54 protein-coding genes and 3 tRNA genes are annotated in these 56,352 nt (G+C 68.6%); 31 read left to right on the forward strand and 26 right to left on the reverse strand.

Annotated elements, in window-relative coordinates; genetic code table 11:
- The first annotated feature begins 198 nt into the window (after window positions 1–198).
- Window positions 199–270 (forward strand) — tRNA-Thr (locus CXQ96_RS14615).
- 55 nt (window positions 271–325) lie between these two features.
- A tRNA-Met gene (locus CXQ96_RS14620) sits at window positions 326–399 on the forward strand.
- A 76-nt stretch (window positions 400–475) separates the two neighbouring features.
- Here the strand turns inward: CXQ96_RS14620 and CXQ96_RS14625 are convergent.
- The 3 genes from CXQ96_RS14625 to CXQ96_RS14635 all read right to left on the reverse strand — a co-directional run bounded on the left by CXQ96_RS14625 (window position 476) and on the right by CXQ96_RS14635 (window position 3,446).
- Complete coding sequence (locus tag CXQ96_RS14625; protein WP_104118757.1) at window positions 476–1,645, reverse strand: RtcB family protein; 1,170 nt, start codon at window positions 1,643–1,645, stop codon at window positions 476–478.
- Window positions 1,646–1,717: 72 nt separating this feature from the next.
- A complete protein-coding gene (locus tag CXQ96_RS14630; protein ID WP_104118758.1) occupies window positions 1,718–2,347 on the reverse strand; it encodes a bifunctional 2-polyprenyl-6-hydroxyphenol methylase/3-demethylubiquinol 3-O-methyltransferase UbiG in 630 nt (209 codons plus the stop codon).
- Window positions 2,337–3,446: an NAD(P)/FAD-dependent oxidoreductase gene (locus CXQ96_RS14635; protein WP_104118759.1), complete on the reverse strand. Its 1,110-nt coding sequence runs from the start codon at window positions 3,444–3,446 to the stop codon at window positions 2,337–2,339. Before CXQ96_RS14635 ends, CXQ96_RS14630 begins: the two co-directional genes overlap by 11 nt.
- Window positions 3,447–3,537: 91 nt before the next feature.
- On the opposite strand from CXQ96_RS14635, the gene CXQ96_RS14640 reads away from it, so the two are divergent.
- The 8 genes from CXQ96_RS14640 to CXQ96_RS14675 all read left to right on the forward strand — a co-directional run bounded on the left by CXQ96_RS14640 (window position 3,538) and on the right by CXQ96_RS14675 (window position 10,142).
- Window positions 3,538–4,122: a helix-turn-helix domain-containing protein gene (locus CXQ96_RS14640; RefSeq protein ID WP_104118760.1), complete on the forward strand. Its 585-nt coding sequence runs from the start codon at window positions 3,538–3,540 to the stop codon at window positions 4,120–4,122.
- A gap of 113 nt (window positions 4,123–4,235) precedes the next feature.
- Window positions 4,236–5,708, forward strand: coding sequence for an ATPase (locus CXQ96_RS18495; protein ID WP_181036487.1), 1,473 nt, complete (start codon window positions 4,236–4,238; stop codon window positions 5,706–5,708).
- Between the two features lie 40 nt (window positions 5,709–5,748).
- A complete protein-coding gene (locus CXQ96_RS14650) occupies window positions 5,749–6,798 on the forward strand; it encodes an ATP-dependent DNA ligase (RefSeq protein ID WP_104118761.1) in 1,050 nt (349 codons plus the stop codon).
- On the forward strand, window positions 6,795–7,781 hold the full coding sequence (locus CXQ96_RS14655; RefSeq protein ID WP_258059140.1) for a DUF2797 domain-containing protein: 987 nt from the start codon (window positions 6,795–6,797) through the stop codon (window positions 7,779–7,781). Before CXQ96_RS14650 ends, CXQ96_RS14655 begins: the two co-directional genes overlap by 4 nt.
- 34 nt (window positions 7,782–7,815) lie before the next feature.
- The gene (locus tag CXQ96_RS14660; RefSeq protein WP_104118763.1) at window positions 7,816–8,046 is read left to right on the forward strand and encodes a hypothetical protein; all 231 of its coding nucleotides are present in this window, start codon (window positions 7,816–7,818) and stop codon (window positions 8,044–8,046) included.
- Between the two features lie 115 nt (window positions 8,047–8,161).
- The gene (locus tag CXQ96_RS14665; protein ID WP_104118764.1) at window positions 8,162–8,611 is read left to right on the forward strand and encodes a MaoC family dehydratase N-terminal domain-containing protein; all 450 of its coding nucleotides are present in this window, start codon (window positions 8,162–8,164) and stop codon (window positions 8,609–8,611) included.
- A gap of 2 nt (window positions 8,612–8,613) precedes the next feature.
- On the forward strand, window positions 8,614–9,054 hold the full coding sequence (locus CXQ96_RS14670) for a MaoC family dehydratase (protein ID WP_104118765.1): 441 nt from the start codon (window positions 8,614–8,616) through the stop codon (window positions 9,052–9,054).
- Window positions 9,051–10,142, forward strand: coding sequence for a UDP-N-acetylmuramate dehydrogenase (locus CXQ96_RS14675; protein ID WP_258059141.1), 1,092 nt, complete (start codon window positions 9,051–9,053; stop codon window positions 10,140–10,142). The genes CXQ96_RS14670 and CXQ96_RS14675 overlap by 4 nt, the downstream gene beginning before the upstream one ends.
- 13 nt (window positions 10,143–10,155) lie before the next feature.
- Here the strand turns inward: CXQ96_RS14675 and CXQ96_RS14680 are convergent, their stop codons facing one another.
- Window positions 10,156–11,706, reverse strand: a complete 1,551-nt coding sequence (locus CXQ96_RS14680) for an LTA synthase family protein (protein ID WP_104118766.1) — start codon at window positions 11,704–11,706, stop codon at window positions 10,156–10,158.
- A gap of 205 nt (window positions 11,707–11,911) precedes the next feature.
- Complete coding sequence (locus tag CXQ96_RS14685; RefSeq protein WP_146070905.1) at window positions 11,912–12,340, reverse strand: hypothetical protein; 429 nt, start codon at window positions 12,338–12,340, stop codon at window positions 11,912–11,914.
- Between the two features lie 154 nt (window positions 12,341–12,494).
- Here CXQ96_RS14685 and CXQ96_RS14690 point away from each other — a divergent pair, with 154 nt between their 5' ends.
- Window positions 12,495–13,289, forward strand: a complete 795-nt coding sequence (locus CXQ96_RS14690) for an ANTAR domain-containing protein (RefSeq protein WP_181036488.1) — start codon at window positions 12,495–12,497, stop codon at window positions 13,287–13,289.
- Here the strand turns inward: CXQ96_RS14690 and asd are convergent.
- The 3 genes from asd to CXQ96_RS14705 all read right to left on the reverse strand — a co-directional run bounded on the left by asd (window position 13,286) and on the right by CXQ96_RS14705 (window position 15,966).
- Entirely contained in the window at window positions 13,286–14,425 is a 1,140-nt protein-coding gene (gene asd / locus CXQ96_RS14695) for an aspartate-semialdehyde dehydrogenase (RefSeq protein ID WP_104118769.1), read from the reverse strand. The genes CXQ96_RS14690 and asd overlap by 4 nt on opposite strands.
- 198 nt (window positions 14,426–14,623) lie before the next feature.
- Window positions 14,624–15,190: a dihydrofolate reductase gene (locus CXQ96_RS14700; RefSeq protein ID WP_104118770.1), complete on the reverse strand. Its 567-nt coding sequence runs from the start codon at window positions 15,188–15,190 to the stop codon at window positions 14,624–14,626.
- Window positions 15,187–15,966, reverse strand: coding sequence for a thymidylate synthase (locus CXQ96_RS14705; RefSeq protein ID WP_104118771.1), 780 nt, complete (start codon window positions 15,964–15,966; stop codon window positions 15,187–15,189). Before CXQ96_RS14705 ends, CXQ96_RS14700 begins: the two co-directional genes overlap by 4 nt.
- A gap of 174 nt (window positions 15,967–16,140) precedes the next feature.
- On the opposite strand from CXQ96_RS14705, the gene CXQ96_RS14710 reads away from it, so the two are divergent.
- Complete coding sequence (locus tag CXQ96_RS14710) at window positions 16,141–20,046, forward strand: Pls/PosA family non-ribosomal peptide synthetase (protein ID WP_258059146.1); 3,906 nt, start codon at window positions 16,141–16,143, stop codon at window positions 20,044–20,046.
- On the forward strand, window positions 20,043–21,410 hold the full coding sequence (locus CXQ96_RS14715; RefSeq protein WP_104118772.1) for a M1 family metallopeptidase: 1,368 nt from the start codon (window positions 20,043–20,045) through the stop codon (window positions 21,408–21,410). Before CXQ96_RS14710 ends, CXQ96_RS14715 begins: the two co-directional genes overlap by 4 nt.
- Window positions 21,411–21,413: 3 nt before the next feature.
- Here CXQ96_RS14715 and CXQ96_RS14720 read toward each other — a convergent pair whose 3' ends face one another.
- The 6 genes from CXQ96_RS14720 to CXQ96_RS14745 form a co-directional block, all read right to left on the reverse strand.
- Window positions 21,414–22,151 carry a 4'-phosphopantetheinyl transferase superfamily protein gene (locus tag CXQ96_RS14720; RefSeq protein ID WP_219816152.1) on the reverse strand — a complete coding sequence of 246 codons (738 nt, stop codon included), beginning with the start codon at window positions 22,149–22,151 and terminating at the stop codon, window positions 21,414–21,416.
- A 122-nt stretch (window positions 22,152–22,273) separates the two neighbouring features.
- A complete protein-coding gene (locus CXQ96_RS14725) occupies window positions 22,274–22,513 on the reverse strand; it encodes a hypothetical protein (RefSeq protein ID WP_104118773.1) in 240 nt (79 codons plus the stop codon).
- A 158-nt stretch (window positions 22,514–22,671) separates the two neighbouring features.
- Window positions 22,672–23,640: an NUDIX hydrolase gene (locus CXQ96_RS14730; RefSeq protein ID WP_104118774.1), complete on the reverse strand. Its 969-nt coding sequence runs from the start codon at window positions 23,638–23,640 to the stop codon at window positions 22,672–22,674.
- Complete coding sequence (locus CXQ96_RS14735) at window positions 23,640–25,862, reverse strand: RNA degradosome polyphosphate kinase (RefSeq protein WP_181036489.1); 2,223 nt, start codon at window positions 25,860–25,862, stop codon at window positions 23,640–23,642. The genes CXQ96_RS14730 and CXQ96_RS14735 overlap by 1 nt, the downstream gene beginning before the upstream one ends.
- Before the next feature lie 89 nt (window positions 25,863–25,951).
- A complete protein-coding gene (gene mshD / locus CXQ96_RS14740; RefSeq protein ID WP_258059147.1) occupies window positions 25,952–26,878 on the reverse strand; it encodes a mycothiol synthase in 927 nt (308 codons plus the stop codon).
- Window positions 26,879–27,145: 267 nt separating this feature from the next.
- Window positions 27,146–27,853 (reverse strand): response regulator transcription factor, encoded by a 708-nt coding sequence (locus CXQ96_RS14745; protein WP_104118777.1) that lies wholly within the window; start codon window positions 27,851–27,853, stop codon window positions 27,146–27,148.
- Between the two features lie 183 nt (window positions 27,854–28,036).
- Between CXQ96_RS14745 and CXQ96_RS14750 the strand changes: the two genes are divergently transcribed.
- From CXQ96_RS14750 to CXQ96_RS14765, 4 genes are all read left to right on the forward strand, one after another.
- A complete protein-coding gene (locus tag CXQ96_RS14750; RefSeq protein ID WP_258059142.1) occupies window positions 28,037–28,789 on the forward strand; it encodes a hypothetical protein in 753 nt (250 codons plus the stop codon).
- Between the two features lie 221 nt (window positions 28,790–29,010).
- Complete coding sequence (locus tag CXQ96_RS14755; RefSeq protein WP_104118778.1) at window positions 29,011–29,610, forward strand: FABP family protein; 600 nt, start codon at window positions 29,011–29,013, stop codon at window positions 29,608–29,610.
- Between the two features lie 88 nt (window positions 29,611–29,698).
- Window positions 29,699–30,790, forward strand: a complete 1,092-nt coding sequence (locus CXQ96_RS14760; protein ID WP_104118779.1) for a folate-binding protein YgfZ — start codon at window positions 29,699–29,701, stop codon at window positions 30,788–30,790.
- Window positions 30,787–31,218 carry an ankyrin repeat domain-containing protein gene (locus CXQ96_RS14765; protein ID WP_104118780.1) on the forward strand — a complete coding sequence of 144 codons (432 nt, stop codon included), beginning with the start codon at window positions 30,787–30,789 and terminating at the stop codon, window positions 31,216–31,218. The genes CXQ96_RS14760 and CXQ96_RS14765 overlap by 4 nt, the downstream gene beginning before the upstream one ends.
- 35 nt (window positions 31,219–31,253) lie before the next feature.
- Here CXQ96_RS14765 and CXQ96_RS14770 read toward each other — a convergent pair whose 3' ends face one another.
- The 5 genes from CXQ96_RS14770 to CXQ96_RS14790 all read right to left on the reverse strand — a co-directional run bounded on the left by CXQ96_RS14770 (window position 31,254) and on the right by CXQ96_RS14790 (window position 36,703).
- Window positions 31,254–33,305 (reverse strand): acyltransferase family protein, encoded by a 2,052-nt coding sequence (locus CXQ96_RS14770; protein WP_104118829.1) that lies wholly within the window; start codon window positions 33,303–33,305, stop codon window positions 31,254–31,256.
- A gap of 79 nt (window positions 33,306–33,384) precedes the next feature.
- Window positions 33,385–33,732 carry an AI-2E family transporter gene (locus tag CXQ96_RS14775; RefSeq protein WP_104118781.1) on the reverse strand — a complete coding sequence of 116 codons (348 nt, stop codon included), beginning with the start codon at window positions 33,730–33,732 and terminating at the stop codon, window positions 33,385–33,387.
- Window positions 33,733–33,823: 91 nt separating this feature from the next.
- The gene (locus CXQ96_RS14780; RefSeq protein ID WP_181036490.1) at window positions 33,824–34,777 is read right to left on the reverse strand and encodes a DUF368 domain-containing protein; all 954 of its coding nucleotides are present in this window, start codon (window positions 34,775–34,777) and stop codon (window positions 33,824–33,826) included.
- A 173-nt stretch (window positions 34,778–34,950) separates the two neighbouring features.
- Window positions 34,951–35,673, reverse strand: a complete 723-nt coding sequence (locus tag CXQ96_RS14785; protein ID WP_104118783.1) for a GNAT family N-acetyltransferase — start codon at window positions 35,671–35,673, stop codon at window positions 34,951–34,953.
- Between the two features lie 4 nt (window positions 35,674–35,677).
- Window positions 35,678–36,703 (reverse strand): 6-phosphofructokinase, encoded by a 1,026-nt coding sequence (locus tag CXQ96_RS14790; RefSeq protein ID WP_104118784.1) that lies wholly within the window; start codon window positions 36,701–36,703, stop codon window positions 35,678–35,680.
- A 243-nt stretch (window positions 36,704–36,946) separates the two neighbouring features.
- Between CXQ96_RS14790 and CXQ96_RS14795 the strand changes: the two genes are divergently transcribed.
- Together CXQ96_RS14795 and CXQ96_RS14800 are read left to right on the forward strand one after the other, a co-directional pair.
- Complete coding sequence (locus CXQ96_RS14795; RefSeq protein ID WP_258059143.1) at window positions 36,947–37,813, forward strand: UbiA family prenyltransferase; 867 nt, start codon at window positions 36,947–36,949, stop codon at window positions 37,811–37,813.
- Entirely contained in the window at window positions 37,810–39,237 is a 1,428-nt protein-coding gene (locus CXQ96_RS14800; protein WP_104118785.1) for an NAD(P)/FAD-dependent oxidoreductase, read from the forward strand. Before CXQ96_RS14795 ends, CXQ96_RS14800 begins: the two co-directional genes overlap by 4 nt.
- Before the next feature lie 62 nt (window positions 39,238–39,299).
- On the opposite strand, the gene CXQ96_RS14805 is transcribed toward CXQ96_RS14800, so the two are convergent.
- From CXQ96_RS14805 to CXQ96_RS14820, 4 genes are all read right to left on the reverse strand, one after another.
- A complete protein-coding gene (locus CXQ96_RS14805) occupies window positions 39,300–40,106 on the reverse strand; it encodes a carotenoid biosynthesis protein (RefSeq protein WP_181036491.1) in 807 nt (268 codons plus the stop codon).
- 82 nt (window positions 40,107–40,188) lie between these two features.
- Window positions 40,189–40,434, reverse strand: coding sequence for a PspC domain-containing protein (locus tag CXQ96_RS14810; protein ID WP_104118787.1), 246 nt, complete (start codon window positions 40,432–40,434; stop codon window positions 40,189–40,191).
- A gap of 39 nt (window positions 40,435–40,473) precedes the next feature.
- Complete coding sequence (locus CXQ96_RS14815; RefSeq protein WP_104118788.1) at window positions 40,474–40,785, reverse strand: hypothetical protein; 312 nt, start codon at window positions 40,783–40,785, stop codon at window positions 40,474–40,476.
- Window positions 40,782–42,428 (reverse strand): PspC domain-containing protein, encoded by a 1,647-nt coding sequence (locus tag CXQ96_RS14820; protein WP_104118789.1) that lies wholly within the window; start codon window positions 42,426–42,428, stop codon window positions 40,782–40,784. The genes CXQ96_RS14815 and CXQ96_RS14820 overlap by 4 nt, the downstream gene beginning before the upstream one ends.
- Before the next feature lie 124 nt (window positions 42,429–42,552).
- On the opposite strand from CXQ96_RS14820, the gene CXQ96_RS14825 reads away from it, so the two are divergent.
- On the forward strand, window positions 42,553–43,881 hold the full coding sequence (locus CXQ96_RS14825) for an ATP-binding protein (protein ID WP_104118790.1): 1,329 nt from the start codon (window positions 42,553–42,555) through the stop codon (window positions 43,879–43,881).
- 87 nt (window positions 43,882–43,968) lie between these two features.
- Window positions 43,969–44,649: a response regulator transcription factor gene (locus CXQ96_RS14830; RefSeq protein ID WP_308662964.1), complete on the forward strand. Its 681-nt coding sequence runs from the start codon at window positions 43,969–43,971 to the stop codon at window positions 44,647–44,649.
- A gap of 58 nt (window positions 44,650–44,707) precedes the next feature.
- Here the strand turns inward: CXQ96_RS14830 and CXQ96_RS14835 are convergent, their stop codons facing one another.
- A complete protein-coding gene (locus tag CXQ96_RS14835; RefSeq protein ID WP_104118791.1) occupies window positions 44,708–45,943 on the reverse strand; it encodes a pyridoxal phosphate-dependent aminotransferase in 1,236 nt (411 codons plus the stop codon).
- Between the two features lie 358 nt (window positions 45,944–46,301).
- On the opposite strand from CXQ96_RS14835, the gene CXQ96_RS14840 reads away from it, so the two are divergent.
- The 7 genes from CXQ96_RS14840 (at window position 46,302) to rplL (ending at window position 50,604) form a co-directional block, all read left to right on the forward strand.
- A tRNA-Trp gene (locus CXQ96_RS14840) sits at window positions 46,302–46,374 on the forward strand.
- 153 nt (window positions 46,375–46,527) lie between these two features.
- Window positions 46,528–46,785, forward strand: a complete 258-nt coding sequence (gene secE, locus CXQ96_RS14845) for a preprotein translocase subunit SecE (protein ID WP_181036492.1) — start codon at window positions 46,528–46,530, stop codon at window positions 46,783–46,785.
- 202 nt (window positions 46,786–46,987) lie between these two features.
- Window positions 46,988–47,794, forward strand: a complete 807-nt coding sequence (gene nusG, locus CXQ96_RS14850; RefSeq protein ID WP_308662980.1) for a transcription termination/antitermination protein NusG — start codon at window positions 46,988–46,990, stop codon at window positions 47,792–47,794.
- Window positions 47,795–47,916: 122 nt separating this feature from the next.
- Window positions 47,917–48,348 (forward strand): 50S ribosomal protein L11, encoded by a 432-nt coding sequence (gene rplK, locus CXQ96_RS14855; RefSeq protein ID WP_104118794.1) that lies wholly within the window; start codon window positions 47,917–47,919, stop codon window positions 48,346–48,348.
- A gap of 149 nt (window positions 48,349–48,497) precedes the next feature.
- On the forward strand, window positions 48,498–49,202 hold the full coding sequence (gene rplA / locus CXQ96_RS14860) for a 50S ribosomal protein L1 (protein WP_104118795.1): 705 nt from the start codon (window positions 48,498–48,500) through the stop codon (window positions 49,200–49,202).
- A 364-nt stretch (window positions 49,203–49,566) separates the two neighbouring features.
- Window positions 49,567–50,166, forward strand: coding sequence for a 50S ribosomal protein L10 (gene rplJ / locus CXQ96_RS14865; protein WP_104118796.1), 600 nt, complete (start codon window positions 49,567–49,569; stop codon window positions 50,164–50,166).
- 57 nt (window positions 50,167–50,223) lie between these two features.
- The gene (gene rplL, locus CXQ96_RS14870; protein WP_104118797.1) at window positions 50,224–50,604 is read left to right on the forward strand and encodes a 50S ribosomal protein L7/L12; all 381 of its coding nucleotides are present in this window, start codon (window positions 50,224–50,226) and stop codon (window positions 50,602–50,604) included.
- A gap of 115 nt (window positions 50,605–50,719) precedes the next feature.
- On the opposite strand, the gene CXQ96_RS14875 is transcribed toward rplL, so the two are convergent.
- Window positions 50,720–51,937 (reverse strand): acetyl-CoA C-acetyltransferase, encoded by a 1,218-nt coding sequence (locus tag CXQ96_RS14875; RefSeq protein WP_258059144.1) that lies wholly within the window; start codon window positions 51,935–51,937, stop codon window positions 50,720–50,722.
- Between the two features lie 68 nt (window positions 51,938–52,005).
- Window positions 52,006–52,593: an isopentenyl-diphosphate Delta-isomerase gene (gene idi, locus CXQ96_RS14880; RefSeq protein WP_104118832.1), complete on the reverse strand. Its 588-nt coding sequence runs from the start codon at window positions 52,591–52,593 to the stop codon at window positions 52,006–52,008.
- 165 nt (window positions 52,594–52,758) lie between these two features.
- Here idi and CXQ96_RS14885 point away from each other — a divergent pair, with 165 nt between their 5' ends.
- The 3 genes from CXQ96_RS14885 to crtI are packed head-to-tail and all read left to right on the forward strand — an operon-like array spanning window position 52,759 to window position 56,345.
- Window positions 52,759–53,826 (forward strand): polyprenyl synthetase family protein, encoded by a 1,068-nt coding sequence (locus CXQ96_RS14885; protein ID WP_104118799.1) that lies wholly within the window; start codon window positions 52,759–52,761, stop codon window positions 53,824–53,826.
- On the forward strand, window positions 53,827–54,726 hold the full coding sequence (locus CXQ96_RS14890; RefSeq protein ID WP_258059145.1) for a squalene/phytoene synthase family protein: 900 nt from the start codon (window positions 53,827–53,829) through the stop codon (window positions 54,724–54,726). It abuts the gene before it with no gap.
- Window positions 54,723–56,345: a phytoene desaturase family protein gene (gene crtI / locus CXQ96_RS14895; protein ID WP_104118800.1), complete on the forward strand. Its 1,623-nt coding sequence runs from the start codon at window positions 54,723–54,725 to the stop codon at window positions 56,343–56,345. Before CXQ96_RS14890 ends, crtI begins: the two co-directional genes overlap by 4 nt.
- The last annotated feature ends 7 nt before the right edge of the window (window positions 56,346–56,352 follow it).

Genomic DNA, 56,352 nt, shown 5'->3' on the forward strand with positions numbered 1-56,352 from the left:
ACACTGGACGACGCCACTCAGCCCTCGGAGGCAACCCCCCGATCAGCCGACTGCAACCAACGTCCTGACCCCGTACAACTAGTCGGTCCCATCGGACCCGTGCTGAGCGCGGGTCCGATGGGGAAACCGGGAACCGCCGATCAGGGCGGCTGCCGATTTCGCTCCAGCGGCCGGGAACTGGTAAAGTTTCTTGCTGTTGCCCCCCTAGCTCAGTGGTAGAGCGCGTTCTTGGTAAGAACGAGGTCACCGGATCGATTCCGGTGGGGGGCTCGTAAATGAGGGGGCCCGTGACGATCATCCGATCGGTGCGGGCAGCCTCATTTAGGGCGGTGTAGCTCAGCTGGTTAGAGCGCACGACTCATAATCGTGAGGTCCCGGGATCGAGTCCCGGCACCGCTACAGGAAAGGCCCCGGAGCTTCGGCTCCGGGGCCTTCTGTGTACCCGGCTCCCTGCGGTCGGCCACTCGGCCGTCCGTCAGTCGCCCTTCACGTTGATGATCTGCCGAAGCGTGTGGCGGATCTCCACCAGGTCCCGGGCATCCTCCATCACGGCGTCGATATCCTTGTAGGCCGCCGGGATCTCGTCCAGGAACGCCGGGGTGTCCCGGAATTCGATGCCCCGCATGGCGGCCCGGAGCTGTTCCTGCGTGAAGGTCCTCCGGGCCGCGTTGCGGGAGTACTCACGCCCTGCCCCGTGCGGTGCCGAGTCCAGTGCTTCCCTGTTTCCCCTGCCCGTCACCACGTACGAGCCGGTGCCCATCGAGCCGGGGATGAGCCCGGGGCGCCCGGGATCCGCGGCGATGGCACCCTTGCGCGAGAGCCAGACGTCCTTGCCGTAGTGCTTCTCCCGCTGCGTGTAGTTGTGGTGGCAGTTGATGCGCTCGCGTTCCTCCACCGGCTTCCCGACCCAGTCGCTGAACTGCCGCACCACGCGATCCATCATCTCCTCGCGGTTGAGCAGAGCGAACCTCTGGGCCCACATCAGTTCGGCGATGTAGCGGTCGAACTCCGGCGTGCCCTCCTCGAGGTAGGCGAGGTCCTGATGGGGAAGGGTGACCGATCTCTGCGCGCAGTAGTCCTGGGCCGCGCGGATGTGCCGCTGGGCGATGCGGTTGCCGATACCCCTGGAGCCCGAGTGGAGGAAGAGCCAGACGTCGTGCTGCTCGTCGAGCGATACCTCGATGAAGTGGTTCCCCGAGCCGAGCGTGCCGAGTTGCAGGCGCCAGTCCCTGACGTAGCTCGCCGGATCGAAGCCGGCCGAGTGCGCGTCCTGCTCGAGCGACTCGATGCGGGGTCTGGCGGACGCGCTCAGCCGCTTGTTGTTGTTGCCCGCGGACAGGGGGACGGACCGCTCGATGGCCACCCACAGCGCGCGGCGCTCGAGGCGGGCGACGTCGTCAGCCGTGTAGTCGGTGCGGACAGCCACCATGCCGCAGCCAATGTCCACGCCGACTGCTGCGGGGATGATCGCGCCGAGGGTCGGCAGGACAGAGCCGACGGCGCACCCCAGGCCGAGGTGGGCGTCGGGCATCGAGGCGAAGTGGGGATACACGAACGGCATCGAGCTCGTCATGCGGTTCTGTGCCAGCGTCGCGTCGTCGATGATGCTGGCGAAGTTGACGTACTTCTCGGTGATCCACTGCATCCGTCGAGGCTACCGACGGGGCAGGTCGGGAAGCACGCGGTGCACCATCCCGCCCTGCCCCTTGCGGACGCGTCAGCGGATCCGTACTGCCTGGAGCACCGCGTCGCTGATGGTCACATCCCGGCCGTCCCCGGTGCGCTCCGTCCTCGGACGCGACTCGCACACCCGAATGTCCCATGCGTCGTCGAGCAGTTCGGCTATCTGCTGCGGCGTGTAGAAGAGCTCGGGCTGCGGCGGCCTGCCGATCCCCGAATGGAGGTCCGAGGGATCGTGCGCGACGATCAGGAGGGTTCCGCCTACTCCGACCAGGGCCGCAAGGGAGCGGAAGATGCGCGACCGATCAGGATCGGGAAGATGCATGAACTGGATGGAGACGAGGTCCAGGCCGTCCGGAAGATCCGGTGCGGACAGCAAATCCACCTGGCGCCATTCGAGGCGGTCCCGGACCGGAGGATCGAGCTCCTCCGCATGGGCCCGGGCGCGTGCGAGCGCCACATCGGAGACATCGATGCCGAGGACGTTCCAGCCGTGGGAAGCGAGCCAGGCAGCATCCGCTCCCTCCCCGCACCCGACGTCGAGGGCCCTGCCGGGAAGCAGATCCGCCACGCCGGCGACGAGCTGTCTGTTCGGCTTGCCGCTCCAGATCCTCGGCCGTTGCCGGTAGCGCTCGTCCCAGAACTCCTGCGTGTACTCAACCTGCACGGCGTGCTCCTTCCCCCGCTGCTTCGTCGACCGCTGCTCGTGCGGCCGTTGAGACGCCGGCGAGCCCGTCCTCCAGCCCGTGCCGCCGGAGCCCGAGCACCCGGGCCGAGACGTCCGCCTCGGACGCCGCGGAGAAGGGACCGCGATGGGCCTCGACGGCCCACGCCGTCTCCTCCTCCACGAGGTTGGCGTTGATCGCCGCGCCCGCCATGGTGCCCTCGGCCGCGGCCACGATCACCTGTGCAGAGAGATTCGAGACGTTGCCCGCAACATACACCCCCGGTACCGCCGTCGCCCCCATGGGGCCAGGCTCGATGAAGTGACCCATCCCCGACGGATGCTGCTGCGTCGTGAGACCGAGCGATCCGGGCAGGTCGTTCCGGGACTCCATCCGCGTCCCGACGGCGAGCGCCTGCAGGTCGAAGGTGTGTCCACTCGCCACCGTCACCCCGGTCAGGATTCCTCCTGTGCTGTCGACGGATGTCACCACGCCCTGCACCACGCGAACGGCGCGGGCGGCGAGCCGGTCCCACTCCTCATCGGTGGGAGTGAGGGAGTCGTTGAGGAACAGCGTGATGTCCTCCGACCACTGCCGGAACAGGAGGGCCTGGTGGACGGACAGGGCACCCGTGCCGAGGACCCCGATGCGCTGCCCGCGAATCTCGTAGCCATGGCAGTAGGGGCAGTGCACGACGCCCGCCCCCCACTGTTCACGGAGGCCCGGGATCTCGGGCAGCCCGTCCGAGAGGCCGGTGGCGAACAGGATGCGTCGTCCGGTGACACTGCGCCCGTCCGTCAGCACGACGTCGAACCCTTCCGAGGTCCGCAGCACGGCTTCGGCTTCGGCGCGCACGATCGTAGCGCCGTAGGACTCCGCCTCCGTCCTGCCGGCGTCGAGCAGTGCGAGCGGATTCATGCCCTCCCGGGTGAGGAAACCGTGGACGCCCCGGGCAGCTGCGTTGCGCGGTTGTCCGGCGTCGATCACGAGGACGGATCGCAGGGCGCGGCTCAGGGTGACGGCGGCGCTGAGGCCTGCCGCACCACCCCCGACGACGACGGCGTCATACCGATCCTGGAGGGGTTGGCTGGTGGTTGACATGCTGGGTCTCCTTCCGTGGTGCTTGTCCTTCAAGCATCCGCACGGCATGTAGAAGTGACAAATATCCTTGCTGATGTGGCAAAATCGGACCATGCCTCCAGACCTCGACTCCGTGCTCGACGCCGTTGGTCCACGTCTTCGTGCGCTCCGCGTTCAGCGCAACCTGACGCTCGGAGAGGTGTCTGCTGCCTCCGGTGTATCGGTGAGCACACTGTCCCGGCTAGAATCCGGCCGGCGCCGGCCGAACCTGGAACTGCTGCTGCCGATCGCGCAGCTCTACGGGGTGCCGCTCGACGACCTCGTCGGTGCTCCGCCCACCGGAGACCCGCGCATCCACCTCCGGCCCATCGAGCACCATGGCATGACGGCGATCCCCCTCACCAGGCGCCCCGGGGGCGTCCAGGCCTTCAAGATGGTGATCGCCGGGGACGCACGCGGTTCGGAACCGGAGTTGCAGGTCCACGAGGGCTACGAATGGATGTACATCCTGAACGGTTCCCTGCGGCTGGTGCTCGCGGAGAACGACTTCGTGCTCGGGCCGGGCGAGGCAGCAGAGTTCGACACACGAACGCCGCACTGGTTCGCCAGTGCGGACGGGAAGCCCGTCGAGATGATCAGCCTCTTCGGGCAGCAGGGCGAGCGGATGCACGTCCGCGCACGGCCGAAGCGATCGTGAGGCAGTCGGGCCGCCCGAAACGGCGACAGACGGCACGCGACGGCCTTATAGGATGAACTGAGCCGAGCGATCAGAGAGCGGCCCGACCGCGGGCCGACGGGGACGGAACGACGATGACGAACGAGCAGCCGGGGTTCACCCCCGACAACCCCTCCGGTGACTTCCCCACCCGGGCGAGCCGCCGCCGCGCCGCAGCGTCGCCGGACCAGCCGCGCTTCGCCGACCGGTTCGCGCCGGATCCCGCGATGAACCCGGTCGCGCCGGAGAAGGGTGTTCCGGGCGAGCCGGGCCACCCCGACGACGCTGACGTCACCGTACGCCGCACTCCCACCGACGCCCCCGGTGGACGGGCGACGGGGCAGGCACACGACGCGTCGGACGCACCTGCCGTACCGGGGACATCAGGCCTGCCGGTGTTCCAGCCGGCGATCCCGGCTGCCCCCTCCGCAGCCCCGGAAGCGCACGGTACCCCGACCGGCGTCGGACCCGGGCCGGACGCCGCCGCAGCGCGGACTGAGCCCTCACCGATCGTCCGGCGTCGCCCGTCGCCTGCCGAGCAGGAGGCAGCGGCACCGTCCGTTGCCCCGGATCTCGCGGTACCGGCCGTGCCGGTGCCCCTTCGCCGCGTGCCGGCTCCCGACCACGCGCCGACGGGGTTGCGCCCGCGCGAGGGACGGGCGTCGTTCCTCGCACCCGATACCGCCGTCGTCCCCGCCGAGAGCGGATGGCGTGGCGTCCTCGCACGGCTGGGGCTGAGCATCCCGCCGTCACGCCGGGAACTCGCTATCAGGGCGGATGTCACCGCGGTCAGCCGGCACTGGCCCGGCCCCCGGACCGTCGCCGTCGTCAATGGCAAGGGCGGAGCGAACAAGACGCCCACCTCGGTCATGCTCGCGGCCGTCTTCGCGCGCAATGGTGGCGGGCCCGTTCTCGCGTGGGACAACAATGACGCCCGCGGCACGCTCGGCTGGCGGACCGAGCAGGGCCCGCACGAGGCCACCGTCCTGGATCTCCTTCCGCAGGCGGACGCGCTCCTGGCGCCGTCCGCGCAGTCGGCCCTGCTGGCGCGGTACGTCCACCACCAGACCGAGGACAAGTTCGACGTCCTGCGCTCCAAGCCGGACGTCCTCGCCTCCCAGCAGAAGGTGACGGCGGACGACTTCGACGCGCTCCACGAAGTCGCGTCCAAGTATTTCCGTCTCACCGTGGTCGACTCGGGGAACGACGAGACCGCCGAGCGCTGGCTGCGGATGATCCACCATACGGACCAGCTCGTGATCGCCACGACGACGCTCGAGGAGCACGCCGAAGCCGGGGCGCTCCTGCTGGAGGCTCTGCGCGCGCGTGGTGGTCGCTACTCCGATCTCGCGCGCAGCGCAGTGGTCATCGTGAGCCAGTCGGACAAGAACGGGACCCAGGCACAGAGCCAGTCGATCGCGGACGGGTTCGGGGAGCTCGCCCGCCGCGCGGTCACCATTCCCTTCGATGCGGCTCTGATTAAGGGTCGGATCCGTTACGGCGCCCTGCGTCCGGCCACGCAGCGAGCATGGCTGTCCGCGGCGGCTGCGGTGGCGGAGGGGCTCTAGACCGCTTGCCGTGCTTCCCGACCTTCAGACAGGATCAGGCATGACCGAGCTGCCGTTTCCCATCCAGCCCATGCTCGCGAAGGCCGTGGACTCCGTGCCCGGTCCCGACACCGTTCCCGGCGGAATGCTCTACGAGCCGAAGTGGGACGGCTTCAGGGCGGTCGTGCGCATCGAGAACGGTACCTGCGAGATCGGCAGCCGGGGTTCGAAGATGCTCACCCGGTACTTCCCGGAACTCGTCGACGCGCTGCTGGAGAACCTGCCCGAGCGCTGCGTCGTCGACGGGGAGATCGTGGTGCGCCGGGGGGAGCCCGGTGCAGAGAGGCTCGACTGGGAGGCCCTGTCCCAGCGCATCCATCCCGCCGACAGCAGGGTTCGCCTGCTCGCCGTTCAGACGCCGTCGTCGTTCGTGGCCTTCGACCTCCTCGCGATCGACGACAATGACCTGACGCGCATACCGTTCGCCGAACGCAGGAAGGCGCTCGAGGGCATCGGCGAGTCCTTCTCCGCTCCCGTTCACCTGTCGCAGGTCACCCGCGACGTCGAGCTCGCACAGCGCTGGCTCGTCGAGTTCGAGGGCGCGGGACTCGACGGCATCGTCGCGAAACCCCTGACCGCGCAGTACGAGCCGAACAAGAGGCTCATGCTCAAGGTCAAGCACCGCCGCACTGCCGACGTCGTGCTGCTCGGTTACCGGGTGCACAAGTCCGGGCAGGGGGTCGGCTCGCTGCTGCTGGGCCTGTACGACGACGACGGCGGGCTGCGCAATGTGGGAGGCATCTCGGCGTTCTCCGACAAGCGGCGGCTCGAACTCGTCGAGGAGCTCGCGCCGGACGTCATGCGGGATGACGCCGGGGAGATCGAACGGGGCGCCACCGACCGCAGCCGCTTCGCGTACTCGAAGGACGTGTCCTTCATCCGATTGGAGCCGCGGCGCGTGGTGGAGGTGCGGTACGACCAGATGGAGGGTGACCGGTTCCGCCACACCGTCCAGTTCGAGCGATGGCGGCCGGACCGGGAGCCGCGATCGTGCACGTTCGGGCAGCTCGACATCCCTGCCGCCTACGATCTCAGCAGGGTGCTGGCGTGACGTCCGCACAGGCCGGACGGAGGAGCCCCCTCTACCTGTGCAGCGGCGTGGGCTGGCACGCAGGGGGACCGGTGCTGTCACTGCACGCAGTGCCGAGCGAGGGCGCTCCCGGACGGCCTGGAACTGCCGCCGCGGCCACCGATGACGACCGCCCGCTCGATCTCGCGCTCCGGCCCGGGACGAGGGTGGCCTACGAGATCGCCGCCGACGGGAGGTTCTGCCTCGGGTACCACCGGGTGCACGGCCGGGACGACCGGACGTGGGTGCAGTGCGCCGACCAGGCGCCCGCCGAGCGGGGCTACCAGTGCGCCCGGTGCTTCGCACAGGACGACGTCCGGTTCATGCACGACATCCACCGGTCCGGCATAGCACCGGCCGGGCTCAAGCGCTACCTCGACCAGCCCCACTGGCTGTACGTCGCGACGTTCGCCGACGGCTCGAGCAAGGTCGGAACGGCCTCGCACCCGAGGAAGCGTGCCCGCCTCGTGGAGCAGGGTGCGGTGGTGGCCCAGTACGTGGCGCATGCCGACGACGGCCGGGTGGTCAGGGTCCTGGAGGACGAGGTCACCCGTTCGGTCGGCCTCCAGCAGGCTGTGAGATCGAGCACGAAGGCATCCTCCCTCTGCTCGCCGCTACCGACCGTACGGCTCGAACGCGTCAACGACGGTTTCGCCCTGGCAGCCAGGGGTCTGCTCGAAAGTGGCCTCGGGGTCGACGGCTTCGAGGTGGTGCACGAGGAGTTCGAACCGCCGTCGTCGTGGTCCGCCGTCCTCGGCCACCAAGGGCTGCAGCCCTATGCCGAGCCGCTCGGGAGCGGGCAGCACGGCTTCACCATCCTCGAGGTGCTCGGTCCGTCGGCCCTCGTCGCCATCGACGGCGCGGACCTGGTGTTGGTCGCCGATCTGTCCGGACTCAAGGGCAGGCGCCTGCGGTTCGGCGACTTCAGTACGCCGGTGCCGGCCGTCCAGGAGGCGCTGTTCTGAGTGGCAGCAGCGGAACCCGCAGTAGAATCGGATCATGCTGAATACGCCTTGGGAGACCGGCTCGGACCTGTACCGCAGGCTGGTGGTGTCCGCTCTGGTGACCACGGCGATCGGCATCCTGATCGCGGTGGCCGGCGCGACGTCGGACCAGCGCGCGGTCGTGCTCGCGGGCATCACGGTCATCGTGGCCGGGATGGTGTGCCATCTCGCCGGCATGGTGGTGCGCTCGCGCGACGTCCGGCGGCGTCTGAAGGACATGTCCTGACCCTCCCTCGCTCCGCCGGCGCCGGCACCCCGTCCCGCACGGCAACCCGTGCCGGCACGCGCACATCCCCAGCTTCTCCGCATCCATGCCCGACGACGCTTCCACCGGAGGTTTCATGACCATCGACCCAGACCTGCAGGGGCGCAGCTACCCCGCCGGAGAGACCTACTCGGTGGGCCGTGAGGCCATCCGGGACTTCGCCAGGGCCATCAAGGCGACACACCCGGCGCACTACGACGTGGCCGCCGCGGCGGCCCTCGGGCATGCCGATCTCGTGGCGCCCCCCACGTTCGCCATCATCGTGGCCCAGCGGGCCGATGCGCAGCTCATCAGCGATCCGAGCGCGGGCATCGACTTCACCCGCGTGGTCCACGCGGACCAGCGGTTCGTCCACCATCGGCCCATCCTCGCGGGGGACCAGCTCGTCGCCGAGCTGCACGTCGACCAGGTGCGGGCCATGGGCGGGGGAGCGATGATCACCACGCGTGCGGAGATCTCGACCGTCGACGGAGAAGCGACGACCACGACGACATCGTCCATCCTCGTCCGAGGGGAGGACCAGTAGCCATGACCGTCTCCCTTGCCTCGCTCGAGGTGGGCCAGCACATCGGCTCCGCCACCGTCGATATCACCCGGACCGACCTCGTGCGGTACGCAGGCGCCTCCGGCGACCTCAACCCGATCCACTGGAACCAGGCCTTCGCCGAGGGGGTCGGCCTGCCCGGCGTGATCGCCCACGGCATGTTCACCATGGGCGCTGCCGTCCAGCTCGTGACCGACTGGATCGGCGACCCGGCCGCCGTCGTCGACTACCAGACGCGGTTTACCAAGCCCGTGGTCGTCACGGATACGACGGCGCAGCCCGGCCAGCCGGGCGCGGTCGTCGAGGTCACCGGCGTCGTCGGCCAGATCGACACCGAACGCTCGACGGCGCGCATCGACCTCACGGTGACCTCCGCCGGGCAGAAGGTCCTCGTCAAGGCCCAGGCCGTGGTGAGGCTGGCGTGAGCGCGCCCGCCACGCAGGTGAATCTCGCCGACCTCACGACCACCCGCGTCGGGGGACCCGCGCGCTCGCTCGTTGAAGCCGCGACGGAACAGGAGATCGTCGAGGCCGTCCGCGCTGCCGATGCTGCGGGTGACCCGCTGCTCATCGTCAGCGGGGGCTCGAACCTGCTCGTCGGGGACGAGGGCTTCGACGGGACGGTCGTCCACATCGTGTCCAAGGGGTTCACGGTCGACGACGACGACGCCACGTGCGGCGGCGTCATGGTCAAGGTGCAGGCCGGCCAGGACTGGGACGAGCTGGTGCGGTACACCGTGCTGCACGCGTTCTCCGGTCTGGAGGCCCTCTCGGGTATCCCCGGTTCCACAGGAGCCACGCCCGTGCAGAACGTCGGGGCCTACGGTTCGGACGTGTCGCAGACCATCGCGACGGTCCGCACGTACGACCGCGAGACCGACAGCATCAAGAGCTTCACCAACTTCGAGCTGAAATTCGGCTACCGGGATTCGCTGCTCAAGCGCAGCACGGTCAACGGCTCGCCCCGCTACGTGGTGCTGAGCGTCGAGTTCCAGCTCGGGCTGGGGCGCATGAGCAAGCCGGTCAAGTATGCCGAACTGGCACGCGCGCTCGGCATCGAGGTGGGTGCCCGCGCCTACGCGAATGACGTGCGGCGGGAAGTGTTGAAGCTACGCGCGGGGAAGGGCATGGTGCTCGACGCGCCTGACCCGGACACCTGGAGCACGGGGTCCTTCTTCACCAACCCGATCGTGCCCCAGGAGGTGGCCGACCGGCTCCCGGAGGACGCTCCGCGGTATGCGACGGGAGCGGCCGGAGACGTGAAGCTCAGCGCCGCCTGGCTGATCGAGCACGCAGGGTTCTCGAAGGGGTTCGGGCTCGGCGACGACGAAGGCCATGCTGTGGCGGAAGGGCGCGCGTCCCTCTCGACGAAGCACACGCTTGCCCTCACCAACAGGGGAGGCGCCTCGGCGTCGGACCTCCTGGCGGTTGCCCGGCTCGTGCGGGACGGCGTCGAACAATCCTTCGGGATCCGGCTCGAACCGGAACCGCTGCTGGTCAACTGCTCGCTCTGACGCGGCGGCAGCGTTACTGGGGGGCGTCCTGGCCTGCCCAGGCTATCGCGTAGAACTGCTCCGAACGCGAGTTGAGCAACTCGGCGTAGAGGTCCGGCATCATCGCCTGCGCTGAATTACTGGAGACACTAGGAGCGAAGGCAGATACGCCAAGCCCAGCCTCACTGTCCTGCAGGGTCAGGCCGGCGGCCTCCAGAATGGTGGGGTACAGGTTCATCTGGTCCACGTTGGGGCGCAGCGTGCTTCCCGGGTTCTCGCCCGGGATCCAGATCCGATTGAAGATGCTTCGGTTGTCGCTGGCGGAGAGCTGCTCGTGGAATGCGCTCCCGGCGCTCATCTGCTTGAGGTGGTCGCCCATGATGACCACGGCAGTGTCGTCGAGGTAACCCTTTTCCTCCATGTAGCTCACGAATCCGGCCACCTGGGCCATCGAGCAGGAAAATACCGAGGTGGCCGCGTCCTTCGTATCTACAGGGCAGTAGTCGAAGACGTGTACCGGCTCATGGGTGTCCAGCGTCAGCACAGAGAGATTGAACGGCTGACCGGTTCTCGCGGCCTCGGCATGCAGCTCGTCGATCTCGTCCTTGGCATGGGCCATGAGGCGTTCGTCGCTCAGGCCCCAGTCGCGGATGCTCTCCTCCGGTTCACCGGCGGCACGCCAGACATTGAGGTCCTTCACGTCGGAGTAGCCGTGGCTCCTCAGGAAGGTGTCCTTAGCAGCGAAGGAGGCGTCGGCGCCGCCCAGGAAGACGTTGGTATAGCCGTGCTCGTCCAGGACGTCACCCAGGCACATGGCCCCTCCGAGGTACGAGTCGATCACACCGCCGAGCTCGTTGAGGGCCGCGTTACCCGAGACGGTGCCCATTCCCTTCAGCGGAACACCGCATTGGGTGGCAGTGATACCGGCCATCGTCCAGCCTCCACCCTCATACTCCTGGAGACCCTCCATGCTCTGCCAGCCGTCCGACGACGTCGTAACCTCCTTCAACGGAGCGAACGCGTCCTTCTCGAAGAGCTGGCCGTCGGCGAGGGTGGCCTCGCCGGACTCGAGATAGATCAGCACCAGATTGCGCTTGTGCTCGTCATTGGTGACGGTCGGCTTTACGTAGTAGTCGCCGAGATCGAGGTCGGAGTTCGCCGCTTTGATGTAGTCAATTACTCCCACCGCACTGGCGAAGGCCGAGCTGCCGGCAACGACGACCGCGGCCACCGCGACACTGCAGACGATGCGCATCGCCCGTGCAGAACGACGCGTACGCATGCGGCGACCGAGGCGGCGCTTCCGGCGCCGCAAGTACTGCACCAAGGCGATCCCGCCGGTGACGAGCAGGGGGACGACACCGATCGCCACAACGCCGATCCAGACAATTGCTCCGCCCCCACCGTCGACTTGCACGGAGATCAGATTCAGGAGCAGCTGGTTCACTGAGATCTTGCCCCAGTAGAAATGGATGCCGAGGGCCGCGATGAGCAGCACGAGCCCCGCCCAGATCAGGACGTAGACGAGGGTGCTGCCCACAACGAAGCCAACCCGTCGGGTCAGCGCACGGATCCGGTCAGACATGGCAACACCTCGCGTTCTCAGGTACCCGTCGGCCGGGCGCCCTTGACATACGGCCCTTCCGGGCCCATAGAAGACTAGCCCCGCTATGCTACCTGTTCAACCTTGGTTCACCTTCAAGCAATCTGTTGTACACCGGGTAGGGGTGGGCAAGGCACCCCCGGTGGGTGCAGCCCGCACTGCTCGGATTCGACTTCCGGTGCGCCGGCTACAGGACGGCGGACCGGCGCGCCTGCTCGGCTGCGGCGCGCGTGAGCACGACGTCGTCCCAGCTGTCCTCCCGTTGGACGAGGCGGCGGGAGCAGAGCCATTGGGCCAGCCGGGACGCGACGCTGATCTGTGCGAGCCGGTCGTGGAAGTCGGGCAGAAGCTGGGGTGCAGCAAGGAAGCCGGGAAGTGCATGCAGCATTTCGCGGGCGCCCATGATGCGTGCGTACGGAGCATCTGTACCGAATTGCCGCTCCAGGCCGATCAGCTGCCGGTCGTCCGCGTCCAGGAGCGCGGCTCCGCCGTCTTCGAGGTAGGCCCGGAGGTGCATCTGCACCCGCTCGTACCGCAGGAGGCTCTCCGGGTGCCGCGTGTGCCCGCTCGCCGCGAAGAAGCGATCGAGGATGGTGTCTGCGTTGAGGTGGTCCATGCGCACATCCTGCCGTCGGCCACCGACTTTTTCCCGGCGCGCGGAAGGGGAGCCGGGCAGACGGATGACGGCAGGAATGACTAGCATCGATGCTGTACGACTGCACGCGCTGGCCCGGCTCCGTGCGGGATCGTCTCGGGCAGGGAGAACGCGCATGGCCGAACAACATCCAGCTCAGCGTCGATCGGCCGGTGCGGCTGTTTCCCTCAGGTCCCTGGCCTTCGACGTCGCGACGTCCGGCTACTCGCTGATGGACCTGGATTTCGTCATCCTCGATGTCAACAGGGCGTTCGCCGAGTCGACGGGCATGGATCGCGAGATGCTGGTCGGACGTCAGGCATTCGAGGTGTTCCACGAGAACCCGCTGCAGTCCGACCACGCTCCTGCACGAACGATGCGCCAAAGCCTCGACCGCGTCATGGCGACCGGACAACCCGACGTCATGCACATCCAGCGCTTCGACATCCCTGATCCGTCCGAGCCGGGCGCATTCCACGAGCGTTACTGGAGCCCGGTGAACCTTCCCGTGATGAACGACGACGGCGACCTGGTCGCTCTCCTCCAGCAGGTGGAGGACGTCACCGATTACCGCGACGACCTGGTCAAGGTGCTCGGCTACCTGCAGGAGGTTCCGGCGGGCACCTCCGCGGAGACCTCCCGGCGCTTCGCCGAATACGCGGCCACCGCCATGGCGCACTCGAGCCTCTACCACTCCGCGCAGCGGGAGGTGGAGCAGTTGCAGGAAGCACTCACGTCCCGCGCCGTCATCGACCAGGCGAAGGGCATCCTGATGGGCCGGCACCGGTGTGGCAGCGATGAGGCCTTCGTACTGCTGCGGAAGATGTCGAACGAAGCGAACGTCAGGCTGCGGGACGTCGCAGCTGCGCTGGTCTACCAGACCGCAGTCCCTCCGCGAGCAGGGACGACGACCCGGGAGGACGCAGTCTAGAGGTTGCCGGTCGCGATCATCAGCATGCGGCGGAGGGGCTCGGCCGCACCCCACAGGAGCTGGTCGCCCACCGTGAAGGCGCTGATGAAGTCCGGCCCCATCTCGAGTTTACGGACGCGCCCGACGGGGATGTCGAGCGACCCCGTGGCCGCGACCGGGGTGAGCCCCGCCAGCGTGTCCGTCTTCGTGTTCGGGATGACACGCACCCATTCGTTGTCCGCGGCGATGATCGCCTCGATCTCGCTGACCGGCAGGTCCTGCGTCAGCTTGAGGGTCAGCGCCTGGGAATGCGACCGCATTGCTCCCACGCGGACGCACAGGCCGTCGAAGGGGATGCGCGTGTCGGTCCCGAGGATCTTGTTGGTCTCCGCACCGGCCTTCCATTCCTCCTTCGACTGGCCGTTGCCCAGGTCGCTGTCGATCCAGGGGATGACCGATCCGGCCAGAGGCACCCCGAACTGCGTTGCTTCCAGGCTCGGATGCCTCTGCTTCGCGAGGATGGCCCGGTCGATGTCCAAGATCGCCGATGCGGGGTCGTCCAGGTTCATCGCGACCGTGCCGTGCAGCGCGCCGAACTGGTTGAGCAGTTCGCGCATGTGGCGGGCACCGCCGCCCGAGGCCGCCTGGTAGGTCATCGAGGTGCCCCATTCGACGAGGCCGTTGCGGAAGAGCCCGCCGAGGCCCATCAGCATGCAGGACACCGTGCAGTTTCCACCGATGAAGTCGCGGACGCCCCTTGCCAGACCCTCGTCGATGGCACCCCGGTTGACGGGATCCAGCACGATGATGCTGTCCTGTTCCATGCGCAGCGTGGAGGCCGCGTCGAGCCAGAGGCCGGACCAGCCGGCGTCGCGCAGTTTCGGATAGACCTCGGCGGTGTAGTCGCCACCCTGTGCCGTCACGATGATCGGCAGCTTCGCGAGGGTCTCGACGTCGTACGCGTCCTGCAACGTACCGGCGCCGTCAGCGAACGACGGCGCGGAACCCCCTGCGGCCGAGGTCGAGAAGAACACGGGGTTGATGCGGGCGAAGTCGCCCTCGTCCTGGAGCCGCTGCATGAGGACAGAGCCGACCATGCCGCGCCAGCCCACGAATCCGACGGACGGCAGGGCTGAGCTTTCGGGTGCTGAAGTCATGCTGTCCAGTTTAGGCGCGCAGCCTCCGTGGTCGCGCTTTGTGACCGAGGTCCGTCGCTCGACCCCGGCAGCTGGTGCGGAGGTCGGAAGGACTGCTGGGAGGGCGTCGGCAGCCCGCGCTCCCTCCGTATCCGGTCCGCCCGCACCTCGATCACCATGTAGCGCGCGAAGAGGGGAAGCTGCCCATCGCCGGTCGTCCTAGTCCTGCCTGATCCAGAGGCTGATGCGGTACCGCGTGCCGCCCGACGACTCCAGCCACCCGGATTCGGGGGTCAGCGCGGCAAGCGTCCAGTCGGGCCCGAGGGCGGGCGCGACGGTGTCCCCCTCCACCGTCGACTCGACGACGGTGACGAGCGCGGCATTGGCGCGGGACATGGCGTCTGCATAGACGCGGCCACCACCGATGACCCAGATCTCCTCGGCGCCGGGGCTGCCCTGCGCGGCCTCGAGGGCCGAGTCGAGCGAGTCCACGAGGACCGCGCCCGGGAGGTCCACCGAGGTGGAACCCGAGATCACGATGTTCGTGCGATCAGGCAGGGGGCGGAACCTCTCCGGGAAGGACTCCCACGTCCGACGGCCCATGATGACGGGATGTCCCGTCGTCGTGGCCCTGAAGTGTGCCATGTCCTCAGGGACGTGCCAGGGGATACCGCCGTCCCTGCCGATCACGCCGTCCTCCGTCTGGGCCCAGATCATGCCGATGACAGGAGCGGATCCGACGGCATCGGAGACGCTGAGGGTGCCGGCCGAGGGCGCTTCGCTCATACCGCCACCGGCGCCTTGATGGTCGGGTGGTGCTGGTAGTCGACCACGTCGAAGTCCTCCAGGGTGTAGTCGAAGATACTCTCGGGCTTCCGTTTCAGTTCGACGCGGGGATAGGGGTACGGCGCACGCGACAATTGCTCCGTGACCTGCTCCACGTGGTTGTCGTACACGTGGACGTCGCCGCCGGTCCAGATGAACTCGCCGGGCTCGAGACCGGTCTGCTGGGCCACCATCAGGGTCAGCAGGGCGTAGGACGCGATGTTGAACGGTACCCCCAGGAACGTGTCGGCTGAACGCTGGTACAGCTGGCAGGACAAGGTGCCGGGGCTCCCGTCGACCCCCGGGCTCACGTAGAACTGGAAGAACACATGGCACGGGGGGAGCGCCATATTGGAGATCTCCGACACGTTCCAGGCCGACACGAGGTGCCGGCGCGAGTCGGGATTGGTCTTCAGGGCTTCGACCACCTGCGCGATCTGGTCGATGTGCCCGCCGTCAGGTGTCGGCCACGAACGCCACTGCACGCCGTACACCGGGCCGAGCTCGCCGTCGTCGTCGGCCCACTCGTTCCAGATCGACACGCCCCGCTCCTGGAGCCAGCGGACGTTCGAGTCGCCGCGGAGGAACCAGAGCAGTTCGAGTGCGACGGACTTGAAGTGCACGCGCTTGGTGGTGATGAGCGGGAAGGACTCGCGGAGATCGAAACGCAACTGCCGGCCGAAGACGCTTCGCGTTCCGGTGCCCGTCCTGTCACTCTTCGCCGCGCCGTTCGCCATCACATCGCGCAGCAGATCCTCATAGGGGGTGGGAATGGGGGTGCTCACCCAGCCAGTCTAGGACGATCTCGCCGCGGGTTGCAGCGCCGGCCCGGTAGACTGCGCCGAGGCCGGGTGGACGGCGACGCCGGTCACCTGCCGTTCACTTTCCACCGGAAGACTCCAGCCGTGACCATTCCCTCGCCCGAGACCACCGCCGCGCCCTACCCCGCACAGTTCGTGGCATCCGGGCTCGCACCGGACCCCCGTACGCTCCTCGACATCCTGCGAGCGACCGCCGCGGCCCACCCCGACGCGTCGGCGCTCGACGACGGAACGGCCGCGCTCAGCTACGCGGAACTCGTCGCCGCGGCCGAAGAGTTCGCGGAGGCGCTGCGCGGCGCCGGCGTAGGCCGCGGTGATGCGGTGGGAGTCCGCATCCCGTCGGGAACCAACGAGCTCTACATCGCGATCCTCGGCGTATTGTCGGCCGGTGCCGCCTACGTCCCGGTGGACGCGGACGACCCCGACGAGCGGGCCCGGGTCGTGTTCGCGGAGTCCCGCGTGGTCGCGGTCGTAGGACAGGGCCTCTCGGTGGCCGCGGGAGCAGGCCGGAGCAGTGGGGCCACCGGCCATCCTACGCCCGACGACGACGCCTGGATCATCTTCACCTCCGGTTCCACGGGCACGCCGAAGGGAGTGGCCGTGACACACCGATCGGCAGCGGCTTTCGTCGACGCCGAGGCCCGGCTCTTCCTCCAGCGTGAGCCCATCGGGCCGGCCGATCGTGTCCTCGCCGGTCTGTCCGTCGCGTTCGACGCCTCCTGCGAGGAGATGTGGTTGGCGTGGCGGAACGGGGCCTGCCTCGTGCCGGCCCCCCGTGCGCTCGTGCGTACCGGCATGGACCTGGGGCCGTGGCTGATAGCACGGGGGATCACCGTCGTTTCCACGGTGCCTACCCTGGCAGCGCTGTGGCCTTCGGATTCCCTCGAGAACGTGAGGTTGCTGATCTTCGGCGGTGAGGCCTGCCCTCCCGAACTCGCGCAGCGCCTCGCGGTCCATGACCGCGAGGTCTGGAACACGTACGGGCCCACCGAGGCCACCGTCGTCGCGTGCGCCGCGCGCCTCGGCGGTCCGGGGCCGGTCCGGATCGGCTTGCCACTGGACGGCTGGGACCTCGCGGTCGTCGACGAGGCCGGCATCCCGGTGGAGGAGGGCGCCACGGGAGAGCTGATCATCGGGGGAGTGGGCCTGGCCCGCTACCTCGACCCGGCCAAGGACGCCGAGAAGTACGCCCCGATGCCCACCCTCGGCTGGGACCGTGCCTACCGCTCCGGGGACCTCGTGCAGCTCGAGTCCGCCGGACTGGTCTTCGCAGGCCGGGCGGACGACCAGGTGAAGCTGGGCGGTCGCCGCATCGAACTCGGCGAGGTGGACGCCGCCCTCCAGTCGTTGCCGGGCATCGCCGGTGCTGCCTCGGCAGTGCAGACGACGCCCTCCGGCAATCAACTGCTCGTGGGCTACCTCGTCCCCGCCAGCGGTGAGCCCGACCTCGCTGAGCTCCGGGACCTCCTCGCGGACCGCCTTCCCGCAGCGCTCGTGCCGCTGCTGACCGTCACCGCGTCGCTTCCCACGAAGACCAGCGGCAAGGTGGACCGCAACGCCCTGCCCTGGCCACTCGCCGACGTCGGCGGACCGGGCGACCCGCAGGACCTCGACCCGCGCGTGCAGTGGATCGCGGACCAGTGGGCTGCCGTCCTGGGCGCCGTCGCGACCGACGAGGACGCCGATTTCTTCCTGCACGGCGGAGGTTCCCTCGCCGCTGCCCGGCTCGTCTCGCTGATTCGGGTGCGCTACCCGGTGATCACCGTCGCGGACATCTACGCGCACCCCCGGCTCGGGGCACTCGCAGCGTTCGCCGCGAGCACGGGCGACGGCGGCGAGCAACCGGCAGCGCCCGTCAGGACGGTCCGGGGCACCGCCCGCAGGTCGCAGGTCTTCCAGACCATCATGGGCATCCCGCTGCAGTTCCTCGCCGGCATGCGCTGGCTGACCTACGCGATGATCGCGAGCAACGTGCTCGCCGGCGTCGGCATCCTCACTGCCGCGCCCACACTGTCCTGGTGGTGGGTCGCGCTGTCCTGGGTCGTCTTCGTCAGCCCGTTCGGCCGCATGGCACTGTCCGTCCTCGCAGCACGCATGCTCCTCGGCCGGGTGGAGCCGGGCGTCTACCCGCGTTCCGGCAAGGTGCACCTGCGTCTCTGGCTGGCCGAGCAGATCTCGGACAGCGTCGGGGCCGTCAGCCTGGCGAGCGCTCCCTGGGTGCCCGTCTACGCGAGGGCGCTCGGCGCGAGGATCGGGCCCGACGTCGCACTCCACTCCGTGCCGCCCGTGACAGGGCTCCTCACCCTCGGTGCCGGCGCATCGGTGGAACCTGAAGTGGACCTGTCCGGGTGGTGGATCGACGGGGACCGTGTCCATATCGGCGCCGTGACGATCGGGGCGGGAGCAGTCGTCGGTGCCCGGAGCACGCTGATGCCCGGGACGCGGATCGGAGCCGGTGCGGAAGTCGCCCCGGGGTCCGCGGTCCAGGGCGTCGTCAAGCCGGGTCATCTCGTCTCCGGATCACCTGCGACACGAGCCGGCAAGGCGAAGCGGGACTGGCCGGAAGCCCCACCCGCGCAGTCCCGGCTACGTGCCCGCCTGGCGTTCGTGGCGTTCGCTGCTGCGTCCGGCGCCCTGTCACTCATCCCGTACGTTGCCGCCGTCGTCGCGTCCCTGCCGGTCCTGGCCGCGCTCCGGGGCGCGCCCTCCCTGTCGGCCGCCGGGCCGTCGCTGCTGGGAGTGGTCGTTCTTGCGGCCGTCCTCTGGCTCGTCACGAACGCGCTCCTCGTACTCGTCACGGTTCGCCTGCTCGGCCTCGGGCTGCGGGAGGGACACTACGCGGCACGCAGCCGGATCGGCTGGCAGATCTGGGCGACCGAACGCGTCCTCGACCTCGCGCGCGACATCCTCTTCCCCCTGTATGCGAGCCTCTTCACGCCCGTCTGGCTGCGACTGCTCGGCGCCCGCGTGGGCAGGAACGTGGAGGCCTCCACCGTCCTGCTGATACCGAAGATGACCACGATCAGCGAGGGTGCCTTCCTCGCGGACGACACCATGGTGGCTTCCTACGAACTCGGCGGCGGGTACCTCCGCATCGCTCCCGCGAAGATCGGCCGGCGCGCGTTCCTCGGCAACTCGGGCATGACGTCGGCGGGACGACGCGTCCCGAAGAACTCGCTCGTCGCGGTTCTCTCCGCGACGCCGGCCAAGGCGAAGGCCGGCAGCTCGTGGCTGGGGAGTCCGCCGTCGCGGTTGCGCCGTCTCGCCGTCACGGGGGACCAGAGCCGTACCTTCCAGCCGCCCCGCCGGCTCAAGGCCGCCCGGGCCTTCTGGGAGCTCTGCCGCGTGGTGCCGATCATCCTGACCGTGATGATCGCTGCGACGTCGCTCGTGGTCTTCGATGCCCTGGCCCTCCGGGGCGGGTACGCGCTGGCCGCAGTACTGAGCGGCATCGTCTTCATGGTGCTCGGCGCCATTGCTGCCGGGAGCGCTGTCGTGGCGAAGTGGCTCCTCGTGGGACGGATCGCTGCGGGGGAACACCCGCTGTGGAGTTCCTTCATCTGGCGCAACGAGGTCGTGGACACCTTCATCGAGAGCGTCAGCGCGCCCTGGTTCGCCCGGGCCGCCAGCGGAACCCCGGCGCTGGTCTGGTGGCTCCGCGCGCTGGGCTCCCGGATCGGGTCAGGAGTCTGGTGCGAGAGTTACTGGCTGCCCGAGGCAGACCTCGTGACGCTCGGCAGCGGTTCGACGGTCAACCGCGGGTGCGTGGTGCAGACCCATCTCTTCCATGACAGGATCATGAGCATGGACACCGTGGAGCTCGCCGCAGGAGCAACCCTGGGCCCGCACAGCGTGATCCTTCCGGCTGCTGACATCGCCACGGGCGCCACCGTGGGACCGGCGTCGCTCGTGATGCGCGGCGAGACCGTCCCCGCTGGAAGCTACTGGATGGGGAATCCCGTCAGTTCCTGGTCCGGTCCGGGGGACGGTGCGTGAGCAGTAGTCCCGAGAGCGCTGCGCCGGACGCGTACACGCCGGACAACGGCAGCACCTCCTATCGCGTAGGGCACTACGACCTCACCCTCGACTACAAGCTGGCCAGCAACCGGCTGTCCGGGCGCGCTGTCCTCACGATGACGGCGCAGCGGGAGCTGCAGGGGCTGGAACTCGACCTGGGCGGCCTCCGCACCACCAAGGTCACGTCCGATACCGTTCGCATCCGGTCCTTCAAGGACCGGGCGGGAAAGCTCGTGGTCGCCTTCCGGGACGCGGTGCCCGACGACGCGGAGTTCCGGCTCGAGATCCGGTACGAGGGAAATCCGGCACCGACCTCCGGCACCTGGGGCGACGTCGGGTGGGAGGAACTGACCGACGGCGTCCTCGTCGCCGGTCAGCCCACCGGAGCGCCGTCCTGGTTCCCGTGCAACGACCACCCGTCGAACAAGGCCTCCTACCGGTTCACGGTGACGACCGATGCCGGTTACCGTGCGATCTGCAACGGGGTCCTCGTCTCCCGCATCGCCAAGTCCAGCCGGACCACCTGGGTGTACGAGCAGGCGGAGCCGATGGCGACCTACCTCGCGACCGTCCAGATCGGCCGGTACGAGCTCGTCGCCCTGAACGATCCCGCCCAGCCCGCCGTGGCCCTCCCCGGCCACGCCGCACAGCGGGACCCGGGGGCCCCCGTTCCGCAGTACGCCGCCGTGCCGCCGTCGCTCGTGCCGGCCGCGAAGACGTCGCTCGCGAGGAACCACGAGATGATGTCGACGTTCGAGGATCGCTTCGGGCCGTACCCCTTCCCCCAGTACGTCGTGGTGGTCGCCGACGATGAACTGGAGATCCCGCTCGAGGCCCAGACGCTCTCCATCATCGGCCGGAACCACCTCCGCCAGGACTGGGACGCACAGCGGTTGATCGCCCACGAACTCGCGCACCAGTGGTTCGGCAACGCGGTCACGGCAGCGCGCTGGCAGGACATCTGGCTCCACGAGGGGTTCGCCTGCTACGCCGAGTGGATCTGGTCCGAGGCCAGCGGATCGACGACGGCGGATGCGCGGGCACGCTCGACCCACGAGCGGCTCAGCGCCGAGCGCCAGGACCTCGCCGTCGGTGATCCGGGCGCTCCTGAGATGTTCGACGACCGTGTCTACAAGCGGGGTGCCCTCGCTCTGCACGTGCTGCGGACCGCGGCGGGCGACGACGCCTTCTTCATGCTGCTGCGTTCCTGGACGGAGGCGCACCGGTTCGCCTCCGTCACCACGCCGGACTTCATCGCGCTCGCGGCCCGATCGCTGGCCGGGGTCGACGTCGAGGTACTGCTGACACGCTGGCTGTTCACGGAGGAGCTGCCGGCCCTGTGAGCATCACCCCCTGCGCTCCGTTCTGAGCGGGGTGACGGCGAGGGCAGCCACGAGGCCTTCCGGCTCGAGGGCGATGCCGTCCACGCCCTGCAGGTCCTGGATCCGTCCGTCCCGCAGGACATCCACCTGACTGGGGTCCCTGTCGGCGAAGCCTGTCCCGAGGGCCTTGAGCAGCGCTTCCTTCCGTGTCCACAAGCGGGTACGCGCGGCGGCTCGCTGCACCTCGGGAAGCCGGCCGACGTCATCCCGCTCCGCCCGAGTGAGCGCTACGTCGTCGAAGCCGTCGAAAGCCGTGCCGGGCACCGACTCGAGATCCACGCCGACACCGACACCGCAGGCACCGGGCACCGGATCGGCACCACGCGTGTCGAGGGCTGCGAGCAGGACGAATCCGGCGGCCCGCGAGAGGCTGAGGGCCAGCGGGACGGGTTCGCCGTTCAGGGAGTAGCCGGGGCGGCCATGGTCCGGCAGCCCCTGCTCCGACCCGCAGGAGAGGCACGTGAAGCACGAGGCGAGGTCGGACACCCGGACGTCCAGCAGATCGGCCGCCAGCAGGCGCTGCGCGTACCGGCCGGCGACGAAGGAGGAACGTGTACCGGTGTCCTGCATCCGCGCTGCCCGGGCGCGCTCCGCCCCGTCGAGGACCGACAGCATCTCAGCGACCGGCGGCAGGGCGGTGCCTTCCGCAGTACGGAGCAGGCGAAGGGCCACACTGTTCGTGGGGATCTGCGGCCGGTTCACCTGATGCCTCGACCGACGTCTGCTGGGGAGGTCATCTCACTATCCTGCCGCGGAAGCGCGGTGCTCGGGTGAGGTCACCCGTTGTGCAGCACGGCCACGTCGCGTGAGCCCTGCGTCAGGGCCTAGTGGCGGACGCCGAACAGCTCGGCGCACACATCCTCGCGCAGCACGAAGGGGCGGGGGCGGTCGCGGTCGGCGGGAGTCCCGTAGACGTAGTAGCCACGGCCCTCGCCGGGGCCGCCGGCCGCGCGGTCGATCGCGTGCAGGAGCTTGGGCGTGAGTGGCCCGGCAGGGCCGATGCTGTGGATCTCCTCGATCTCGTGCGGCGCCAGGCCCCGCACGAGGCTCTTCACATCGGCCATTGCTGCATTCCCGTCGTCGGTACTGGTCCCTGCATGAGGAACCGACGTTAGGTCCACCGCGTGAACGCCCGATGAACGGAGTCAACACCGGCGATGAAGCTACGTGGGCTGATCATCTCCGTACGACGAGTGGATGCACGCGCGCTGAAGCCGCCGGATCAGTCGTCGTATGCGCGGAACTGCTCCACCGAGACGATGCGCCCCTGGTTCGTGCTGCTGACCTGGCAGATGACTGCCTCGCCGGGCGCCAGATAGGGGTCCTCCACCGGGAGGAGCGCCCGCAGCGCGCTCGTCATGTGCTCACCGAGCACCGAGAACACGAGCGGGAGCACGGGGCGATGCGTGCAGATCGCCACGGGACGGCGTTTGTCGATGACGCGCTCGACGGCGCTCCTCGCGCGCGCCGGCTTGCGCGAGGCGTCGTGCTCGGTGAGCGCGTCCACGAGTTTGAGTTTCGCGCTGCGCTGGTTCACATAGGGCGAGATCGTCTGGACGCACCGCACCCAGGGGCTGCTCACCACGCGCTCCGGGTTCCAGGCCTGAAGCAGGCGGCTCACCGCGATGGCCTGCCTCCGGCCGGTGGCCGCGAGGGGCCGCTCGCCCTCAGCCCTGCTCCACGAGGACCGCGGTTTCGCCTTCGCGTGCCGCACCACGATCAGCGGCCACGTCTGCAGGTCCTTCGCGCGGTGTGCCTCGAGCAGGGCGTCGAGCGGTTCGACGTCGGACGGATTGCTCAACATGTCGCGCGCGCTCTCGGGCGACACCCACAGCACCCGGTCGACCTCCTTGCCGTCCGGGGCCGGTCGGAGCCGCTCTGTCTTCGCGGCCCAGTAGTGCACCACCTTGTCGCCGGATGCGACGGGATAGGTGATCGTGGCAAGCGGGATCCCCAGCTTGACGCTCAGTCCCACCTCCTCGAACGTCTCGCGGACCGCGCACTCGGGTGTCGTCTCACCCGGATCGAGCTTGCCCTTCGGCCAGGACCAGTCCTTGTAGCGGGGGCGATGGATGATCAGGACCTCGAGCCGGCCCTTCTCGATGCGCCAGCACAACGTCCCGGCAGCAGCAACGGTGACGCCCGTACCCTGGGTGGTGCCGGCGGGCGCGTCCTTCGTCGTCGGGACCATCAGCGGCGGGCCACCGCCCGCTGGCGGGCCCTGGAGGCCAGCAGCCAGGACTGGATGTCCTCGAGGGGCACGCCGTCGTCATCCTTGTGGTGGCGTGTCCACTCACCACTCGCGTCGAGGTGCCAGCTGGAGACAGCGGGGTTCATGTAACGGTCCATGAGGTTCATCAGGTAGGAGATGTCCTCGGGCTCGCTGAGCTGCACGAGGGCCTCCACGCGGCGATCGAGGTTGCGGTGCATCATGTCCGCCGACCCGATGAACACGGCAGGCTCGCCCCCGTTCGCGAAGGCGAACACACGCGAGTGCTCCAGGAATCGTCCGAGGACCGATCGGACGGTCACGTTCTCGCTGAGCCCGGGAACCCCCGGTCGCACCGAGCAGATACCGCGGACGATCACGTCCACCTTCACGCCCGCCTGCGACGCACGGTACAGCGAATCGATGATCGCCTCGTCCACCATGGAGTTCACCTTGATGACCACGCGGGCCGCGAGGCCCGCCTGCTTGTTCGCGATCTCCCGTTCGATGCGGTCGATGAGGCCCGAGCGCACGGACCGCGGCGCCACGAGGAGTCGCTTGAACGTCGACTTCGGCGCGTAGCCGGAGAGCTGGTTGAAGAGGCGCGACAGGTCCTGGCCCACCTGCTCGTTGGCCGTGAGCAACCCGAGGTCCTCGTAGTAGCGCGCGGTGCGTGGGTGGTAGTTGCCCGTGCCGATGTGGCAGTAGCGGCGCAGGCCGTCGATCTCCTGCCGCACCACGAGCGACAGCTTGCAGTGGGTCTTGAGGCCCACGATGCCGTACACCACGTGCACGCCTGCCTGCTCGAGCTTGCGCGCCCAGGAGATGTTCGCCTGCTCGTCGAAGCGGGCCTTGATCTCCACCAGCGCCAGGACCTGCTTGCCCGCCTCCGCGGCGTCGATCAGGGCGTCCACGATGGGGGAGTCGCCCGAGGTGCGGTAGAGGGTCTGCTTGATGGCCTGCACCTTGGGATCCGCGGCAGCCTGCTCCAGGAACGCCTGTACCGACGTCGAGAAGGAGTCGTACGGGTGGTGCAGCAGGATGTCCCGCCGGCGCATCGCGGCGAAGACGTTCGCGGCCTTGGAGGTCTCGCTCTCGTTCAGGTAGCGGCTCGTGTGCGGTACGTGCTTCGGGTAGTGCAGGTCGCCCCGGTCGATCCCGGCGATCACGCTGAGGCCGCGCAGGTCCAGCGGGGCAGGCAGGTTGTAGACCTCGTCCGCCTCGACTCCGAGTTCCCGGGACAGGAGCGCACGGATGCTCGGGTTGATATCCGTCGTCACCTCCAGGCGCACGGGCGGGCCGAAGCGGCGGCGCAGCAGTTCCTTCTCGAGCGCCTGCAGGAGGTTCTCGGCGTCGTCCTCCTCGACCTCGAGGTCCTCGTTGCGCGTGACGCGGAACAGGTGGTGCTCGAGCACCTCCATGCCCGGGAAGAGCTGATCCAGGTGGACGGCGATGACCTCCTCGAGCGGGATGAAGCGCGCGATGCGTCCCGCGACGTTGCCCGCCCGGGGCCCGTCGACCGACATGAGGCGCGGCAGCTGGTCGGGCACCTTGACGCGGGCGAAGAGTTCCTTCTCGCTGATCGGGTTGCGGACCACGACGGCGAGGTTCAGGGACAACCCGGAGATGTACGGGAAAGGGTGCGCGGGATCCACGGCGAGCGGCGTGAGGATCGGGAAGACCTTCTCGGCGAAGACCTTGCGGAGCTCCGCCCGCGCGGCGTCGTCGAGTTCCTCCCACGTGGTCAGGTAGATCTGCTCCTGCGCGAGCGCGGGGCGGATCTGCTCCGCGAACACAGCGGCGTGCCGCTGCTGCAGCTGGTAGCCGTCCTGCATGATCTTCTCGAGCTGCTCGATCGGGCTGAGGCCCGCGGCCGACGGAACGGCCAGGCCCGTGGCGATCCGACGCTTGAGCCCGGCGACGCGCACCATGAAGAACTCGTCGAGGTTGGACGCGAAGATGGACAGGAAGTTCACGCGCTCGAGGAGGAAGAGCTCCGGATCCTCGGCCAGTTCCAGCACGCGCGCGTTGAAGTCGAGCCAGCTGATCTCGCGGTCGAGGAAGCGGTCCGGCCGGATGTCGCCGGAGGGCAGGAGGCTGGGAGCGAAGTCGGGGATGTCGATGCGGTCCTGGGTCGCCCGGGCCGGAGCCGTCTCGGACGATCCGTACAGTGACGCACCACGGCGTTTGGTCTCTGAATCCATTGCGTCTCCTGCAGCGTGGGCGGGCATGGTGTGGCGAGTACCGCGGCCGACCGGCCGGGCACGCCTCGAAACAAACCTTACAAGGTGCTTTACGCCGTCGTGCCCGCGTACATGACGTCGACGTCCCAGCGGGTGAAACCGAGCTTCCGGTAGAGCGCCACGGCCGCGGCATTGTCCGCGTCGACGTACAGCATGATGGCCTGCAGCCCCTTGCGGTGGAGGTATTCGATGCCGGCGATGGTGAGGGCCTTCCCGAGGCCCATGCCCTGGGCGTCAGGCGTCACCCCTACCACGTACACCTCGCCCATCCGCGGGTGCGCACCGACCCCCGGGTGGATCTTGGTCCAGTGGAAACCGAGCAGCGCACCGTCCCCCTCGCGCACGGCGAGCAGGAAGCCGTCCGCGTCGAACCAGTCCTCGTCCATGCGGGCTTCGAGGTCCGCCCGTGTGGTGGAGCCCTGCTCGGGGTGGTCGGCGAAAGCCGCTGCATTGGCAGCGAGCCACGCGTCCTCGTCCTCGCCGCGGACGAACGGGCGCAGGACGATGCCCTCGGGAAGGATCAGCGCCGGGACGGCCTGCTCAACGGCGGCACGCGTCAGCCGCATGCGCCAGAGTTCCCGCACGGGCCGGAAACCGAAGCGGGCGGCAAGGTCTGCGGCGGCGGAGTGGTTGCCGTGGGACCAGCCACGGAGTCCGGTGATGTTCTCCGCCAGGACCGCCTCGATGAGGGCCGTCCCCGCGCCTTCACCACGGCAGTCCGGTGCGACGACGAGTTCGAGGACGGCGCCTTCCCCGGTGTCGCCCGTGACACCACCGGTGACGACGGCCACGCCCGCGAGCTCGCTGTCCTGCTGCCCAGCGGTGCGCACGGTGAACACGAGCAACCGGTCACCGGCGTCCTGCGCCCGCAGCGTCACGAGCGTCTGTTCCGACAGCGGGGGATTCCCGTCCGCCTCGGTCGCCGCGGCCGTGAGCCGGCGCACCTCCGTGGAGAGGGGAGCGGGCGGGGCGCCCATGATCCTGTCGACGGACCAGGTGGGAACGTGCTGCGCAGCGGTCATGCGTTCAGCCTAGTCCCGTTGCCGACCATCGTTTTGGTGCCCGCTCCGTTGTGCGGTAGTGTCGTGAACTGCTCGAGGGGGATGCACCAGTGGGGTGCCCGCGATACGTTCGACCCGTATGTCCTCCACCACGGTCCGGTCCATCACGGCCGGCATATGAAAAGCCCCTCCACCCACGGGTGGAGGGGCTTTTTCGTGTCGTCGTCGCGGACGAAGCCGGGCTCAGGCGTCCTGGTTGACGGAGCTGCGGTCTTCAGGGAGGCGGGTCAGCGTGAACCGGTAGCCCACGTTGCGCACGGTTCCGATCAGCTGCTCGTGGTCCGCCCCGAGCTTCGCGCGCAGTCGCCGCACATGGACGTCGACCGTCCGCGTGCCTCCGTAGTAGTCGTAGCCCCACACTTCGTGCAGGAGCTGGTCGCGGGTGAAGACACGCCCCGGATGCTGCGCGAGGTACTTGAGCAGCTCGAACTCCTTGTAGGTCAGGTTCAGGGGCTCACCGCCGACCCTCGCTGTGTAGCTCGCCTCGTCGATGACGACGCCCGACGCATGGATCTCGGTACTCGTCTCCTCGCTGGCCGCCGTCGACCGCGCGATGACGAGGCGGAGCCGCGCCTCCACCTCGGCCGGCCCGGCGGTGTCCAGCACGACGTCGTCCGCCAGCCAGTTCGCGGCGACCGCCGCCATGCCACCCTCGGTGAGGACGAGGACGAGGGGGGCGCTGAGGCCGGTGGCTTTCAGGAGCTGGGTCAGGGAGCGGGCCCCCACGAGGTCCTTGCGGGCATCCACCAGGACCACGTCGCAGGGCTCGGTCTCCAGCAGCGCCGTCGGTTCCGCCGCGAGGATGTGCACCTTGTGGTTGAGCAGTTCGAGGGCCGGCAGGATGTCGACGGACGAGCCGGTGGTGTTCGTGAGCATCAGGATGTGCGGCATGTGTCCTCCACGGGTCGGGAATGCGCATCATCGGGCAGCGGTGCCGTCGTTCCCGAAGGGGAGGCGAAGGCGGTAGAGATTTTGACAAGTATAGCCGCAGGGCTGTGATGCGGCGCACGTGCCCCACTGGTCCGCAGTCCCCGGTTTTCCCAGCGCACGTGGGGGTAGGGCAGTATTGCTGGGGTGAAGAGGACGAGCGTGGCCGCTGCGGCCGGAGCAGCAGCAGTGGCGACAGGGGCGATTGTCGCGTCCTCCTACATCTCGCTGACGGCGGTGGCACTGATCGTCGGCGCCGCCGTCGTCCTGGCTGCCGTCGGATGGCCCTACGTTCTCGGTGTGCCCGCGAGGAAGAGCCAGTCCGCCGCCATCGGGCTGAGCGCCCTGCTCGCCGTCGTGCTGACCGCCACCACACCGGGTCCGTCATTCCTCGCCTGGTTCCCGGCGTCCGTCGCGCTGGGTGTCGGCGCCGTCTTCATGATCCAGCTCATCCGCGGGACCGGTCAGAGCCACCGGCTGGAGTCGACCCTCGGAGCGAGTTCGGGCGTCGTCGCCGTCGCCATGGGGGCGGGGTGGGTCGCCGCCGAGAGGCTGGCTGTCAACGCCACGGATTCCGGCGTGATGCTGGTCACCGGAATCAGCATCCTGGTGGCCATCGCAGGGTGCCTCCTGCCATTCCCCGACCGTCTGGTCGCACCGGCCGTCGTCGTCCTCGCGGCGCTCGCCGGTCCTCTCGGCGCGTTGCTGTTCACCGACGTGCCGGCCCTGTCCGCCGCGGTCGTAGGGCTCGCGTGCGGCACGGTGATCGCAGGGACGCGCCGGCTGCTGGTCGCCCGTGAGGCATCCCTGCCGACCATTGCCGCCTTGGCCTCGGGAGTGACGCCCGTGCTCGCGATCGGCGCCGTCGTCTACTTCCTCGACAAGCTCTTCCTCTCCTGACGCGATTTCCCGACCACGGCGCAGGGAGCCCGCCCGAGCGGTCCCGCCGTGTCCGGGCTGCGCGTTACGATGGAAGCATGTCCATTCTTGCTCTTGAAATCTTCTTCATCTCGCTGCTGGTCGTCGCCGGTCTCGGCATGGCAGGTTTCGCAGCCCTCGTCATCACGCGCCTGTACAAGGGCCAGAAGTAGTCCCAGCAAGCCCCTTGACCCGGAGCGCCCATGTCGATTGAACTGCCCACCGACCTGACACCCGAGCTCGTCCCACTGTCGTGGCTCCTCGGAACCTGGGAGGGGACAGGGATGCTCGGTGAAGGAACGGCCGAGTCGGAGCGCTTCTCGCAGCGCGTCGTGTTCTCGCAGAACGGCCTGCCCTACCTGCAGTACAGCGCCGAGTCCTGGCTCATCGACGAGCAGGGCTCGCAGTTGCGGCCGCTGTCCGTCGAGACGGGCTTCTGGGCGCTCGACCGGAAGCTGAACGACGCCGACGTCGGTCCGGGGCTGAGCCCCGCGGACATCGTTCCGGCGCTGAAGACGGCCGACGAGGTCGAGCAGTTCCGCAACGCGGCCGGTGGCTTCGACATCACCGCTACGATCGTGCACCCGGGCGGAATCGCCGAGCTCTACTACGGGAGCATCAAGGGCCCGCAGATCCAGTTGAGCACGGACCTCGTCATGCGCGGACAGCACTCCAAGGAGTACTCCGCCGCCACCCGCCTGTTCGGACTGGTCGAAGGCAACCTCTACTGGCGCTGGGACGTGGCAGCGGACGGCAATTCCCTCGAGGCGCATGCGTCGGCCATTCTCAAGAAAGCCCCCTGACAGCGCGGACAACCGGATCCGCGGTCGCACCGTGCACCCACGGCGCCGACCAGCAGGAATAGCCCCGCCCGAGAGGCGTTATACCGTCATGATCCCATCAAGCCCTTTCCTGAGCCGACCCGGTGCCGTCGAGGGCGGCGGAGCGGACGCCGGGGTTGCCTCCCACTACGGCGATCCGTTCCGTGAGCAGCGCCTGCTGGCGGACGGGCAGGCCGTCGTCGACCTCTCCCACCGCGGAGTGGTCACGGTGTCCGGCCCCGACCGCCTCAGCTGGCTCAACAGCCTGTCATCCCAGCTGCTGCTCGGCCTCCGGCCCGGGCAGAGCACCGAGACGTTGCTCCTGACGGTTCAGGGGCGGATCGAGTACTCGGCGCACGTCGTGGACGACGGCGCGACCACCTGGCTCGTCACCGAGGGTGGCGAGGCGGCCCCGCTGGCAGCCTGGCTCCAGCGCATGAAGTTCATGCTGCGCGTCGAGGTGGAGGACGTCACGCATGCCTGGGCCGTGGTCGGAGCGACGAGGGCCCTGCCGGAGGTGGCCGACGCCGTCGTCACCTGGGAGGATCCCTGGCCATCGATCGGGGCGGGCGGCTACGCCTACTCCACTATCGACGACGGCGAGCACCCCGGCCGGGAGCGGCCCTGGTTCGAATACCTCGTGCCACGTGAGCGCCGGAAGGAGGTCGTCGCGGCGACGGGTCTCGCCCTCGCCGGGTCACTCGCCGCCGAAGCCCTCCGCGTGGCCGCCTGGCGCCCGCGGCCCGGCTTCGAGACCGATGAAAAGACGATTCCCCACGAGCTCGACCTCATGCGCACGGCCGTCCACCTGGCCAAGGGGTGCTACAAGGGCCAGGAGACGGTTGCGCGCGTGCACAACCTCGGGCATCCGCCGCGCAGGCTCACCTTCCTCCATCTCGACGGCAGCCAGCACACCCTTCCCGCCCCCGGCAGTGCCGTCATCAGTGAGGGCCGCACGGTGGGCCGGGTGACATCCGTGGCGCACCACTACGAGATGGGCCCGATCGCGCTTGCGGTCCTCAAGCGGTCCGCTGATGCGTCAGCGGACCTCATCGTGCAGGACGGCGAGGAGATCTATGCGGCCGGCCAGGAGGTCATCGTGGCGCCGGACGCCGGTCAGGTCGTCGGTCGCGCCACCGGGTTCCTGAGGTCGCCGCGATGAGCGCGGGTGGAGGCGACGAGGCCGGCGGCACCGCCGCGGCGGGCACGGACGACGGCGCTGCCGCAGCGATCGCCCTGGCCCATGCGCTCTTCGATGCCGCGCGGCAGGGTGACGCCACCACGCTGGTGCGGTACCTGGACGCCGGGGTGCCCTTCGCTCTGACGAACACCGCGGGAGACAGCCTGCTGATGCTGGCCGCCTACAACGGGCATCCGGCCGTCGTGCGGGACCTGCTGGCACGGGGCGCTGACGTCGATCAGGCCAACGACCGTAGTCAGACGCCGCTCGCGGGAGCCGTCTTCAAGGGCCACACCGACGTCGTCCGGCTCCTCGTGGCGGCCGGAGCGGATCCCGAGGCGGGGACGCCGTCGGCCCGTGCTGCCGCGGAGATGTTCGGGCGCACCGAGCTCCTCGAGCTGTTCGGCTAGCGGGGGGATACCTCCAGGACGGATGCTCGTGCCGGTCACCATCCGGTGGCGTCCCTGAAGTGCTCCTCGAAGAACGGCCTCAACGTGCCGGCGTAGGTAGCAGTGAGGTGATTGTCATCGAGGTACACGCGAACGTTCCCGATGACGGCAGGGCAGGTTTCCGAGACGCAGATGTAGCCGTTGAGGTCCATGGTCGAGAGGCCCGGAGTGATGGCTGCCATTTGCGCGATGGGCGATACTTCTCCCATGTCGCGTGCGTCGGCCTCTCGTGGGTTGCACGCTTCGGACGACGCCCCGAACTTCTCCACGCACTCCATCATGTTCTGATGGAAGCGGGGGTTGTCGCGGATAGCCACCATGGGGATGCCCTGGGACATCAGGTCGGAGGCACCCCGACTGAACCCACCGGGAAGCAACTCGAAGGGTGCATCGGCGATCGAGTAGGTTCCCGTGGTGAACACCACGTCCGGACGGAGACCGAGGATGTAGTCGGTGGCCTGAGTGTTCCTCCCGTTGCAGTCAGGGGCTACTGTCTCCTCGTGGCCGACGTACTGGCACCCACCCTTCACGATGGCCACTACTGCCCAGTTGTTCTCCTCCGCCATCGGCCTGATGGCAGCGAGCCACTGCTGGACGTGGCTGTTCCCTACCGCGAGGATGGTGCGATCCGGCGCCTCCTGGTCGACGATGACGGAGCAGCCCATCCCCTGCAGCAGTGGGGCGTCCGTGCCGTACCTCCCTAAACAGGGAGCATGGAGGCTGGCGTAGTCGTGGGCGGCAGTGCTTGCGGAGGGGACGAGCGGGACCCCTTCGGGGGCGGTGACCCCGAAGCGCGAATCCAGCACCAGGGCCCCCGGGTTGTTTCTGCTGGCCTCGGCCGCGATCTGTTCCGATTCGATCCTCAGGCTCTGCTGCCAGGCAGTCAGGGGAACTGCGACGAGCCCCAGGCACGCCGCGAGCACGATCACGGCATTCAGGCGCCGTCTGTCGGGCCACGCCAGTGCCCGCAGGGGGCGCTCGACGAAGCGCATCGTGGCGTAGGCCAATACGAGGGACACCGCGATGATGATGAGGCCTCCGAGTACGCCCGGCGTCGGGCGGTCCTGCCACGCCAACGCCAGCACCAACACGGGCCAGTGCCACAGATAGAGGGCGTAGGACAGATTCCCCAGGCGCACCAGCGGCTTCGACGACAGGAACCGGTCCGCTCCGACGGCGCTCCGGCTCTGCCCGGCAACGATCACGAGGGCAGCCGCCATCAGCGGCCACAGGGCTACATATCCCGGGAACTGGCCCTGCACATCAAGCAGGAAACCGCCGCTCAGCATCGCGAGCACGCCGACCCAGCCCGCGACGATGCGGCCGACGCGCGGCAGGCGGACGTACGGCAATGCCAGCGCGAGCAGCGTGCCGATGGCGAATTCCCACAGCCGGGCGCGCGTGTCGAAATACGCGAAAGCCTGGTTCGTGTAGGTCTCCCAGACGGAGAACGCCAGCGAGGCGACGAACAATGCACCGAACACGATCAGGACGACACTGCGGAACTTTAGCTGCAACCGCCGCGACACCAGCACGCTGATAAGGAACAGCAAGGGCCAGAGGATGAACACCTGCCCCTGCACCGATAGCGACCAGAAGTGCTGCAGAGGGCTGGCCTGACTGTGATCAGCCGCGTAGTAGTCCACGGTGTCGGCAGCCAGTATCCAGTTCTGCACGTAGAACAGCGACGCCCATGACTGTCCCATGATGTCCCACCAGCGCGATTGCGGCACCAGCAGGCTGGATGCGACGAGCGTGCCGAGGATGACGACCACGACAGCCGGAAGCAACCGCTTGTACTGGTGCAGCCAGTGGCGGGTGAGGTCCAGCGGGCGCCCGGATTCGACCTTCCGCAGGAACGACAACGTCAGCAGGAATGCCGAGATCAGCAGGAAGACATCGACCCCGCCCGACACCCGGCCGAACCAGATGTGATAGGACACGACCATGAGTACAGCCAGCGCGCGCAGGCCCTGGACCTCCGGACGGTAACCCCCACCCGTGCCGTTGCTCTCCCGTCGGGGAACAGAAGGTCGAATCCTACTCATGCTCGTCTTTCCGGCGTTCACGGCAAACACGGTGTCTGATCCTACCGGCGCACTCCTCAGCCTCATATCCGTCCATCACTCACCGGGAGCCCCCGTGGCGATCCTGGTCGATTCCGGTCGTCCACCTGAGCAGCCAGCGGGAGAAGCGGTCACCGTCCTTCAGGCAGAAGAAGGTGAGGACCAGTGCCAGCAGCACCGTCACGGTCACGGACCCGACCGTTCCGAGTCCGGAGGAGACCTGGGACAGTAGGCTCGCTGCGGCCCACCCCACTCCGCTCACTGCTACCAGCAGGCCAAGAACCGTGGTCGCCGCGGCTGCCGAGAGTACTGCTCCGCTACGGATATCGCCCAGCATCGCACGCGGGGGAACCGTTTCCCGCTGTTCCTCATCGGCGCTGGTCGAAGGTGGTTTCTGTTCGTCCGTCATGTCTGCCCTTCCACGGAGCCGGTCCGCTGCGGGACCGCACCGCAGCCCGGAATTGCCGGTGTGCTCGGCGGGAGGTCGCGTGGAGTCGCCGTCACCGAGCGCTCATCGACAGGGTTGAGGCCCGTACTGACCGGTGTTCACGCCACCACAGCAGGAGGACCAGGGCTGCACCGCCCACGCACGCGAGCAGCGGGACCGCCCAGGCGTCGTCGGGTGCAAGGAGGGCGCCACCGTCCTGCCAGGGCCACAGTGCCCGGAGCGAGCCGAGGATAAGCCCAGTCGCGACCAGGAGGGTTGCTCGCCGGTGCACGCGCAGCAGGTACGAGAGGGCCTGGACCACGGAGACGAGTCCGAGGACGGCACCAGCTATGAAGAGCAACAAGTACCCACCGTCCCGGGTGCTGACCGCCTCGAGCGTCGGCTCATACATGCCGAGGGTCAGGAGGATGAAGGAGCCCGAGAGTCCGGGGAGGGCCAAGGCGCAGACCGCGACCGTTCCGCTGAGGACCACGACCCACCCGGACGGATCCTCGACCTGGAGTGACGGGCGGCCCAGGAGCACGAACACCACAGCTGCAACTGCACATACGGCGACGGGCCCGAGAACCCTCGAGCTCGTGGTCGAGGGACCTGCGTCCCGGGCCATGGTGATGGGCACCAGCAAGCTCGCCGCCACCATTCCGAGGAACAGGGCGCTGGAGAGTGTCGGCTGCGTGTCGACGAAAGTGTGCAGGGGCTTCGAGAGGGCGAACAGGGCCAGGAACATGCCGACGGCAAGGGGCAGGATCAGGGTCCACTCGACACCGGCCAGGCGAGGTCCTGCACCCTGTCGGTCGCGTCGCAGGACGATGCACGCCAAGCCTCGGATGAGGTGATTGGACGAGGCGACCACACGGTCGAACACCCCGAGAACCAGTGCGACAGTACCGCCGGAGACCCCCGGGACAAGCTCCACCAGACCGATCAGGGCCCCGTAGAACGTGGTGCCGAGGGTCGAGCTGAGTGTGGTCGCGGGCTGTGAGGCGGGGCGAGGGGAGAATTTCACCGGTTCCACGCTAACAACCGACGTCGGTTGAACGGCTCGATCGGGGGCACGGTTGCTGTTCCGTAACATGATCGATGGCCGACCGTGACTCGCTGGGAAGTTGCTGACAGTCGGATACCCGCTGCTGCGTCGCTCGGGCAGGGACTGCCTCCGCGCCGGCCCGCTGCACGCTGTCAGGCGTCGAGGATGACCGAGGTCTGTGTCCCGGCGAAGGCGAAACCCGCCCGTCGGGCGGTGCGCTGCGAGGCGGTGTTGTCCGTGCGCACGCGCCATTGGGGGACGAGGCCGGCAGCCATCGCTTCCTCGACGGCGACGGCGGCTATGCGTTGCGCGTATCCCTTGCGTCGTTCGTCCGGCGGCGTGATGACGGCGGTGTGCGCCAGGATGCCCGCCCAGATGTCATACCCCGCGCCCGCAAGCGGCGTCGGCTGCCCGTTGTCCGAGTCGTCGCCCTCGGCCACCAGCACGAAGGCGTGTTCGGCCCCGCCGAGGCCAGCCTCCGCCACGTCGTCGGGCGGGCACCTGCGCTCGAGCGCGTGGACGAGCAGCTGCTCACGGGACACGACGGCGGGCGGTCCGTCGAACTGTGGCAGGTCGTCGCAGAAGTACAGCTGCGCCTCACCGAGACCGCGTCCCCCGTGGCCGCGACTGAGCGTGAGCAGCGCCGAGTGGCTGCGCAGCTCTAGCCCCGACATGCTCCGCCCTGCGTCGATGGCCCACGCAGGTCCCTTGAGCACCTCCTGCCCGAACAGGGTGACGAAGGTCAGCACGGATGCGTCGTCGTCGAGGCTGTACAGGCGGTCGGGGCCGCCGCCGGCAAGTGCGTCGTCATCGAGCCCCAGCAGCCGCGACCAGGCGAGCTGGATGATCGAGACGGTTCCCGGGTCGAGTTCCACGAGCTCAGCCGAAGAGGATCGCAGCTTCGTCGTATCGGTGCTGCGGAACGCGCTTGAGGTTGCCGAGTGCCGCCTCGAAGCCGACGTGGGCGATCTCCGTGCCGTTGAGCGAGACCATGGTGCCCCACAGCTCGTCCTTGACGGAGTCGACCGCGGCCATGCCGAGGCGCGTGGCGAGCACACGGTCGAACGACGTCGGGACTCCGCCGCGCTGGATGTGGCCCAGGATCGTGGCCCGGGTCTCGATGCCCGTTCGTGCCTCGAGCTCCGGGGCCAGCTGGTCCGCGATACCACCGAGACGGGGGCGGCCGAAGGTGTCGAGCCCGCGCTCCGAGTGGGCCTGTTCCATGTGCGAGGGCACGAACCCCTCCGCGACGACGACGAGTGGGGCACGTCCTCGGGCGTTCGCCGTCGAGACCCACTCGGCGATCTGTTCGATGCTGGTCTGCTGTTCCGGGATCAGGATGGCATGCGCGCCGGACGCCATGCCCGCGTGCAGCGCGATCCAGCCGACGTGGCGGCCCATCACCTCGGCGATCATGCAGCGGCTGTGTGACTCGCCCGTGGTGCGGAGCCGGTCGATGGCCTCGGTGGCGATCTGCACGGCCGTGTCGAAGCCGAAGGTGTAGTCCGTGGCGTCGAGGTCGTTGTCGACGGTCTTGGGGACGCCGACGATCTTCAGGCCCAGGTCCGTGAGGCGCTTGGCGGCCGCGAGCGTGCCCTCTCCACCGATCGCGATCATCGCGTCGATGCCGAGTCGGTCGAGGTTCTCCTTGATGGCCTCCGCACCGCCCTTGCCCTCGAAGGGATTGGTCCGCGAGGTTCCGAGGATCGTGCCGCCCTGTTTCGAGATGCCCCTGACCGCATGGCGGGGAAGGTCGATGATGTCGCCTTCGACGACGCCACGCCACCCGTCGCGGAATCCCACGAACTCCTGCTCGTGGGTCTTGATGCCCTTGAGCACCGCGCCGCGGATGACGGCGTTCAGCCCGGGGCAGTCGCCGCCGCTGGTGAGGATTCCGATCTTCATGGGGCGTGGGTTCCTTCGACGAGGGGTGGGTGGTTCATCAGGAGCACACCGTCGGGCCCAACTATGATTCTAGACACACGCGGGACTCCCCACCCGACTGCGTCACACTGCCGGGCGCACCGGGGGGACTCGTCGTTCCCGGGCCGTCCGCCCCGCTACGGACCACGTAGGCTGGCACCATCCGGCGCACGCGGACGCAGCTCCCGCGGATCGCCACCCCGTAGGTCCGAGGAGGACACAGCAGTGCCCCAGGCAGGTTTTGCGCCAGCGGCGCTGCGGATGGTGTCCATCTCCCGACCGGTCCTCTGGATCAATACCCTGGGCACCGGCGTGGTCAGCATGTGGCTCGTCGGTTCTTTGTGGCAGTGGGAGGCGTGTGCGCTCCTGGTCTGGCTCACGCTGCCGTTCAACCTGCTCATCTACGGCGTCAATGACATCTTCGACCAGGACACGGACGCCCTCAATCCGCGGAAGGGCTCGCTCGAGGGCGCAAGGATCAGGGCCTCCGAGGTCCGGGCCATCTGGGTCGCCGTCCTCGTCACGAACCTGCCGTTCCTCGCCTGGTTCGCCCTCACCCTCCCGCCGGTGGCGCTCGGGTGGATTGTGCTCTACGCGGTCGTGTTCGTCTTCTACTCTGCGCCGCCGCTGCGCTTCAAGGCCCGGGCGTACATGGACTCGATCAGCAATGCGGCCTACGCCCTGCCGCTCGTCTTCGTGCCCTACGCGCTGGGCGACGAGCCGGTCTGGGCCGCGGCACTCGGGCTCATGGCCTGGAGCGCCGCGAAGCACACGTACGACGCCGTCCAGGACATCGACGAGGACAGGGCAGTAGGCATCACGACGACGGCGGTCCGGCTCGGGGTGCGCGGCGTCGTCGGCTGGAGCGGGGCCTGGTGGGCACTCTCCACCGCGTGCTTCGCCCTCGTCAGCATCCCGGTCGCCGTGGTGAATGCCCTGATCGCCGGCTGGCTCCTGGTCGGCCTCTACCGGGACCCCCGGCCGGCGACGGGGCACCGGCTGTACCGGTACTCGATCGCGTTCCCCTACGTGGCCGGCACCGTCGCAGGCGTCCAGCTCGTGGTCGGCCTCACGCTGGGCCTGTACCGGTGAGCCGTGTCGTCGTCGTCGGTGGCGGTATCGGTGGCCTGACCGCTGCTGCCCTGCTCGGGCGAGCGGGTCACAGCGTCACCCTGCTGGAGGCGTCCGACGACGTCGGAGGCAAGAGCCGGCGCATCGACGTCGCCGGGCAGCGGATGGACACCGGACCGTCGTTGTTCACCTTCCCGGCCGTCTGGCAGGACTTCCTGCAGAGGCTCGACGACGTCGCTCCCCCTGGTTCCGGTAGTGCGGCGGCTACCGCGGACCTCCGGCTGGAGAGGTTGCCGGAGGTCGGCACCTACTACTACCGCGGGGAGGAGTGCGTGCTGCCGGTGCCCGAGGGACACCCGTGGCACGAGGCATGGACGCGTTTCGCGGCTGAGCACGGCATCCTGGGCGCGGACGTGTCGCGACTGCTCACCACCGGCCCGCTCGAGGCCAAGGCGTATCCTGCGCTGGCGAAACTCGCCGGGCTGTACGGCCGGAGGCTGACGACGCGCAGCTACCTGGACAGCCTGGACTGGCTGCCGGAAGGGCTGCGGGAGGTCATCGCGATCCACACGCTCAATGCGGGCGTGAGTCCCACCAGGACGCCCGCGCTGTACGCAAGCATGCCGGCGATCATGGCGAGCGACGGCGTCTGGATCCCCGACGGCGGCGTCTACGAGCTGGTACTGGCGCTCGAACGGCTTGCCGTCGACGCCGGCGTCGAGATCCGTACGGGTGAACCCGTGCAGCGCATCGCGCGACGCCGGGTCACCACGGCCGGGGGCACCTACCCGGCCGACGCCGTGGTGTGCGGCATCGACGCCAACCGCCTCGGCGCCCTGTTGTCCGGACGCGCTCCACGTGTGCCGGGGAAGCTCACCTGCTCGGCCGTCGGGATCTACGCCGTGCTGGCGCGGCCACTGCCCGAGGGCACGCCGCGCCACGGCGTCGTCATGCCCGACGACCCAGCCGCGTTGTACGCGCGGCTCGAGACCGGCGACGAACCCGAGCAGACGATGGCTTTCGTCAACTACTACCCGGCGAACGGGGTCTACCCGAACTCGTCCCCGACCCTGGCGCTGCTCCTCACCGCGCCGGCCAACGGGAGAACCTATCCCCTCGACGATCCCTTCGTCCGGCGCGAACTCGACCGGACGACGCGCGTGCTGGGACTGCCGGAGCCCGTCGAGGACTACTTCGAGACCTACGAGATCCTGGACCCGGGGTACTTCGGCGAGCGCGGATCCGCCGGCGGGGCGCTGTACGGCGCGGTGCGTCCGGCCTGGTTGAGCGGACCGTTCCACCTTCCGCCCTACTCGGATCCCCTGCGGCCGTGGCTGTGGCGCGTCGGAGCGTCCGTCCACCCGGGCGGAGGGCTGCCGGCCGTGCTCGGCGGGGCGATGATGTCGACGCAGAAGCTACTGGACCGGCTCGGTCCCGCCGCCTGATCGAGAGCCTGCTGGGGCATCGCGCGCGTCACTCGTCCCACCGGAGCCGCCGGCACGGAGTGTCAGGATCGCGGAGCGGCCGGGACGGGGTCGTCGTCCCTGCGTGCCGTGGTGGCCGCGCGCGTGAGCTGCAGGCGACGCCGCCCCACGAGGACGATCAGCGCAGCGGCGAGAACGGCGGGAAACACGAGCCCCGAGAAGATGCAGACGCCCAGCCACAGGAACATCGAGACCAGCAGGCTGTCGAGCAGGCCCGGCCGGAGCGGCACCTCGGTGAGACGCCGGCCGCCGATCCAGGTGACGAGCGCGGACGCGATGAGCCCCGAGATGAGCCAGCCGCCGTAGTTGGAGAGCGGCACTCCGTAGTACGGGCCGCTGTCGGGCCAGATCCAGAAGCCGAGGGACACGGCGCCCGGATCCAGGACGCCGTCGATCACGACCAGCAGCAGGCCGCCGAGAACGATCCTGCGCAGCGTCGTCCCGTGACCCGACACCACGGCCACGGCGCCGATGACCAAGGGTACGTAGGACAGGGGCAGCAGGTACGGCACGAGGCCGAGGATCGTGGGACCCAGGGGATCGCCGTAGTAGAACCGGCCGTACGGCATTCCGGTGGCGACGCCGAGTCCCTCGATCAGGTAGCCGAAGAGCGACACTGCCACGAGGGCCGCGGACCCGCGCACGGCGCCGAGCTGCCGGACCAGCGCGATGAACGCCGGCAGCGCGATCAGCAGGTTGAAGGCGTACGACGCGTAGCTCGCGCCCTCCACGTCGGGAAACCGCACCACAAAGTATCCGGAGATGAACAGGAACGCGCACGACGCGATGAGCAGGCGCGGGACTTTGCGGGGAGCGGTGGTTCTCGACACGGCATCCATCCTTGCAGGTCATGCAGCAGGAAGGGCCATCCGCGCTGACTGCGCGGATGGCCCTTCCTGTGCTCGTCATCCGTCACCGGGACCCGGACACGACCTTCTCCAGGGCGATGGTGCCGTCCGTCGTCGGCAGGAGGAGCCACAGGACCAGGTAGAGGGGAAGACCGATGAACGGGAGGAGGAAGCTGAGGAGCATCGCGATGCGTACATAGCTCACGCGCCACCCGTACTGGTGTGCGATGCCCGAGGCGATGCCGCCGAGGATCCCTCCCGGACCGCGCTTGATGGGGGAGGAGCGAAGGAAACGGTAGAAGGACTGCATGGTGTGCCTTTCGTTGGTGGTCTGTGCTTGTGGGGATGGTCAGTAGGATGCGGTCGTGTCCGAGCCGTGGTCCCTGTCGTGGTCGCTGTCGTCGTCCCGCCCGGCTTCGTTCGCTGATCGGTCCGTACCTCCGCCGTCGGCCGTCGCCCGGGAGCGGAGGGAGAGTATCCCTCCGGCGACCAGGGCGAGCCCGACACCGATCAGCAGGCCGAGTGCCACCACCACCGGATCGATCGACAGCGCGATGAACTGGCTGAGGAGGACGAGCAGGGCGATGGCGAGGATCAAGGCCCCCCAGACGATCGTGGTGACGCGCGGGCGTCGCTTCTGCTCGGTGATCGAAGTGCTCATGGTGTGTCTCCTGCGGGGGTGTCGGTGCCGGGGGCGGTGGTGATCGAGACGTCGCTGAGCGCGCCCCGCACCTCGAGAATCAGGGCTGCGCCGGCAGCATCAGGATTCAGCTCGCCGTTGCTCAGCTGCAGCAGTCCTTCCCGGTCGCTGAACTCGGAGCGGGACTCGCCGAGCGGCGGAGCGTCGCTGATCGCCTCGGCGTTGCCGAGGGCCATGCGCGTCCGGATCTGTACGAAGACGTCCTCCGGAACGATCACCGTCACGCCGCTGGCCAGGGAGTTGACCGGCACCGTGATGTCACTCGCCGGCCGGGGCAGCTCCGTCAGGTCGATCGTCGTGTGTGCCGCCATGATGCTGTAACCGCCCTCCGCTGCCCGCAAGGACGTCGGCGTGGTCCGGTTCTCCTGCGCCACAATCCAGGCCCCTCCCACGATCGTGAAGGACGAGACGAGTGCACCGATGGTCGCGAGCGCCGCCGTCAGACCGACAAGACCGGAGGTTCGACCACGAGCCCCGAGTACCACGACGCCGAGGGCGAGCACGATCGCAGCCGCCGCGAGGGCGACCACTGCCGGATTCAGGAGGTCCAGCACGTCCAGGTAGTCGAGCGTCAGGAGTGTTGCCGCGAGGATGACCGCTCCGCCGACGAGGAGCGCCGTCGCGGATCCGGAGGGCCGCGCGGGGCGGGGGCGGGCGGTTCCCGGGCTGGAACCGGACGGCGGCGATCCCGCTCCGTAGAACCCTGGCGCCGGATACTGCGACCCCGAGCCTGCCCACGTCGAGGAGCCGGTCCACCCGGTGCCGGCGGGGTCGTGGGGCAGGGGGGCGGAGGCGGGCAGGGGCTGAGTCAGCGCTCCCGGATGCTGCGGCAGGGGAATGGTCCTCTGCTCGAGCGTCTCGTCCCGCGCGCGGCCCACGTCTGGATCGCCGTCGTCCCCATCAGGCGCGGTGCCGGGGAGTGCTGATCCGGTGCCGCTCGCTGGGGCGCCGGCGGAGGGTGTGAAGGCCATGCGTTCACCGGGCGTGGGCGGCCCGGGCCGGCTCGCCGGTCCGAAAGGCGCGGGCGGGAAGGCCGCTGGCCCTCCGTGACTGTGGGGTGGGCCGGCAGGGCCTCCGCCGACGTCCTGCGGACCGCCTGGTGCTCCGTGCACGGTGCGGCCGCTGCCGGACCGGTTGATGATCCAGTACACGAACAGGACGACGGCGCCGATCCAGAACAGCGTCCACAGGAGGCCGCCGGCACCGCCCTCGCCGAGGAACGGCAGGTTCGGGCGCCAGAGACCGATCGCCACGAGCGCTGCGGCTCCGGTGAGGCCGGACGTCCAGGATCCGCGGCCGGCCTGCTCGACGTGGATGCGTCCGTCCGGTTCCGGAAGCAGGGCCCAGGCGAGCCCGTACAGCAGCACGCCGATGCCGCCGAAGACCGCGAGGATCACGATGATGCCGCGCACCAGGGCCAGGTCGAGCCCCGTGCGGCGGGCTACGCCGCCCGACACTCCGCCGACCCAGCGATCGGGGGCCCTGGTGATGTCGAGGCCTCGGATCCAACGGAAGAACGACGATGACGCGGGAGGATCCGCAGGAGCGGGTGTGGCCGGATCGTGCTGCCAGGACGGCTCGCCTGGTGTTGGTGCTGATGTCATGCCTCAATCCTTCACTCGACGGTCCGGCGCGGCTATCGGGGCGAACCCTGATTGAACCCTGAGCGCCCCCTGAATCTGCTCCGGGAGGAGCTCCCACCCTGTAGGTGCATGTTTTGATGAGGACATGAGACCCCCGCTGCTGCGCAGATCCGACGGCGTGATAGCCGGTGTCTGCGCCGGACTCGCGGTCCATCTGGGGATCAAGCCCTCCTGGGTCCGCATCGGGATGGCGCTGTTGACCCTCGCCTCGGGAGCAGGAGTGCTCCTGTACGCCTGGCTCTGGATCTTCGTGCCGACCGCCGCGGACAAGGCGGCACAGGCAGGGCGGCAGACCGGGCCGGCAGCCTTCATGCACGACGTCGGGACGCCCGCCCCGTCCGACGGCAGTGCTGCGGCCAGGGACACTGGACAGGCGCCGGCCGCCGGCGCGTCCCTTTCGCCGGAGCCGGGTCCCTTCGATCCGGAAGGGCTGGATGATCGGACGCTGCGCGCGGGTCGACGGGAGATCCTGTTCGGAACGGGGTTGCTGCTCGCGGCGGCGGTGCTCGTGGTGCAACTGCTCGGAGTGCAGGTCAACTGGGGTTTCTTCGTTCCGATCGCCGTCGTGGCCACGGGAGCAGCTCTGGCATGGTCGCAACTCGACGAGGTGCGACGGGTCCGGGTCATGAACAGGGCGGGAGCGGGACGGGCCGGCGGAACACTGCGCCTCCTCGCGGGCATCGTGCTCGTGGTCGCAGGCGTCCTCGTCGCGCTGTCGAGCACCGGCTCGTGGACGTTGACGATGGCCACGGTCGTGGCGGTGCTCGCCGTCCTCGCCGGGGTCGCCCTCGTCCTCGCACCGTGGGGCCTCACGTTGTGGCGTGACCTCGAGGCGGAGCGTGCGGCCCGGGTCCGTGAGACGGAGCGCGCGGAGATCGCTGCGCACCTGCACGACTCCGTGCTGCAGACCCTCGCGCTGATCCAGAACCGGGCGGATTCCGAGACGGATGTGCTGCGGTTGGCGCGGGCGCAGGAGCGCGAATTGCGCCAGTGGCTCTTCGCCGACCCGGCGAAGGACCCCGGCAGCCTCGCTGAGCGGCTGCGCGTCATGGCGGGCGAGATCGAGGACCTCTACGGGCATCCTGTCGCAGTCGTGGCCGTGGGAGACGCCGTCCTGGGCCCGGCGGAGGACGCTCTGGCGCAGGCGGCGAGGGAAGCGATGCTCAACGCCGCCAAACATGCGGGGGTCGCGGTCTCCGTCTATCTCGAGGCCGGTACCGACGCCGTCGAGGTGTTCATCCGGGACAGGGGCGAAGGCTTCGATCCGAACGCGGTGCCGGCAGATCGCCTGGGGATCCGCGAATCCATCCACAGCAGGATGCGCCGGCACGGTGGCTCTTCGGAGCTCCGCAGTGACGAGGCCGGCACCGAGGTGCGCCTCCGTCTGCCCAGGCCTGCCCGGAACGGCGTCTAGGCTGGCGTGACGGACTGCCGCCGCAACGGCGGAGAACTATGGGCGCGACAGGGGCGGACGGTCGCAGGGCGGCCAGGAGAGGGAGACGTGGACAGCCAGAACGAATCGGTGGACGAGGCAGCACCGGTGATCGTCACCGTGGTCATCGTCGACGATCACGCCATCTTCCGCTCCGGCCTCCGTGCGGCGCTGGGCCCGTCGATCCGCGTCCTCGGCGAGGCGGCGACGGTGGAGGAGGCGGAGGCGGTGATCAGCTCTACGGAGCCCGACGTCGTGCTCCTCGACGTGCACCTTCCGGGAGGTCGCGGAGGGGGCGGCGCGGAAGTGATCCACCGGTGCACTACCCGGGGAACGCGGTCCCGGTTCCTCGCCCTGAGCGTCTCCGATTCGGCGGAGGACGTCGTCGCCGTCATCCGTGCAGGGGCCCGCGGCTATGTCACCAAGACGATCTCAGGACCCGAGATCACCGACGCCGTGCAGCGCATCTCCTCAGGCGACGCCGTGTTCTCGCCGCGACTGGCCGGCTTCGTCCTCGATGCCTTCGGAACGGCTTCCGTCGCCGTCGACGACGAGCTCGACCGACTCTCCGCGCGGGAGCTGGAGGTCATGCGGCTGATCGCACGCGGCTACAGCTACAAGGAGACGGCGAAGGAACTCTTCATCTCCGTGAAGACCGTCGAGACACACGTGTCCGCGGTGCTCCGGAAACTCCAGCTGTCCTCGCGCCACGAACTCACGCGCTGGGCCACGGAGCGCAAGCTGCTCTGACCCGGCCGGTACCGCAGCAGCCGCCGGTACCGCAGCCGTCGGTGGACGTCGGTGGACGTCAGTGGGCGGAGCCGAGGAACTCCTGCAGGCGCCCGACGCCCGTGGCGAGGTCCTCGTCGCCGAGCGCGTAGGACAGCCGGAGGTATCCGCTCGGGCCGAAAGCCTCGCCGGGCACGACGGCGACCTCGACCTTCTCGAGGATCAGCGCGGCGAGCTCGGCGGAGGTCGCCGGTGCGACGCCCCCGAAGCTGCGCCCGAGAAGGGCACGCACGTCCGCGTAGGCGTAGAAGGCACCGTGCGGAGTGGGGCACTCGACGCCCTCGATCGCGTTCAGGGCGGAGACCATCGCACGACGGCGGCGGTCGAACGCCACCTTCATCTCGTCGACGGCGGTCAGTGGACCGGAGACCGCCGCGAGCGCTGCCATCTGCGGGACGTTCGAGACGTTCGACGTCGCATGCGACTGCAGGTTCGTCGAGGCCTTGATGAGGTCCTTCGGGCCGATCATCCAGCCCACGCGCCATCCGGTCATCGCGTAGGTCTTCGCGACACCGTTGAGGATGACCACCTTGTCGCCGAGGGAGGGAGCCGCCGTTGCGATCGAGGTGAAGGGAACACCGTCGTAGGTCAGGTGCTCGTAGATCTCGTCCGTGACGACCCAGAGCCCGCGTGCGGCGGCCCATTCCCCGATCTCGCGGACCGCGTCCGCGCCGTAGACGGCTCCGGTGGGGTTGGACGGCGATACGAACAGCAGCACCTTGGTGCGGGCGGTCAGCGCGGCCTCGAGCTGGTCGACAGTGACCAGGTAGCCCTGCTCGGGACCGGCGAAGACCTCCACGGGTACTCCACCGGCGAGCCGGATGGCCTCGGGATACGTGGTCCAGAACGGAGTCGGCACGAGGACTTCGTCGCCTGGATCGAGAAGAGCCGCGAAGGACTCGTACACGGCCTGCTTGCCGCCGTTGGTCACGAGGACCTGCGCGGGATCGACGGCATAACCGGAGTCGCGCAGCGTCTTCTCGGCAATGGCCTGCTTGAGCTCCGGCAGCCCTCCGGCTGGGGAGTAGCGGTGGAACCTCGGCTGGCGCGCGGCTTCGATCGCCGCTTCGACGATGTATCCGGGAGTCGGGAAATCCGGTTCGCCCGCGCCGAAACCGATGACCGGCCGCCCTGCCGCCTTCAGGGCCTTGGCCTTCGCATCGACGGCCAGCGTCGCCGACTCCGCGATGGAGTCGATCCGGCGGGAGATCCGCGGGAGGGCTGCTCGGATGGAGTCATCGGTCGTCGTGTTCATCGGGTCCCGTTCACTGGCGGTGTCGTGTCAGCTTCCAGCTTAGGTGCTGGGCGTGTTCGGGCCGGAATGAGGCGCTGCCCTGCGGCTCGGGCCGGGAGCCGCGCACCGGCCACGCGTGACGCGCGGAAGGTACGGCGACAGGGGAAGTGACGCGTGCCGGGTGACACCCGGGACCGCGGTGACCCAAGGAGCGGCGACCGGACGGACGTCGCGGTATGCCTCGTGGACTCCCGCCCGGCTCCTCGGTTCGACGTTCCGGCGGTGAATGCGTAGACTTGTTCCTCGGTGTTGAAACACCATGATGGTTCGTGCCCTCACCGGCCCGTCCGGAGTGGAAGCTGTACCGGTTCAAAACCAAAGGGTAGTGGCGCAATTGGTAGCGCAGCGGTCTCCAAAACCGCAGGTTGCAGGTTCGAGTCCTGTCTGCCCTGCGCGTGGCCTTCGCGGATGGATGGCGAAGGCACGGCAGAAACAGATCACGAAGCCCCGGCGCAGGCACAGGCCCCGCGCGGCGGTAAACATGATCAGCTGGGGGCGCCACTGGTGGTCCGGCTGGAACACCACACAGATTGATGAGGTTGACGGTGACCGATACGGCTGCGAGCAGCTCCAAGGGAAGCCCCTCCGAGAAGAAGGCTCCTCAGCGCGGGTTCTTCGGGCGCATCATGCTGTTCATCCGCCAGGTCCTCGCGGAGCTCGGGAAGGTCGTCACGCCAACCCGCCGGGAGCTGGTCAGGTTCACCATCACCGTCCTCATCTTCGTGGTCATCATGATGCTCCTCGTGACCGCTCTGGACCTCCTGTTCGGGGCCGGCGCGGTGTGGGTCTTCGGCGAGAACTGACCCCTTCCCGGGGGAATGCACGTTCCGGTGCCGTTGTTGTGGTGTCGGGTTGAGTACAGGCAAGCAAGACAACCCTGAAGAATGTCAGAAAGCAGGCGGCTAGGTGTCCGAGCAAGAACTCGAACGGCAGATCACTTCCGAAGATGGTCTGGAGAACGAGGAGTACGGAACGGAGGCGGATGTGGAAGCCTCCGACCTCGACGTGCCTGCTGACGATTCCGAGTCGTCCGAATACCCCGCCGCAACCGATGTCGCCGCCGAGGACGGACTCCTCGCGGACGATGCGGAGGTGCAGGCCGACGAGGCCGACGCAGATGCCGACGAGATCGTGGCGACGGCGACGGAAGCCGTCGACGAGGCCGCCGGCTCCGAGAGCGACGAGGCCGCCGCAGCGGAAGCCCCCGCGGAGGATCCCGTCGCGGCGTTCAAGGCCAAGCTCCGCCGCCAGGAGGGTGACTGGTACGTCATCCACTCCTACGCAGGCTACGAGAACCGCGTGAAGGCGAACCTCGAGACCCGCATCCAGACCCTGGACATGGAAGATTACATCTTCGAGATCCAGGTCCCGATGGAGGAGGTCGTCGAGATCAAGAACACGACGCGGAAGATCGTCAACCGCGTCCGCATCCCCGGTTACGTCCTGGTCCGCATGGAACTCACCGATGAGTCCTGGGGTGCTGTCCGCCACACGCCCGGCGTCACGGGATTCGTGGGCAATGCCCACAACCCGGTTCCGCTGAGCCTCTCCGAGGTGTTCTCGATGCTCGAGCACACGATCGTGCACACGGACGCGGAGTCGGGCAAGCCCGTTCAGCCGCAGTTCACGCCTGCCACCGTCAACTTCGAGGTGGGCGAGTCGGTCACCGTCAACGAGGGTCCCTTCGAGACCCTGCCTGCGACGATCTCCGAGATCAAGCACGAGTCGCAGCAGCTCGTCGTGCTCGTCTCGATCTTCGAGCGCGAGACCCCGGTCACGCTCTCGTACAACCAGGTCACCAAGATTCAGTAAAGCTTCGACGCCTCCCGGCGTGCTTGGTCGGGAAGCGCCGTCCGGCCATCACGCCATGATGGCCACCACCCCGCAGGACGCTCCTGTCCCGTGGGAACGCAATGCAAGAGAAGGACCCTTTCATGGCCCCCAAGAAAAGAGTCACCGGCCTCATCAAGCTGCAGATCAATGCAGGCGCCGCCAACCCGGCTCCTCCCATCGGTCCCGCGCTCGGTCAGCACGGTGTCAACATCATGGAATTCTGCAAGGCATACAACGCCGCCACGGAATCCCAGCGCGGAAACGTCATCCCCGTGGAGATCACGGTGTACGAGGATCGCTCGTTCACCTTCATCACCAAGACCCCGCCGGCAGCCGAGCTGATCAAGAAGGCAGCCGGTGTCGCCAAGGGATCCGGTACGCCTCACACCGTCAAGGTGGCGAAGCTGACCAACGCCCAGGTCGAGGAGATCGCCACCATGAAGATGGAAGACCTCAACGCCAACGACGTCCAGGCCGCCGCGAAGATCATCGCCGGCACCGCCCGCTCCATGGGCATCACGGTCGAGGGCTAGTACCAGCCTCACCAACGCCCGGTCCGGCATACCCGGACAGGGCACACCACCAATTCACAGCACGACGACGCCGCATCGCGCGGTCGACGTCGTGAGTGGCAGGGCCCAGCGCGGTCCGACGACCACGACTGCATAAGGAGAACAAGCAGATGGCACAGCGCAGCAAAGCATACAAGGGAGCTGCCGCGAAGATCGAGGCGGACAAGCAGTACGCGCCCCTCGAGGCGGTAGTCCTCGCGAAGGAGACCAACCCTTCGACGTTCGACGCCACCGTCGAGGTGTCGCTCCGTCTCGGAGTGGACCCCCGCAAGGCTGACCAGATGGTTCGCGGGACCGTCAACCTTCCCCACGGCACCGGCAAGACCGCCCGTGTCCTGGTCTTCGCAACAGGCGAGAAGGCGGAAGCGGCCATTGCGGCCGGTGCTGACTTCGTCGGTTCCGACGACATGATCGAGAAGGTTTCCGGCGGCTGGACCGACTTCGACGCAGCGGTCGCCACCCCCGACCTGATGGGCAAGGTGGGACGCCTCGGAAAGATCCTCGGCCCCCGCAACCTGATGCCGAACCCCAAGACCGGTACTGTCACGGCAGATGTGGCGAAGGCTGTCACCGACATCAAGGGCGGCAAGATCGACTTCCGCGTCGACAAGCACTCCAACCTCCACTTCATCATCGGCAAGGTCTCCTTCGACGAGCAGAAGCTGGGCGAGAACTACGCTGCAGCGCTCGAGGAGATCCTCCGCCTGAAGCCCTCGGCTTCGAAGGGCCGCTACATCCAGAAGGCTACGGTCTCGACCACCTTCGGTCCCGGCATCTCCGTCGACCCGAACGTCACGAAGGTTTTCGCCGGATAGTTCCCTGCATCGGCATGACCCCTGAAGCCCCGCGGTCTGTGCCGCGGGGCTTCTTCGTCGTCGTGCTGCGGCACAGTGCCTGGCAGCTCCGAGTTCGGGCGCCGATTTGGTAGGGATCGGTGAGTCCCGTAGTCTTTAACTACCAAAGACCGTCGGTCGGTCCACCTCCACTTTCCAGCAGTGCACCCGTGCGCGGCGGGGAAGAAGGAGCAGGATCCGAAAGTTCCCGTGAGGGACGGCCTACGCAGGTGAACGAAGCTCCTCTCCATGGGTTGTTGCCCGTGTCGAGCAAAGCCCCGTGCATCTGCGCGGGGCGTTTTTTATTGGAGCTGGAAAGCCGGCGCATATCCCCGGAAGGAGGGTTATGGCAACGCCAACAAAGGTTTCTGCAGTGGACGAGATCACTACCGATTTCAAGGATTCCACCGCTGCTGTCCTGACCGAATACCGCGGGCTCACTGTTGCTCAGCTCAAGGAACTGCGCCGTGCCCTTGGCGCGGACAACAAGTTCTCCGTCGTCAAGAACACCTTGACCGGCATCGCGGCTAAGGAAGCCGGCATCGACGCGTTCGATGGCCAGCTCTCCGGACCCACCGCGATCGCCTTCATCAAGGGTGACGCCGTTGCTGCGGCCAAGAGCCTCACGGATTTCGCGAAAGCCAACCCGAAGCTCGTCATCAAGACTGGAATCTTCGAGGGCAAGCCCCTCAATGCATCCGAGGTCGTTGCCCTGGCAGCCCTCGAGTCGCGCGAACTCCAGCTCGCCCGGGTGGCCGGTGTCCTCAAGGCGCCGATGTCCGCCCTGGCTCGTACCGTCGATGCATTGCGCATCAAGCTCGAGGAGGAGAGCGGCGCTGCACCTGCAGCCGACGCTGATGCTCCTGCTGCCGAGGAAGGCGCTGCTCCCGCAGAGGCCACCGCGGAGGCTCCCGCCGAGGAAGCCGTAGCACCCGAAGCGAACTAGTTTCCCTTCGATCCACACACTCCGGTGCAGAGCACCACTAAAGGAAGGACGCCTCCCATGGCGAAGCTCACCAACGAAGAGCTCATTGAAGCTTTCAAGGAACTGTCCATCATTGAACTCTCGGACTTCGTAAAGCTGTTCGAGGAGACCTTCGATGTCACCGCTGCTGCTGTTGCAGTTGCAGGCCCCGCCGGTGGCGGAGCCGGCGAAGCCGCCGAAGAGGAGCAGACCGCATTCGACGTCATCCTCGAGGCTGCCGGCGACAAGAAGATCGCAGTGATCAAGGAAGTCCGCGCGCTCACCTCGCTGGGCCTGAAGGAAGCCAAGGACGTTGTCGACAGCGCTCCCAAGGCCGTCCTCGAGGGTGCAACCAAGGAAGCCGCAGAGAAGGCCAAGGAGTCCCTCGAGGCTGCCGGCGCCACCGTTACCCTCAAGTAACACCTTTCTGCCGACGGGGCGGCTCGCGCCGCGTCCGCTGCAGTCCGAAAGAGCCCCGCTTCTCGCGAAGCGGGGCTCTTTCGTCGTCAGGCGTGCAGGAGGACGGGTGGACCTGTCAACGCCACAGCAACAGGGCTTCGCCCTGGCCGCCGCCCCCGCAGAGGCTGACGGCAGCCTTCCCGCTGCCGCGACGCGCGAGTTCCATCGCCGCATGCAGGGCGAGCCGCGCGCCCGAGGCTCCGATCGGGTGACCGAGGGCGATCGCACCGCCGTGTATGTTGCATTTCTCGAGCGGATAGTCGAGGTCCTTCAACGACTGCACGGCCACGGAGCCGAAGGCTTCATTGATCTCGATGAAGTCGAGGTCCGTCGTGGCCCAGCCCGCTCGGGAAAGTGCCTGCCGGATGGCGGCGGACGGCTGGGAGTGCAGGGTGTTGTCGGGGCCGGCGACCTGGCCCGGCCGTCCGACGACGGCCAGCACGGGCAGGCCGGCTTCCTCCGCGTAGGAGCGCGTCGTCACGACGAGCGCAGCGGCACCGTCAGACAGCGGAGATGAATTGCCCGCCGTGATGGCGCCGTCGGGATTGAATGCCGGGCGCAGCTTCGCGAGCGATTCGACCGTCGTCGCGGGCCGTATCCCCTCGTCCGCTGTCAGCACGACGTCGTCGCCCTTGCGCTGCGGAACGGTGACCGGGATGATCTCCTCCACCAGCACGCCGTCATCCGTTGCCGCGGCCGCGCGCTGGTGCGAAGCCGCGGCGACCGTGTCCTGGGCTGTGCGGTCGATCTCGAGGCGGACGTTGCCGCGTTCGGTCGATGCTCCCATCGAGTCGCCGTCGAAGGCGTCGGTGAGCCCGTCGTGTGCCACCGCGTCGAGCGCCTGGACGGACCCGTAGGTCCAGCCCTGGCGTGAGCCGGGCAGCAGGTGCGGCCCCCTGGTCATCGATTCCTGCCCGCCCGCGACGACGACCCGCGCTTCACCGCCGCGGATCAAACGGGCGGCGTCGATCACGGCCGTGAGCCCCGACAAGCAGACCTTGTTCACGGTGACTGCGGGGACGTTCCAGGGGATGCCCGCCCTGACCGCGGACTGCCGTGCGGGGTTCTGGCCGCACCCGGCCTGGACGACGTGGCCCATGATGACGGCGTCCACCACAGCGGGTTCGACACCTGCCCGGTCGAGCGCTCCTGCGATGGCGAGGCCGCCGAGTTCGACGGCCGTGAAGGAGGCAAGCTGCCCGTTGAGGCGCCCGAGGGGTGTGCGGGCGCCTCCGACGATGACGACGTCATCGGGGGTCGGCGTGGGTGTCGCCATGGCGGAACTCTCTTTCATCGTTGAAATGGTGCCGCTACCAGATTAGGCGTTGTCGAGCCCGCGCTCTTGCGATGGGAGAACCGGGATCACCGGTGCGTGCGTGGTCCCGGCCCGTCGGCGCCCTGCGGGTACAGCAGGGGCAGCTGCAGGGTCAGCCAGGGGCTGAAAGCCCACGGTGTTGCGGTGACGGCGCGGACGAGCTCGCCGGCGTCGACCCACTGGAAGTCCATGACTTCTGCGGGCAGGGGATCGACGGCACTGCCCGCGACAGCCGTGTAGACCGGGCAGATCTCATTCTCGACGATGCCCGACGCGTCGACCGCCCGGTACCGGAAGTCCGGCAGGGCAGCCCGGATGTCGCGGACGGAGAATCCGAGTTCCTGGGCGGCCCGCCGGTCCACGGCATCCTCGAAGGACTCGCCCGGAGCGGGATGCCCGCAGAACGAATTGGTCCAGACGCCGGGCCAGGCCTTCTTGCCGAGCGCGCGGCGCGTCACGAGGATGCGCCCCGTGTCGTCGTACACGTGCGCCGAGAAGGCGAGGTGGAGGGGGGTGTCGAGCGTGTGGACCGTCGCTTTGTCGTGGGTGCCGAGCGGTGTGCCGTCCTCGGCGAGCAACACCACGACCTCCGGGAGGGCGGCCGAGCCGCTGCCTCCGACCGCGCCGGGGTGCATGGTTCCTGCTTCGCTCGCCATCGTGACTCTCTTCCGCTGGTGGTCCGTCCGATCGTCCGCCGGTGGTCGGACCATCGGACGGAGTACGGCGGGGCCGGGCGAGGGGCCCGGCTGCGGCCGCGAGCGTTGTCGTCAGCGGCCTCTTATCCGTTGTTTACTTTACCTATGGACATGGACACTCTGCTGATCGAGCCTGCCGGGCTCGAGCAGGTCGAGGGTGCCCTGCTGCGGTTCTTCGAGGAGTCGAAGAACCGGGCCGCGAAGATCGGACCCGGGTACCACTCCCTGTGGGAGACCCTCGAGCGCTGCACGGCGGGCGGTAAGCGCTTCCGTCCCCGCATGGTGATGTCCGCGTACCAGATGCTCGGAGGCCGGGACCTCGGCAACGCCGCCGAAGTGGGCGCCGCCTTCGAACTGCTGCATACGGCGCTGATCGTGCACGACGACGTCATTGACCGCGACTTCATCCGTCGGGGCGTCCCCAACGTCTCCGGTCGCTACCGCGCCATCGCGGAGGCCGCCGGTGCCTCGCCGGACGAGGCCCGGCATGTGGGCTTCTCGGCGGGAGTGGTCGCCGGTGACCTCGCGCTCTCCAACGCGTACCGGCTGCTGGAGCGCGTCGAAGCCGCTCCCGCGACCAAGCGGCGCCTCGGCGAGATCCTCGACGAGGCCGTCTTCGCGGCTGCCGCTGGAGAGTTCCTGGACATCGAGACCTCGCTGGACCCCGCGATGCCGCCGCTCGAAGCCATCGTCCACATGGCCAGGCTCAAGACGTCGGTGTATTCCTTCGAGGGGCCGCTGCAGGCCGGAGCGGTCCTCGCGGGTGCGGAGGAGGAGGTCATCGTGCGGCTGGGTGATTTCGGGCGCGACGCCGGTATCGCCTACCAGATCGCGGACGACCTGCTCGGTGTGTTCGGGAACGAGACGCGCACGGGGAAGACGAACTGGGGGGATCTACGCGAGGGCAAGCGCACGGCGCTCATGTCCTACGTGTCGGCGCGTCCGGAATGGGACAGCATCTCCTCGCTGGTCGGCAGACCTTCGATGTCGGCCGCCGACGCCGACTACGTGCGCGGGATCCTCGTCGACAGCGGCGCCAGGGACTACTCGGCCCACCTCGCCTCCGAATACGCGGCACGTGCGCGTACCCACCTCGACGCCGGCGTCATGCCTCCGGCGCTGCGGGCCGCGCTCGGTCCCGTGGTGACGGCCGTCGTGGACAGGGTGCGCTGAGTGGGCGTCGACGCTTCCCTCGCCCGCTACAACGCGGCAGCGCTCAAGGCTTCGGCGGGTGTCATCCGCTGCTACTCGACGTCCTTCGGCATGGCCTCCCGCATTCTCGATCGCACCACCCGCAGCCATATCGAGGCCGTGTACGCGCTGGTGCGCGTGGCGGACGAGGTCGTCGACGGCGCGGCTGCGGGGGCAGGCATACCTCCGGGCGGCGTCGAGAAGCTCCTCGATGACCTCGAGCGGGAGACGGAGGCTGCGATGGGCGCGGGCTACAGCGCCAACCTGGTGGTCCACGCTTTCGCGGTCACCGCCCGGGAGACGGGCATCGGGGTGGACCTCACGCGGCCGTTCTTCGCCTCGATGCGGGCCGACATCAGCCAGAGCGAGCACACCCAGGAGTCCTTCGACCTGTACGTGTACGGGTCCGCGGAGGTCGTCGGGCTGATGTGCCTGCGGGCGTTCCTCGTCGGACACCGCGTGACCGCCGACGAGGAGGCCGTCCTGGTGGACGGAGCGCGGCACCTGGGTGCGGCCTTCCAGAAGATCAACTTCCTGCGGGACCTGGCGGAGGACTTCTCGACACTCGGGCGCAGCTACTTTCCCGGGATACGCCCCGAAAGCTTCACCGAGGCGGACAAGCTCCGCCTCCTGGACGACATCGACGAGGACCTGCGCATCTCGGCGGCAGCGCTTCCGGGCCTCCCGGCGACGCCGCGCCGCGCTGTCGCCCTCGCCCAGGGCCTGTTCACCGAACTCGCCGTCAGGCTGCGCGCCACCCCGGCGCACGAGCTCCTTCGGGCACGGATCCGGGTCCCCAACCCGGTCAAGGCCCGCATCATGGCGAAAGCCTTCACCGGCCGCGCGGTACCGGCACTCGCCGCGCAGGAGAGGACGGCATGACCATCCACCAGAATGAGCGCGTGCGCGTCGGCGCCGGCAACGTCGTCGTGATCGGTGGCGGCATCGGCGGGTTGGCGACGTCGGCCCTGCTGGCCAGGGAGGGCCACCGCGTCACCCTGCTCGAGAGGCGCGAACAGGTCGGCGGACGCGCCGGTTCGTGGGAGCAGGACGGCTTCCGTTTCGATACAGGCCCGTCCTGGTACCTCATGCCCGAGGTGATCGACCACTTCTTCAAGCTGATGGGAACGAGTGCGGCGGAACAGCTCGACCTGGTCAGGCTCGACCCCGGCTACCGGGTGATCTTCGAGGACGGGTTCGACACCGTGGACGTCCCTGCCGACCGCGAGGCCGTGACGAAGCTTTTCGAGTCGATGGAGGAGGGGGCCGGCGAGCAGCTCGCGAAGTACCTCGATTCCGCCGAGGACGCCTACGAGATCGCGAAGAAGCGTTTTCTCTACTCGACCTTCCAGTCCTTCCTCCCGTTCGTGCGGCCCGACGTCCTCAGGCGCCTTCCCCGGATCGGCTCGCTCCTGCTGCAGCCACTGCAGTCCTTCGTGGAGAAGCGCTTCAAGGACCCGCGGATCCAGCAGATCCTCGGCTATCCGGCCGTGTTCCTCGGCAGCTCGCCGTTCGACGCGCCGAGCATGTACCACCTGATGAGCCACCTCGACCTCGACGACGGCGTCCTCTACCCCAAAGGGGGCTTCACGACCCTCATCGAGGCCATGCGTCGCGTCGCGACCGCTGCCGGAGTGGAGATCCGCACCGGCGCCGACGTCATCTCCATCGATACCGTTCCGCGCGCCCCCGGCAGGTCGCCGCTGGACCGGCGGTCTGCGACGGTGCGAGCGGTCACGTACCGGACGGACAGCACGACGACGTCGATCGACGCCGACGTCGTCGTCTCCGCCGCCGACCTCCACCACACCGAGACCGAGCTGTTGCCGGCTGACCTGCAGAGCTACCCGGAGAAGTACTGGAATACCCGTGTGCCGGGGCCCAGCGCCCTGCTGCTCTACCTCGGCGTCCGGGGCGGCCTGCCGCAGCTCGAACACCACACCCTGCTGTTCACCACTGACTGGCGCGACAACTTCGGCCGCATCTTCGGTGCGGAGACCTCCGTGCCCTCGCCGGCGTCGCTCTACGTCTGCCGCCCCAGCGCAACCGACGACTCCGTAGCGCCGGACGGCCACGAGAACGTCTTCGTCCTGGTTCCCATCCCGGCCGACGTGGGTATCGGCAAAGGGGGACTGGAACGAGGGGGAGACGCGCGGGTGGAGGAACTGGCGGACGCGGTCATCGCACAGATCGCCGAATGGACCGGCGTGCCGGACCTCGCCGAGCGGATCGTCGTCCGGCGCAGCTACGGACCCAAGGACTTCGCGGACGATCTCAACGCCTGGCGCGGCACGTCGCTCGGACCGGCCCACATCCTCAAGCAGAGTGCCTTCTTCCGCGGCTCGAACCGCAGCTCGAGGGTCGAGAACCTCTTCTATGCCGGCAGCTCCACCGTTCCGGGCATCGGCATCCCCATGTGCCTGATCAGCGCGGAACTCATCGTCAAGCGACTGCGCGGGGACACCAGCACCGGCCCGCTGCCGGAACCCGCCCTCCGCTAGCGAGGGA

It is taken from the genome of Arthrobacter sp. B1805 (assembly GCF_002929745.1).
Lineage (GTDB): Bacteria > Actinomycetota > Actinomycetes > Actinomycetales > Micrococcaceae > Arthrobacter_D.

Coding starts and splice junctions, on each gene's coding strand:
- CXQ96_RS14625 (WP_104118757.1), bottom strand. CDS start 1,645: ATGCAGTGGATCACCGAGAAGTACGTCAACTTCGCCAGCATCATCGAC.
- CXQ96_RS14635 (WP_104118759.1), bottom strand. CDS start 3,446: ATGTCAACCACCAGCCAACCCCTCCAGGATCGGTATGACGCCGTCGTC.
- CXQ96_RS14640 (WP_104118760.1), top strand. CDS start 3,538: ATGCCTCCAGACCTCGACTCCGTGCTCGACGCCGTTGGTCCACGTCTT.
- CXQ96_RS18495 (WP_181036487.1), top strand. CDS start 4,236: ATGACGAACGAGCAGCCGGGGTTCACCCCCGACAACCCCTCCGGTGAC.
- CXQ96_RS14650 (WP_104118761.1), top strand. CDS start 5,749: ATGACCGAGCTGCCGTTTCCCATCCAGCCCATGCTCGCGAAGGCCGTG.
- CXQ96_RS14660 (WP_104118763.1), top strand. CDS start 7,816: ATGCTGAATACGCCTTGGGAGACCGGCTCGGACCTGTACCGCAGGCTG.
- CXQ96_RS14665 (WP_104118764.1), top strand. CDS start 8,162: ATGACCATCGACCCAGACCTGCAGGGGCGCAGCTACCCCGCCGGAGAG.
- CXQ96_RS14670 (WP_104118765.1), top strand. CDS start 8,614: ATGACCGTCTCCCTTGCCTCGCTCGAGGTGGGCCAGCACATCGGCTCC.
- CXQ96_RS14680 (WP_104118766.1), bottom strand. CDS start 11,706: ATGTCTGACCGGATCCGTGCGCTGACCCGACGGGTTGGCTTCGTTGTG.
- CXQ96_RS14685 (WP_146070905.1), bottom strand. CDS start 12,340: ATGGACCACCTCAACGCAGACACCATCCTCGATCGCTTCTTCGCGGCG.
- CXQ96_RS14690 (WP_181036488.1), top strand. CDS start 12,495: ATGGCCGAACAACATCCAGCTCAGCGTCGATCGGCCGGTGCGGCTGTT.
- asd (WP_104118769.1), bottom strand. CDS start 14,425: ATGACTTCAGCACCCGAAAGCTCAGCCCTGCCGTCCGTCGGATTCGTG.
- CXQ96_RS14700 (WP_104118770.1), bottom strand. CDS start 15,190: ATGAGCGAAGCGCCCTCGGCCGGCACCCTCAGCGTCTCCGATGCCGTC.
- CXQ96_RS14705 (WP_104118771.1), bottom strand. CDS start 15,966: ATGGCGAACGGCGCGGCGAAGAGTGACAGGACGGGCACCGGAACGCGA.
- CXQ96_RS14725 (WP_104118773.1), bottom strand. CDS start 22,513: ATGGCCGATGTGAAGAGCCTCGTGCGGGGCCTGGCGCCGCACGAGATC.
- CXQ96_RS14730 (WP_104118774.1), bottom strand. CDS start 23,640: ATGGTCCCGACGACGAAGGACGCGCCCGCCGGCACCACCCAGGGTACG.
- CXQ96_RS14735 (WP_181036489.1), bottom strand. CDS start 25,862: ATGGATTCAGAGACCAAACGCCGTGGTGCGTCACTGTACGGATCGTCC.
- mshD (WP_258059147.1), bottom strand. CDS start 26,878: ATGGGCGCCCCGCCCGCTCCCCTCTCCACGGAGGTGCGCCGGCTCACG.
- CXQ96_RS14745 (WP_104118777.1), bottom strand. CDS start 27,853: ATGCCGCACATCCTGATGCTCACGAACACCACCGGCTCGTCCGTCGAC.
- CXQ96_RS14755 (WP_104118778.1), top strand. CDS start 29,011: ATGTCGATTGAACTGCCCACCGACCTGACACCCGAGCTCGTCCCACTG.
- CXQ96_RS14760 (WP_104118779.1), top strand. CDS start 29,699: ATGATCCCATCAAGCCCTTTCCTGAGCCGACCCGGTGCCGTCGAGGGC.
- CXQ96_RS14765 (WP_104118780.1), top strand. CDS start 30,787: ATGAGCGCGGGTGGAGGCGACGAGGCCGGCGGCACCGCCGCGGCGGGC.
- CXQ96_RS14770 (WP_104118829.1), bottom strand. CDS start 33,305: ATGAGTAGGATTCGACCTTCTGTTCCCCGACGGGAGAGCAACGGCACG.
- CXQ96_RS14775 (WP_104118781.1), bottom strand. CDS start 33,732: ATGACGGACGAACAGAAACCACCTTCGACCAGCGCCGATGAGGAACAG.
- CXQ96_RS14790 (WP_104118784.1), bottom strand. CDS start 36,703: ATGAAGATCGGAATCCTCACCAGCGGCGGCGACTGCCCCGGGCTGAAC.
- CXQ96_RS14810 (WP_104118787.1), bottom strand. CDS start 40,434: ATGCAGTCCTTCTACCGTTTCCTTCGCTCCTCCCCCATCAAGCGCGGT.
- CXQ96_RS14815 (WP_104118788.1), bottom strand. CDS start 40,785: ATGAGCACTTCGATCACCGAGCAGAAGCGACGCCCGCGCGTCACCACG.
- CXQ96_RS14820 (WP_104118789.1), bottom strand. CDS start 42,428: ATGACATCAGCACCAACACCAGGCGAGCCGTCCTGGCAGCACGATCCG.
- CXQ96_RS14825 (WP_104118790.1), top strand. CDS start 42,553: ATGAGACCCCCGCTGCTGCGCAGATCCGACGGCGTGATAGCCGGTGTC.
- CXQ96_RS14835 (WP_104118791.1), bottom strand. CDS start 45,943: ATGAACACGACGACCGATGACTCCATCCGAGCAGCCCTCCCGCGGATC.
- rplK (WP_104118794.1), top strand. CDS start 47,917: ATGGCCCCCAAGAAAAGAGTCACCGGCCTCATCAAGCTGCAGATCAAT.
- rplA (WP_104118795.1), top strand. CDS start 48,498: ATGGCACAGCGCAGCAAAGCATACAAGGGAGCTGCCGCGAAGATCGAG.
- rplJ (WP_104118796.1), top strand. CDS start 49,567: ATGGCAACGCCAACAAAGGTTTCTGCAGTGGACGAGATCACTACCGAT.
- rplL (WP_104118797.1), top strand. CDS start 50,224: ATGGCGAAGCTCACCAACGAAGAGCTCATTGAAGCTTTCAAGGAACTG.
- CXQ96_RS14875 (WP_258059144.1), bottom strand. CDS start 51,937: ATGAAAGAGAGTTCCGCCATGGCGACACCCACGCCGACCCCCGATGAC.
- idi (WP_104118832.1), bottom strand. CDS start 52,593: ATGCACCCCGGCGCGGTCGGAGGCAGCGGCTCGGCCGCCCTCCCGGAG.
- CXQ96_RS14885 (WP_104118799.1), top strand. CDS start 52,759: ATGGACATGGACACTCTGCTGATCGAGCCTGCCGGGCTCGAGCAGGTC.
- crtI (WP_104118800.1), top strand. CDS start 54,723: ATGACCATCCACCAGAATGAGCGCGTGCGCGTCGGCGCCGGCAACGTC.